The sequence below is a fragment of the Aeribacillus sp. FSL K6-1305 genome, assembly GCF_038050115.1.
Classification (GTDB): Bacteria; Bacillota; Bacilli; order Bacillales; family Aeribacillaceae; genus Aeribacillus; species Aeribacillus composti.
The window spans coordinates 1-57,671 of sequence record NZ_JBBOQV010000001.1 but is presented as its reverse complement, the minus strand read 5'-3'; the positions used below and the strand labels follow the sequence as shown (position 1 = coordinate 57,671).

Sequence of the window (57,671 nt, the reverse complement as noted above, 5' to 3'; positions counted from 1 at the left end):
ATCGAATCCTTTCCCCTTTTTGGCTACGACCTGAAAGATTATGACGAGCTTTTTGAAGAAAAGCTTGATCTGCTGCTCAAACTGCGGGAATCCGAACGGGTCACATGGGCGGGAAAGCATCGTCCGTCGCTGGACAATCTAGGGATCTATCCGCGGCCCCTGCAAAATCCGCTTCCGGTTTGGATAGCCGTTGGAGGAACCCCGGAGTCGGCCGTCCGTGCAGGCATGCTCGGTCTTCCGATGGCACTGGGCATCATCGGTGGTCTGCCCGAACGGTTCGCGCCCTTTGCTCAATTACACCGGGAGGCAGCGCAAAAGGCGGGGCACGAAACGCCACACCTCAGTATCAATTCACATGGTTTTATCGCCGATTCGTCGCAGGAAGCAGCTGACATTGCATTTCCAGCGTTTAAAACGATGATGGATCGGCTGGGACGGGAACGCGGTTGGCCGCCATTGACCCGGGAGCAGTTCGAGTTCTCTCTTTCCTTACGGGGCGCCAATTTTGTCGGCAGCCCTGAGCAAGTGATCGAAAAAATCTTGTTCCAGCATGAAATTTTCGGCCACGATCGCTTCCTTCTGCAATTGACCGTCGGCACGCTGCCGCACAAAAAAGTGTTGCGTGCCATCGAACTGCTGGGTACTAAAGTGGCACCGGCCGTCAAGCGGGAAATTGCCCGCACAAATCGGAAACCGTAACCGATATCCGCTAAAAGAAGCTAGCAGCAAGAAAAGGTTTCGGCTGGGCAACAACGGGTGCTGAATCAATTTAATCGGTGGACCATTTCATACTTGTTTCCGCAAGGATCCTGAAAATAAACCGCATAATAAGTCGGGCTGATCGGGAACTGCCAGGGGCCGCTGTCGATGGTGCCCCCATATCGAACTACAAGCTCTGCAATCCGGTCCACCTCCTCCCGGTCATGCGCCCAAAACCCGATCAAATTCTCGTTTGGCTTATGATTGGAATCTTCCGTGATAGCGAAATAAGGAACGCTCGGAAGCTCTCCCTCCGCTGCAAACACTTTCCATTTTCCGAATGGAAAGTGCGGGTAAAACCCAATGCAGGAAGAAGATTCTCATAAAACGTGCACACTTTCTCCCATGAATTTACTCTTAAATCGATATGACTGTATCTATTCATTGCGCCCCTCCAAATAATTTTTAATTTGCTCCAGCTTGTCTGCCCAGAAGCGTCTCATCAATTCTCTTACATAGACATCATCCAGCATTTCCTGATGGATGGCGATCGTCGTTTTGCCCGAATCCGTGGGCAGCAAATACAATTGAAGCCGGGAAGGCTTTTCCCATTCCGGAAGTTTCCATTTCATGCGGAGCTTTCGAAATGGCAAAACTACCGTAAGTTTCCCGCAGATACCTTCCTTAGATTTAAATTCGTAACCCTTTTGCAGCCGAAACTCGGAGACGTCCCCGATCCATAAGGGCAAGCCTTGCGGCGAAGTCAAATAGTCCCAAACCTTTTCCTTCTCCACCTTTATCGTTTTTCGGACGCCGATTTGAACGCCCGCCTCTTTGGTGACACCAACAGGAATCCTGCCGAGCAGCTGTCCATACATGACGGTCAGCCATTCCCCTATTCATCCGACACCTGAAATTGTTCACATATGTGCTCCTTCATATGTTCGTGAGACCAAGAAGGATCCACAGCCTGTTTCAAGGTGGCAACCCATTCTTCCCAGGTAATTCCCGTCGCATCCTGAACAGCCTGTCGAAAAACGGCCCCTGGCATTTTCATTCCTCCCCTCTTTTCAGTGAAAAAAGAAACACGATAGGATCAAAATCTTTTTGACGGCATCCTGAGCGGCATGGATACTGCACGACAGGTTGTACTTCGCAACTATGCAAATAAGTCAGTTGGATGAGGCCGTTCATTTGTATTGGATGCAGCCAGCTTTTTCGTCATTATTTGAGGATAATCACTCTATTAAATGATCAAACCTTTTTCTTTCCATCAGACAAAATGAACGAACGGATGCTCTGCATTTCTGCCATCACCAACCTCAAGGGACAAAGAGTCCAAGTAGGAATCGTAGCCCCTTCAAACTTCACAAAATATACAGAATCAGGATTATCGAGATAGACTTATAACTCATGACAAAGAGAACCGATAGAAATCCTTGCCCCTGCAAACTTCGTAAAAACAAATCAGAATCATCGAAATAGACTTATAGCATACGACATTGAGAACCAATGGAAATCCTCACTCCAACTAACTTCGTAAAATAAACCGAATCAGGATTATCGAAATAGACATGTAACTCACCACAAAAAGGGCAAGTGGCAATCGGCTCCCCTGTAAACTTCGTAAAACCGGATCAGGTTTATCTAGAAGATCTATAACTTACGATTTTGAAAGACTTCCATCGATTTGTCGCTTTCAGCTATATTTTCAGTAAAGCTCCCCGTTTCAATACCTCCACCGATTTCAATATGGATCGGCAATCTGATGTTGAGCCCTCTCCTTCAAAAAATTTTATGAATTGCTCACCTACATTTTAACAGAAAATTCAGAATATTAAACCGTTGTTTTGGAGTATTTTTTCCTCAATTTAAGAACTTACCCCAGATCCCCTGTCCTTATGTGAATGTAACAAAAACTGTTTAAGAGGACAAAAAATCTCTATCATATATAAAAAAAACACGAAGCATCATAGGTTTATCTAGTTTAGGGAAAGAGAAAATAACTTTTTCATGAGTTGAACAACAGGGGCAAACTATTAAAAAGCTAAAAAGAGGAGTTGACTTGTAAGAATTTTGATTGCACGGCCTTATCTATGATAGGCGCGACAAAAATGATAGGAGGCGTTCACCTTGTTTAGCAGCACAGGCATAAGATTTGATTTACATTTCTGATGCAATTATAATGGTGGGCAAGAATGGCCGAAATACATAATAAACAGTCATTCCTCAATCCAGTCTTCAATTGCGGCCGCCTTCGTTTATTTTTGGCTTCGCCACCTAGATGATGTTATTTATTCAAAAAATCTTTAGAAAAAAAGGAGAAATGTTTATGTCAATTGCGGTTACTGGTGCTACTGGTCAACTCGGTGGGCTTGTGATTCAACATTTGCTCAAAAAAGTTCCCGCCAGTCAAATCATTGCCATCGTGCGTAATGTTGAAAAAGCCTCTACTCTTGCCGATCAAGGCGTGGAAGTTCGCCATGGCGACTATAATCAACCGGAATCTCTTCAAAAGGCTTTTGCAGGTGTCTCCAAGCTGCTCTTTATCTCAGGTCCGGATTCTGATAATACGCTTCGTATCGTTCAACATGCAAATGTCGTAAAAGCTGCCAGAGATGCGGGAGTCAAACATATTGCTTACACAGGGTATGCCTTTGCTGAGGAGTCATTAATTCCCCTTGCATACGTTCATTTAGCAACGGAATATGCCATCCGTACGACCAATACCCCGTATACTTTCCTGCGTAATGCCTTATATACGGACTTTTTTGTAAATGAGGGGCTGCGCGCATCCATAGAGTCTGGAGCAATTGTTACGAATGCGGGAAGCGGGATCGTTAATTCAGTAACACGCAATGAACTTGCTTTGGCTGCCGCAACGGTTCTTACAGAGGAAGGGCATGAAAACAAAACGTATAACCTTGTTTCCAATCAACCGTGGACCTTTGATGAACTTGCCCAAATTCTCTCCGAGGTTTCCGGCAAAAAAGTCGTGCATCAGCCTGTCTCATTCGAAGAAGAGAAAAATTTCCTCGTAAACGCTGGTGTCCCTGAGCCGTTTGCTGAAATTACGGCAGCGATCTATGACGCGATTTCCAAAGGAGAAGCGTCCAAAACATCAGATGATCTGCAAAAACTGATCGGATCCTTGACCCCTCTGAAGGAAACCGTAAAACAAGCCCTGAAAATGTAAGAATTGACCAAATGACATAAAATGAAAAAACAGAACATCCAATGACTGCAAACTCGTGACCTGCTTTATCTTAGTTCGGTAGCAAAAAAACAAGAGATGTCAAGAGTGACATAGCTTAAACTTTTAGGAATCAAGCTCAATTAAAAACTCGGGACGGACATTCCGTTTCGAGTTTTTAATTGAACAGGATAAAGATGGTTGCAAGTATAATCATATTTGACTTAGTGTTAACAGAAGATGTTGTGATTAGGTATTTCAATATAATTCAGATTTCGAAGTCAGTGAATCTTTACTTCACCAATTGCTAAATGCGGAATGAAGAGGAAAAAGATCGGAATTTTAAACAGAATTTTCTGAATATAAATCACTCAACTTTCGCACACAGAAATATTTAAGCATTGCTTGATATAATTAGGTATAGTGGCCAACCATTTATTCATTTGATTTTTAAAGATGTCCATGTTCAAAGAAACCTCGGCTTCCGCCAAAGTTTGGAAAAGGTCAATAAGTGATTGAAGGGCAGTAATAAAATCTATGTCTTTTACATCTTCGCAAAGGATGTAAAAAAGGTTGCCAATCGTCTTAGGATCCTCCTCTTTTCGCATTTGCCAAGCAATGAGAATATATCGTGTAAAAACAATGGTTGTATGGCTAATTAACATGTCGTAGGAACGTCCCTGGAATTCTTTCTCTAAATTTAAAAGGGATTTATTGCATTTGAAGAAGACTTCAATGTCCCAACGCATGCCGTAAATACGAATGATCTCTTCATTTTCTAATGTTGTATCTGTGCTGAGAATGGCAAGCCATTCGCTCCGTTTATTACGGTTTCGTACAAATAGAATTTTTACTGGAATTCCATTGTCTAAAGTAGCATAAACGGATCCGCGAATGTCTTTTTTACCCATGTGAGGTTTTGCCAATTTGTAAAGTTGATTCAGTGTGAAACGTTCACCATTGTAAACGTATCGCTGCTTTAATTGCTTCACCAAGCCAATGACAAATAACCCTTTGTTCGTAATCTTCTCAATTAAAGGCGCTTGTGTAAACCAGGAATCCATGAGAACATAGTCAGCTATAATCCCTTTTTCAAGCGCATGATCAAGTAAAGCTGAAGCCACGTCCGGTTTTGATTTCAGAGCTTCCTGGCGACGCTTATAGCCAGATGTTCGTTTATCAATATTGGTATTGATTTCTTGCAGGCGATTTTCCTTTTTCGGTGAACTTAGAAGAGCAAAATCAACGGGAATAAAAGTAAAACTATCGGTCCAGCCAAGGGTAAGCATTTGAAACCCTTTCAAGTACTGATGGGTAGAGTGATCAAAAACCTTAGCCAACAGTTCAACCGACTTACTACGGTTTCTTGAAAAGACAGAATCATCAATCACAAAAGCTGTGACACGATCTTTTGAAGTTAATGGTTGAAGCAGACGGATCATTTCACTGCTTAATGAAAGCAGAAACTTTCTCCAATGATAGGTTGGTGTATTTAAAAAGCGATAGACTGTATCCTTTCCGGGCAGATCCTGAGATCGTTTACTCATAAAAGCACGAAACCAGTTCTTATATTGGAAGACTAAAAGAAAAATCAGTTTGAAAACAGTAAGACAAGAATACCCGGAAAGTTTCGTAATATTCGCTTTTCTTAAATGATATCCAATATTTAATTCGGAAAATCCTTGTTTAATTTCTTTTGGTAATTGCGCAAAGTAGTCTTTATTCGTTATCATAGTGGTGACACCTTTCTTTTGGATTTGGTTTCGTCACCAATATTTTACCAAAAGAATAGGTGTCTTTCTTTATGTTTTAAAAAATGTCAAATGATAATTTTGTACTTCCCAAAACCATTTACATCAAGCATTTAAACAAGATTTTGGACTGCGAAAGCTGAGTAAATCAAAAAAAGAGTCGGATGATTTTATCAAAGGCTCTCTTTACTGATATCTACCGCACTTTGACATATTTCGGATGATGCACAGTGGCACGAATTCTTTTTTGAATCACAGACACCTATCCTTTATTTTGGACCGGAACGGTACATTTCTAATTTGTCTAGGTCTAGAACAAGTCCAGCGTCTAGCAATATATCTAATCCTAACAAACCGTTAATCCCTTCATAGTCCATCCCACTAAAATCAATCTCATACTCTCTCAGTTGAAAAGAACCTAATTTAATAGAGTCCAATTTCTTCGTAAATGCGTGCTCTTTTCCTCCGATTCCGTAATAAGTAACAATATGATCGCCCATCTCTACTCGTAAATTAATATCCTCTACTACATTTTGAGAAATCAGTGTTTTGACAGCACCAGTATCAATGACCATATTATCAATCAACTTATACCTTCCTTGATAAACAATTTCTATCGATGTAAACAACAACCCATCACGATATTCAATCTGCATAACGAAAATTTCCCCTCAGACCAATCGTTCCACGAACTTTTAAGACAATCTCCTTGTGACTAGTGTGATAAACAAGCTGATCCCCTTTTGATTGCAGTAACTCACGAGTTGCATCCTCATCCGAAACCGTTTCAATGACAGCCACCTCTTCAATAATCTCCTGATCACCCTGTAAATGAGACTTCAATACCTGTAATTTCACAAATTGGTTCGGATACAGTGAACGCACTTCCTGCCATTCCATCTCCATCACCTCAACTTGTTCTTTTAATTGATTATATCACTACCCGAAAACTGAAAAAAGAATAGGCACCTCTGATGCAATATGCATCACTAGCGGAAAGATAAAAATTCATTTCGCCGAATGTTTTACATTTATGCATTTAACGATCGTACATACTACTTGTAGGATTCGATGTTGGTCAAAGAGTCGGAGTATATTGATAAAACCAGCGTTCTGCTGTTGTGTAAGCGAGTTATAACAAGCGAGCGACTTCTTGAATCGTTTTTCCGATACGTAACTGGGCGACCCACAATATTGAAACGATTCCGTTGCGATACTGTGAGACGGAAGCCCCGGATAGGAAACAGTAACTGTAAGGAAACAGGCTTGGCAGCGATGTCTTTCTATGGAAAGCTCAACCCAGTATAGCCATGAATCCATTGTTTTCGTTTCGATGACATGTTAGTTGTCCGTCCGAAGCAAGTCGGGCAGATCGGACAATGAGGAGGGGAAGTTCAAAAATCCAGCGTTCTCCCTATTTTCGTTCTCCTTGAATAAGAAAGCCTGTAAATTATATGCAAAAGAAGTTTGATTTATCAAGGTTTTTTAGCTGTTGAAAATTAACTCCGTTCATTAAATTTAACTTAAAAAAATAATTACGTTAGCAAATGTGTTAGCAAGAAAGTAAGTATGTGGTCTGTTGTAGTTAATATGCGTAGTACAAATAACAGAATGACGAAGACAATGTTGAATGAGTGTACTATCCCGCTTCACAACTTTGCGCAATGAAAAAAGAGGGGCTGTCCAGAAAGTCAAATCCCTATTGATAACAAAAAATCATAAACATCGATATATCAACGTTTCTAAAACATAAAAGGGGGGCCGTCAATAAGCCAAAAAACGACTTATTAGACAGCCCCTCCTACATAAATATTTTATTTAGATTTTAACACTTCCTTTAACAACTCAATCGCATGTTTGTCGGTTAGATCGTTCGTACCAAGCTCGCCGCGGAAGGCTTTGTTAAGAATAGATTGCTTTAATAAATCAAACTTTTCTTCAACTTCTAAAACCATGTCTTTCTCAGTCTCTAATTTACTTAATAAATTGTCTACCTTCTCAGCGATGCGTTTTTGTTCGTTTAACGGTGGCAAAGCGAAAGGAAAGTCTTTAATTATTGTTTGTGATATATTCGGCTGTGCTCCACCTTTGCCAAGTGCTATTAAATCGCTTCTTCTTGCTAAAAAATAATAAAACATATATTTTGAATTTAAAAAGTCATGTGGCTGACCAACTGCACAAGCTTGATTTGTAGCGGCATCTATACCAAGTATGCCAAGCTTCCCAATTGTTGCTCCATACATTGCAATAACTATAGAACCTTTCGGAAATATCTTTGCACTAGAGTTTTGGAGTCCCTCTTCTGTAATAGTCTCTTCAGAAGTGTTAACTATTCCATCATTCAATTCACCAGTTTTAATCCAAGGAATATCTCCACCATAGTATTCTACTTTTTTTCTGGAAGGTGTACCTCCTGAGCCCCATTTTGCCACATGACTTGAGCGAACCCACACCCAATTTTCTGGTACTTCATAAGGTTGCTCTTCTTTTGGAATAAGATCTTTTTCTTTTATGTCATTTGATGTTTCTAGCATACTCTTCTCGTTAGGATCGTTTGTACCTAATTGTCCCTTAAACGCCTTATCTAAAATCGCTGCCCATTGAAGCTCAAAAGATTCTTTTACTTCTTCAATCAACCGCTTTGCTTCATCAAGCTTAGCAAAAAGCCGCTCAATCTTCTCAGCAATGCGTTTTTGTTCGTTTAAAGGTGGCAAAGCGAAAGGAAAGTCTTTGATTATCGTTTGAGATATATTCGGTTGAGCTCCACCTTTGCCAAGTACTATTAAATCGCTTCTTCTTGCTAAAAAATAATAAAGCATATATTTTGAATTTAAAAAGTCATATGGTTGGCCAACTGCACAAGCTTGATTTGTAGCTGCATCTATACCAAGTATGCCAAGCTTCCCAATTGTTGCTCCATACATTGCAATTACTATAGAACCTTTTGGAAATATCTTTGCACTAGAGTTTTGGAGTCCCTCTTCTGTAATAGTCTCTTCAGAAGCGTTAACTATTCCATCATTCAATTCACCAGTTTTAATCCAAGGAATATCTCCACCATAATATTCTAATCTCTTTCTTGAAGGCGTACCTCCCGAGCCCCATTTTGCCACATGACCTGAACGAACCCACACCCAATTCTCCGGCACTTTATAAGGCTGTTCTTCTTCCGGCACTAATGCTTCTTCTAGTAGTTCTTCCATCGATTTTTGTTTCTTTTTGCTCATTTTTCAAGCACCTCAGATGTTTCTGCGACTTTTAGCATTTCTTTAGAATCTGTTTGGTAGGTATAAGGTTGTTCGACAGCTTTTAACTCGGCAATGACTTCGTTTAGTAACGAAATCGCTAGTTCTAATTTTTCCACCGCCTCTTCTGCAGATTCGATTGGGTCCGGCAAGTTTTCGTAAATAGACAGGGATTCATCAGCAATTAGCCCAATATCCAAACTGTCGCCTTTTTTCGCAATTTCTTCACGTGTGAATACATTCCAGCGCTCGTCTTTGACTTGGCTGCGATCTTCTGCCGTATAAGCCTTGATAAATCCTTCAAAATGTTCTTTCGTTAGCGGATTCCGTTTGCCAAAGGAAGGCATATTCGTGCGTAAATCGTACACCCATACTTCTTTTGTATTGCCGACATCTGTTTTCCCTCGGGTGAAGAATAAGACGTTCGTTTTCACCCCTTGGGCATAGAAAATCCCTGTCGGCAAGCGTAAAATCGTATGTAAATCGCATTTGTCCATTAGGTCCCGGCGAATGTCAGCGCCGACTCCGCCTTCAAACAAGACGTTATCTGGAAGGACAACCGCGGCACGAGCTTTGCCGTTTGCCTTGAGAGCGCGGTAAATATGCTGCAAGAAATTCAACTGTTTGTTCGATGTTGTAAAGGTGAAGTCAGTTCGTGTTGCCCGCTCGCCGCCTTTTTTTGTTCCAAAAGGCGGATTCGTTAAAATCACATCAAAATTTTTCAAACTTTCACCTAGTGAAGAGAGGGTATCGCCTAACAAGATTTCCCCATGAATATCATGAAGCAACGCATTCATGACCGCTAGACGATGCGTGTCTCTGACAAGCTCTACTCCTGAGAATGCCTTGTATTTTTGAAATTCGATTTCTTCTTGAGATAAGTCAAAATAATCATCGGTTTGTTTACGAACATGGCGATCTGCCGCGATCATAAAGCCGAATGTTCCCGCAGCAGGGTCATGGCAGCGTTCGCCCGGCTGAGGATTGACAAGTTCGACAATAACATCAATAAGGACGCGAGGCGTAAAATATTGCCCCGCTCCCGATTTCACTTCGCTCGCGTTTTTTTCTAACAGCCCTTCGTATAAATCCCCTAATCCTTCTTGCTTCGCATTGTACCAATCTAAGTTATTGGTCGATTGAATAATTTTTTCTAGGTTCTTTGGTTCTCTAATATTAGATGTCGCATCTGTATAAATTTGTTTTAATAATTCATTTTCCTCTTTTCCTAAATCAAGCAACAGCTGTTGATAATGCTCTTTAAGTGCGATCCCGTCTTTTTCTACTAACGAATCCCAACGATATTTTTCAGGAATCATATATTCTTGACCGGTTTCTTTCATCATTTTTAAGAACAGCAAATATGTTAGCTCTGTCACATATTGGTGATACGTAATGCCGTCATCACGAAGAACGTTACATAAATTCCATAGTTTTTGGACGATTTCTCTGTTGTTCATCTACGCTTGCTCCTTCTTTTGGTGATAGTTATACAAATTATAATTAATTTCGCGAACAATTTGTGCTAATTGTCCATCGAAAATTTGATTTAATTGTTTAAAGCCTCCACGGCTCTTAAAAGGTTCATATTCAAAAGCCTTTTCAGGGTCCGGATGAAGAACAGATTCTTGCAGTAATTGCTTTTCAATACGTTCCAGCCATTTCTTTTGAACAGGCGGCCATGCTTTCATTTGGTAAATTTTCTTCATGGCGTGTTTAATTCGTTCTTCATGACTAATAAGCGGATCGCCTAACGCTTGCTGGCGGATGAAGGCGATGATGTCCGCTGCGATGTCTTCATTTTTCGCCTCGCGCCAAGCTGCTTGTAATTTTTTCTCGGAAAAACCTTTTTGGTCCAATTCAAGCAACAATTTCTTTAACTCTTCTCTCGTTAATTCAGTTGGACGTTGACATACAATCATTAGCGCAGGGATTTTGTTCATATTGTTTCGGATAAACTCTCCAAATGATTGTAAATAATCATCCGGTTTTTCCGCATTTCCATATCCGCGTTTAACTCCAATAAGTTCATCTTCATGCGTGGAAATATATTGTTTATTTTCCCGATAGCGATTTTCATCCATATAACGGAACATCGATTTATACTCTTTTAACTGTCCAGTTAATTCAGCAGGATTCAAGTTTTTTACCCAATCTATAAATTCATCAACTGTTTTTCCACCAGATAATACTTTAAAGTCTTGGTGCTGCTTCTCTGACCATTGGCGTTTTTTTCGTTGGATTTTGGCTATAATTTGTTCTTGTTGATGTTGAAGGTGTTCTTCTTTATCTAAACCTTCTAATTCTTCTACTAATTGAGTCAGTGAAATATTTGGTCGAGTGACAACAGGCTTCATGCTTGTATATGGTTTTAAAGACTCATAGATTCCAACCGCATCGAAAATATTAAAGTGATCTTTTCGGATTTCTTCACATCTTCTCGTTGCTCGGCCTAGCATTTGCTCATAAAGAATCCGAGAGCGAACGCGGCGCAAGAAGACGAGATTTGTAATTGCTGGAACATCGACACCTGTCGTTAGCAAATCCACCGTCACAACAATAGTTGGATATTTTTCATTTTTAAAGCGTCGAATCGCACCTGATGGGTCTTTAATGGAGCCTGTAATTTTCATAATCGCATTGTCTTCGACTTCACCGTATACTTTTTCAAATTCTTCTTTTAAAAGACGTACGACTAAGTCTGCGTGATCATCTGTCGCTGCAAATATCAATGTTTTGCCTTCATCGTCAGGAGAAATATAATTCGTCAACTCTCGTATAATAACACGATTAAAGCTTTCTGTGATAACTTTTGTATTAAAATGTGCAACCTCAATATTCACTTCATCTTCAAGGTATTCTTGTGAAATTGTGCCGGAAACCGCATCATATACGTCGACCTTTTCACCTTTGGCCCAAGCGATTCCTTCCTTTTTTAATACCGTTTCAAATTGATATGGTGGTTCATGGTCGACTAAATATCCATCGACGACTGCTTCACGATAAGAATAAGTGAAAACCGGCGGTCCAAAAATTTCTGTAGTATGCAGCGCAGGAGTTGCTGTTAAACCGATGCGAACGGCATCAAAGTAATCAAGTACTTTTCGATATTTGCTTACATAATCATTGTGATCTCTTATTTCAATTTCTATGTCATTCATCTCTTTATCTAGTGTATAGCCTCGATGGGCTTCATCGACAATAATGCAATCATATTGATCAATCGATGGAATGTCTTCTGTTTTCTCGTTGTAGAAAATGCGTTTTAACATTCCTTGTACGGTAGCGATATGTACTTTTGTTTCATCATCTGGTTTTTGATCGTATAACGATTGTAAGCTATAAATTTCAGTGAACGTATGGAAATTTTCCAGCTTACTTTCTTTAAAAGCGCTTTCCGCTTGTTCTCCAAGAGCTTTTCGGTCGACAAGGAATAATATACGATTAAAACGCTTTGCTTTGATCAATCGATAAATGAGACCAATCGCCATTCTTGTTTTCCCTGTTCCGGTTGCCATGGCGATTAAAATGTTGCGTTTTTTCTCTTCCAATGCTTTTTCGACCGCTTGAATAGCTTTGACTTGATAGTCTCGTAATTTAAGATAATCAAATTTTTCATCACGCAAAAATTGTTCCGAACGTTCCGTATCTTTTTCTAATAGATTTTTCAGTCCTTGAGGAGTGTACCATCCTTGAAGTGGTCGCGGGTGATTCGTTGATTTCCGCGCATCTAAAAACCAAATGCCTGACTTTTGTTCTAGCTGTTTTAAAAAGGGGCGGCCATTGGTTGCGAACAAAAATGGAACATAGTAATCTCCCCATGGTTCATGGATCACTTCATGACCATGCCGAACAATAAGTTTTGCATATTCTTTTGCTTGCTCAATGTCAGATGGGATATCTTTACTAGCACGTTTCGCTTCAATGATCCCTACTAGCTCGGGGCCAATAAATAAAGCATAATCAGCGTAACCATGTTTTAAAGGCCACTCCGCAATCGCCATGTTTTTTCCTTTTTCCGGACGAACTCCTTTTGAGAAACGCAGCTTTTCTGAATCAGCCTCCCAGCCAGCATCACGCAATTGCTGATCAATAAGAATACGGGTTTCTGCTTCCGTCAATTCAAAGTTGGCAACGGCGCGTTGTGAGTACTCACGTCGTTTTTGTTTCTCTTCATTGCTAATATATAGCTGTTCTTTGCGTATCTTCTCAAGCTCTGTTTCCAAATGAGCAAGCTTTTCTTCGTATGACTTAACTACATGGTTCAATTCATCTTCTGATATAGATGTTTGCGGTGTCGGTTCGATATATTCTGGAGCTTGAAATGACCAATCGCCATACACTTCCATAAACCAAACCGCAATTCGAAACGCCATATGCAATAAAGCTTTTGCCTCATTTACTTCACCATAGCTCGGATTATGTACCGCTTGATTCCCTTTCAAACGAATGACCGTAAATAAGTCATATATTTCCTTCGGCAGAATTTGCTCATAAAAAAGAATTCTCAGACGCTCCTGTTGATCAGTTCTGCGTTCTTCCTTTATTTCTTCTAACGCTAAAATATATTTTGTTATAGTTTCAGCAAATTTTCTAAGCTCACTTATCGCCACATTTGGATTTTGATAGACATTTCGTTCTGCCGTTTCCCCAACACGGGCGAGAACTTCCCATTTTTCTTCTAAAAAGCGAAAATTGTGCGACATATACACACCTCACCCATAAGAACATGTATATAGTGCTATTTTATCATAAATTTTACAATATATATCATTCCAGTCATACATCTATTTAATAGAGTTAAGTCTGTATAATTGTGTAAAAATGAATGGGTCTAAAAATACTAGCCAATTTCAAATCCGATCCTTTCAGATGCTTGAGCTTGTAAAATCTGGTTTATTTTAACCTCAAATTTTTTGAATTTCCTTGAAGGAGTTGATGCAAAATTTCTAAATCTAGGTTAATCTTATTTTGGTACATTCAAATCTTTTCTCCATTAGAGTTTGGCGGTCCAACTTAATGGCAACTGAGTGTTTTTATTTCCTTTGGTACATTTGCTTTTGCTGGCATTGGTATTGAATTGTAACTTATTAAACATATATGATAACTTCTTACAATCATCGCATTTATAGAAACCATCCAAAATTTCTTTCAATTAATAAACCCCTCTAGCTTTATATGAGTATAGGAAGAGCTTCCACGGCAAAATTAGAGCAGCTGCAAAATAATTCGCTTTTCTTTCCATTTCAACATAGGAATTATGGACCACTTGCACCAAAATGAGCAAGCTCATCATATATAGACATCGGGTTAATTTAAAACCAACAAGAAGCTTAAAACCTCAAATAATGAAATATGATCATATAAACTCGAAAAGTAAGTACGTCTATCCAAACGTGTATTTTCTTTACTATGTAACCACCTGTCCCCATTCGCACATTGTTAGCAAATCGAATGGGAACAGACTCGCAAATCATGTTTCCAGCCTAATCCCACATGTGGCGACAAATATCTTCATAAAGCTTCTTCAGGATTTCTTCTTGATACCCAGCTTTTTTTATTTCCCGCATTTTCTCTTTGATCGGCTGCAATTCTTCGATCGTAACAGTTTCTAGTTTCGCTACTCGGTCATCCGACAGCAAAACTTCTGGAGATGACGCTAAGTAATCTTCTAATTGGAAATGCCATAAATGAATATGCTCCTGATTCCGCTCCTTTAATCGCTGCGCCATTTTTAGTCCTTCAGGATCAAAATCTCCAGAATAATATATTTGACAACCTTCTTGGATGATTAAGTCTATTAACATCAGTGACGCTAGTTTAAATTGCCCATTTGTGCAAATCAGCGGCGGGAAAGCGTCAGGAAATAAATCCAACAAAGCGGAAAATACGCCTGAGTTCTCAACGACAAATACGGTCTGCCCCTTAGCAGGATATGCACGCTTTAACTTCAATATTTCCCGCAATGGCACATTGAGTACTGTATTGGTTTTTACAGCAGAAGCAAACACAGAATGAATTCCCTGTTCCGTTTCTGTCAAAATTCCCGCACATGTCACAAAGTTTAAAATATCTTCCCGTAAAATGCCAAATGATTGCAGGAGCTCATTGACTTCCTCGACTGAGGATAAGTCATAGTCTTGATCAGAGTAAAATTGAAGTGCATGAAGAAATACTTTTCCTTGAAACGTATGCAAGTCAAATGCGTGCGGATCTTTTAGCACTTTTTGTGAAAAAATTGAAAGACGTTCATAATCACCTTTTTTCGGCAAATGTTGAAGCGCAGTGCACACATTCTTTAAAACAGTCTCCAAATGTTCCCGATCTTGCGAATAGGCGATATGAATAAAGCGGTTTTGGGGAGCTGATTCAGCTATAAAAGACAGAAGCCTTGCTTGTTCGGGATATTGATGAATAAGGTTTTGAAAAAATTCTTCTTTTTTCTTCCGATCTGTTTCCCTCTTCTCTTGATTGGTTGTAATGTCTTCACCAAAATAATTCTCAAGTAACGTAACGAGCGGTATACCGGCAAAGCGCGTTTTCTCTAATTGTTCGGCAAACATTTTTAATGAAGCCGAAGGAGTAGATTCTTGATGAAAATCCTTCCCAAAAAACGCCCCGAGCGCTTCTTTTTCTTCAAAGGAAAAACCGTCTAATTTGACCGTTCCGCCGATTCTCCCGAGTGATTGATATTTCTTTTTCATCAGCAAAAAAAGGCGGTGAAAGCCAGGTTCACCGCGAAAAAACTCAACAGCATCCGCTACTTTTTGTTCCAACATGAACCATCCTTCCTATATGGATGATGTAAAAGTAAATTCTTCGTCCGGATTTGACGCAAGTCGTTTCACTTTTCCATCCCAATGATAACGAATAACCGTAACGTACGGTGCATTTTTCGGGCGAACTAGCTCGCAAATAGAAAGCGATGGTACCGTGTCGTAGTCTCCCCAAAGCGCCTGAGAGTTCATGATATAGTTAAAACCAAGCTCTTCGACTAAAGCAAACATATCACGAATGTTATTTTCATCAACACCGGCAAACGCTTCATCTAACGAAATAATATATGGAGCATCCTCTGCAGCCTCTTGATAACGTGAATATGCCGCAGCAAAAAGTGGAATATACATCGCCATCGCCTTTTCTCCGCCGCTAAATTTATAAAACTTTTGGTTCGTTAATTCCCGCTTTGGTTCATTTGTTTTTTGGTAATAAAGCGTAAACGAGAACCACTTTCGGTAATCGAGCACTTCTTTAATGACTTGGTGAAGCGTATTGCCTTGCCCACGTTCTTCAAGCATTTCTCTCGCTCGGTTGATTTTTGAGCGGAAATGCATCGTAACCCGCTGCAAATCTTCTTCCTTTAGCAGCCGCGAATTCATTCGCAACAATTCGACTAAATCTTTCGTGTCCATTTCTTCTTCGGTTTCCGCGGTCTTCGGCTTCCATTGAATTGAAAATGTCAGACCTGAAGAAGTATCACGTTTTTCCATTAATGCGTTCATATCTTTTACCCAGCGTTCGGCACGCTGTATGCGGCTTCGCAATATTCGCCCGATCGTTTTCAAAATAATATCTTCATACAATTCACGGTCCTGTTCGTTAATATATTCTTTTTGCAGCAATATATCTTTTTCAATCTCTTTTAATACATAATATGGTGTGACGCGTTGTCCTTTGTAGTCTAGTAAAATGATGATGCGTCCTGCTTTTTCCTTCCAATCGTTCGCTTTCAGCTCCGATTCCTCATCTAATGAAAGCTCGACGAACGGATTTTGTTTGTTCCAATCGGCAGGTTCCTGTGCCGGACGATATTCGATTAAATTCGGTTGTTCTTGGAAAAATATTCGGTTTAATCGTTCGGTGACAGAAAGTCGTGTATTCTCTTTTAATACAGAACCATATTTCTTGGAAATGTCTATTGCTTTGTCCAAAAGTGAGCCTGTTTCATTTTCGTCAACAAACACTAGCCCTCGTTCCAATTCTTTGGCAAATAGCTCTTCCCATGCTTGGACAAGAACCTTTGCAAATTCCAGTTTTCTCTCTAAACTGCTTAATTTGTTTTCCATGTTTGAAAGCTGATTCCCGATGTCTGCTTGCTTCTTAATTTTCTCAGGAATTTCCGTTTTTAAAAACGTTAATCGTTCTCGAATCTGTTGAATCTCTTGGCGAATATGTTCCGCTCCCATTTTCGTTAACATCGATTCGATATGCTCAAGTTCAAGTGATACCCGCTGTTGTTGATCGAGAAGAACATTGATTTCGCCTTTCGCTTCGTCTATTTCGTTTTGTAATGTTTCAAGCTGATCATTTAGATTTTTGATCATTTCATCGGTGTGCACAATGTTTCCATGAGTAATTTGTACGTCATTTAACTCTTTTAAATATGATTTCATATAAGACAAAGCATCTTCATACCCTTTTTTTGAAAACTTAAGGTCCAGTCCTTCTGTCTTGTTGCGCAAAGTATTTTTCACTTGCTGCCATTCTCGAGCGATTTGTCCGAGTTTTTCATTTTTCCTTACTGTTTCTTGTTCTTTGCTTGCTGCCAGGAGTTTCGTTTGCTCCCACTGGTCATAGGCATATTTGACATTTTTGTCAGTTGGAAACAATTGAAACCCTTCCGTAATGTGGCGGATTCGTTCATCAATGGCTACCAGCTGCTCTCGTTTTTCTCTGAGTTGAGTGTTTAAAAGCTGTAATTCTTCCTCAAATTGCTGAATTTTCTCAAGACGCAGCCGTTTCCGTGCGGCTCTTCCAATATACTTTGCCTTTTCCCTTTCAGGGGCATGTCCTTTTAAAAGTCCTAGTGAATATTGTCCGGATTCGTTTATGACAAAATAATCCTTTTCTTGCGGTTCGTCCGATACGATAATACTGCGCAATACCGCTTCGATTCGTTCCTTAGAAACACCTGAGTCATTCTCTACATCAGGTTTTAAATAATCCTCTAGCGTGTGTGCCATCATTGCCGGGTTTGGCATGATTACTCGATCATATTGGATATCTAAATCCGCTTCCACAATTAAAGCGTCGAGCAATCCAGCATGATTTAATGTAGATTCGATCCGTTCCCGCAACTCTTCAGAAACGTGCTCCTGAAATTCCACAGCTGCATAAAACGGAACGTAAGGTATTCCTTTCTCTTTTAACAAAACCCTTGTTTGCACCGTTTGCATGTCTCGTTCTGGTTCAGGATCTTTTTGTTCCTTCCAATAGCGTAATTTTTCTTCCGTTTCACGAATTTCATTTTCTATCAATTTCATTTCATGTTGTTTTTTAATTTTTTCCGCTTTCCACGATTCTAAAGATTGATAATATTGATTCGTAAACGGTTGTTTCACCTCTTCGAAATGATAGCGCTCATATAGCTCATTCAACCTTTGTAAAAATACTTGAAATGCTTCGTCATCCACCTTTATATCCGGATACATTTTGCTCCATTCAAACACGCTTTCCTGCAAACGGGATTTTTCGTCTTCAACCAGTTCATACCATTTTTTCTCTTCATTTTTTAGTTGGTCTAATTCCCTATTTAATTCGCCGAGCTCTTTATACGTTTCTTCATAACGTAATTGAATTTCATCATGTTCTTTCCAAAGTCCGTTAATTTGCTCCAGTCGATCAAAATGTGCATTAGCTTCCCGCTTCCATACGGTAAAATCAAATTCATATTCTCGGTTCCGCTGAAAATCTTCTTCGTTGATTGTATGCTCGGAAAAAGAGCTTTCTAACGCATCGTTCCGCATCATTTCTAACTGTTCTGTTAGCTTTTTCAATAACTGTTCGAAACGTTCTTCATACATGTTTAAGTTTTGTTCAATTTTCCGTTCTTGCTCTCGTTTTTCATCTATAAATCTTTCTTTCTTTTTGAGCTCTTTGTTTACATTCTGCAGTTTTTCCGCTGTTTCATTACGCTTTTCTTCTGCCTGAAACACTTCATGATTGGATAAATCAAGTTCCCGTTTACGCAGCACTTCTTGTTCAATCGATAATTGTTGAGTCTCTTCTTTCAATGTCGCAAGTGTTTCCTCATATTCACGATGTTGTGCGACAAACTGTTTCTTTTCTTCAGCTAACTTTTTAAAGCTTTTTTCCGATTTTACATATTCATTCGCTTTCTCAGCCAACATATACTCATTGTAAGTCGAATAATGCTGGCAAAGATGCTTTAGAGCCTTCTCGTCTTTTTCAAGCTGTTCTAATTGTTGTTTTGCTTGATCCATATTTTCTATCGTTTCTGACAAGTGTCGCAGCTCTTCATCTGTAAGTGCTGGCAGCGAGCTTTCTAATATTTCGTAGATCACAGTTGGCTTAAAATCTTTTGAAAGCTTCGGACTGCGTAATTGAATGAGTAATTCAATCAATTCGTGGAACGCATCAAGCGACTCAAATCGAAAAATATGTTTATTCACTAACTCCATATATTCACGTTGCGAATCAACAACCGTACCGCCTTCACCAATAACAGTGATCAACTCCCGTTTCGTTAAAGGAATTTTTTGCGTCTTCCCGTCTGTCTTTTCTTCTTTATATAAACGCAAGTCTTTGCCGATGCGCCGATTGTCAAAAACGACAAATCCCCAAAAATCCATATTTTTCTGCCGTTTTGCCCGTAAGCCGATACCCGTTGTGATATATTGTTCAGAGTTTTTCCGCTTATATTCTAAAAATAAATAGCCTGTTCGTTCGTCCCTGTCGACGAGTTCTTTTTCCCCAAGTAAGTAATCTTCCATTCTTCTAGCTCGGGAACCGAACGGATCGAGGCGGTCAGGACTCTTTTTTCCATCAAGCAGAACCGGAAGAAAACTTTGCATCGTCACCGATTTGCCGGAGCCGTTGCTTCCACGCAATAGAAGTTTTCCGTCTGCGAAATGAAAAAATTCTTCATCATAATACCAAAAATTTAACACTCCCGCTCGATATAACTCCCATTTACTCGTCATCTTCATTCGTTCCTTTCATTAGAAAATCATCAGGATATGTTCCGACTAATCGACCTAAAAGGGGGTAGAGAATAATCATCCCAGTCTCCGCTTCACGTTCTGCCATTTTCCACTCCTTTAATGCACTCAATACTTCATCAGAAAGCTGAGAGATTGTCATGTCGCGGTATGTTTTACTCCATCCTTCGGAAAATTCGTCACGGCATTTTTTTAACAGACCTAAAAAATCATTTGGTGTTAAGCGGATTTGTCCATATTCATCAGGCATGTGAACATCAAGATGCTGGCGAATAATTTTGGAAAAATGAAGAATAATCTCCGAAGTACCTTTTTGATCTGGAAACAGCGTATAGCGGCTTTGACGTTCCGGTAAAGTTAAAAGTGCCGCATTTTTAAAAAGTTCATAGTGATAATCAGTATGTTTTTCAATATCTTCCCGCAAGCGATGGCGAAAGTTTCTTAAATAATAAAAGTCAGGATCGTCTTTTTGTCTTCGATAAATGGCTGGCGACAAAAATAGTTGCCGATATATCCGATGGCGGCGATAGTCTTGCGGGGACGCTTTCCATTCTTCTTCTAAAATCTCCTCTATCGTTTCATATTGAAACAAGTCTTTCGGATATGATCTCATAAAATAGCGGGATACAACGGGAACTTCATAGAGTGCTTCATGGTCTTCTTTATTTGCAAACCCTTCAAGATCCCCATCGACGCGTTTTACGATACCAATTTGCTCCGACGTTCTCAGCACGCGAATGAGCGACTTCCGATGTTGATAATTCGTCCAATCGATTGGCAGTTCCCCGGGATACATCGCTTGAATCTCTTCACATAAATCGGACAGAAGAAATTTCTCATCGACGGCTTTGCTCTCTAAATATGCTAATAAGTAGCAAAACAGGGCATAATCTAATATATCTTGAAAATCTTGAATACCCATCCACGATTCTGGCTCAGCCGGGATTTTCTCGAGCTTTGCAAAATAGCGGTGAATGATTAGCCGATATCCAAACTTTTCTTGCAAGTAACGTTTCAATACTTTTTCACGTTCTCTAATCTTTTGATAAAGCTCTGGTTCCTCTTCCCGGACAATCCAGAAGTTTTCAAACAGGGCTGTCATGGCTTCTTTCGCTTTTTCATCAAACCCTTGCTCCGTCTTTTCCAATGTTACATCTCTCCCTTTTCGAGGACATAAAGTTCATAATTCGGCATCGTAAGTGTACCGTCAGAGGCTTTCAATTGAATCGAGGAAGAATCCTTTTGCAAGATTTTCACTTTCCACCCGTTTTCCGTTTTTACGACTCCGTCTTGTTTTGTCATTGATTTTGCTATCCAGCTTAACAATGTTTTTCGAATGTGCGGTTCGATCACCGGCAACTCTCGTAATACGATTTTATTGTCTTGAATGAGGTTCTCTAACTCTTCTTTCTCACGTTTTTTCTCCAGCAAAAATTTCACCTTCATCTCCTGTTTCTCTTTTTCATGTGTTTCGATCGCTTCCGGCTTTTTCTTTTCACGGTAATGGCGAACGCGAGGCTTTACCGTCCATTCTGTCGGCTCTTCTTCCCAAATATCGCGATAAAAGTTTTCTGTTGCATCGTTCTCTGTTATGAGATGCTTTGTATGGAAACAGCCGAAAACAACAGAGGATAGTCGGTGGGCATCTACTAAACTCGGAAGCTCGGAAAACCACTTTGCTAAATGGAGAAAATCTTTCTTGCGGCTGCGGAAATTGTGATGACGTTCCCCCAGCCTTTGCACGACCCGAGTCATGCGGCGAATGGCTTCATTCGTTTGGTGCTGAAGAAAATACAATTCACTTTCACGTCCTTCTCTGCCTAAAAACCATTCTTTTAGACCTCTCCACTTTTCGAATAAATCTTCTTCAAGTTGTTCTTTCGTCACTTCCATTTCTTCTAATCGAGGAATCGTCATTTGATAATCAGCAACAATTGCGACTAGTTTGTGAACATCATCTTCTCTGATATCTTCCAACAACTTTTCAATTTTTAACGATGTTTTCTGTAAGGCAACGATGAAATCGCGTAAATATGTCGTAAATTTTTCTTTATATACAAGAAAGGCTTCCGACATCATTCGTTCTTCCGTGTTCTCACTGTTAAGGTAAGCGATGTAATCCGCAGAATTTTGAATGATTTTTTTGAAATAATCGAATGTTTCTTCCCAAATTTGATTAATCTCTTCTCGTTTTTCTTGAAAATCGTTTTGTATAATATTTTCTATTCGAACGAGTGAAGAGTATAAACGGTCAAAACGCGTTTTTTCTAAAGATCCTCCGAATGAATCCCCTAGCTTCTCTAACGTGCGGATCATCCTCTCAATTTCAACCGTGTAAGGACTGCATTGATAACGAAACCGTTTCTTTTTAAATTCTTCGATTGTGCGAATATTCACCGTCTCTTGCCGAGCAATTAAGTTTTTCCATTTGACAAGCTGATCTAAATCCTGCTGGAGATCGTCTTCCGTATAGTTCTGAAACTCCTCATGTTCTTTTAAAAATGCAAATACTTCTTCAGGAAACAAATATTGCCGCATTCGTTCATGCTGCATATAAAAATATCGTAAAATCGCCCGATAGCGATAAGCATTGTCCGTTGCCAAATACTTTGCCTCAGAAATCGGCTTCAGCCATGAAGAATCCATTATGCATCACCTTATAAATTATGTTTTTATTTCTATTGTAATAGATTTGCAGAGAGATTGAGACAAGATTTTGATGGGGATTTTTTTGCTGTTTTGATTTTTTGGGTATATTTCGTTTTTACGATCTGTTTTGTAAGCGTTCGCCAACCATCTCATCCTGTTTGTATGTGCTCTTTTGTTTTTTTAAATCCTTTCAACACTTTTAATGCTTGTAAATCGGTGTTCCTGCCGTTTTCCGAAATACTCCCGGCAAGCGGTGATCCACGCGGTTCTATCTCCATTGAGAAAACCAGTCCATCATCGGGTCATAGCTGTATTCTTCCATCATAAACCTTTCAAGCCCTTCCTACACCGGCTCATTTCGTCTGATGCACATAGTGACGTTTGTTTACCAAGGGCACTCGTGATCGATGTACTCCAACACCTGTTGAAGCAGTTCCCCGAAGGTTTCTTGAATCATCGAAAATAATTCCATTTCGATCTCTTTTAATGTTTGCCCACCTCTCTTTTCTCCTTGTGTTTGGTTTGTGCACTTATCACAATACAGGAGGAGAGTCCTTTTTGCATTTATTTTGCCTTTCCCCCTACCATTTAAGAGAAACTCCTGCTTCTAACGGAAGGATCTTATCTTTCTCCAACAAACATTTTACTCATACAGAGCGAAGATGCATATGAATGCTAATTTAATAAATGTACAATTTTGATTCTCGCATGAATACTGAACTTGAGGGAAAAGAGGATGCATGCGAAATGAACAATCACAAAAGAGATGAAGAGACCAAAACACTTTTTCTTCTTTTGCTCTTCCTCTTTGGCCACAGTGATCATTTTGCGTGTCTCCATGGATTCCTTTAGAAACCGCGTGAGAAGTTCATCCCTTTCCTTTATGTATTTCTGTTGTTGATCTAACCTCATCATGAGTACTTTAGCAGATCGTTTTGTTTGGCACCATCACTTTTAACGTTTGTATATTATCGTTATAACGATCTAATTCCCGTTTTGTCTTCATTTCGCAAACTGCTACGTTTGATTGTCGAACACATGCCATTACTGCTTCTGCCGCTTGTTTCTGGCGTCATATCGCTGCTCTGTTTTATCTCCATAAAACGCTTCAAGAGAATATAATGTCTTTTCTAAATAGCCTCGCTCCCACCCGCGTCTTGCTTGGAGAATGAGAGCATACTTTCTTAAAGCAGATTCCTTCATTCTTAATTAGGTACACACGTCTCTCGATTCAATCAATATTAGTCCTTCGTCTATATCACTAGTCAAAACACCGATACATTCTGTTATTACACTGTTATATAATCATTCTATTGCTGTTTCGGCATACCCTGCAAACGACAAAATAATGGGAATGTATAGCGGAAAAAATATTGAAGCTTTAACAAACTTTAAGATCATGACGTGATACAATCATGAGTGTAACGGTATAAAACAAAGGGAAAGGGAGAAGAAGATGGAATCAGATGCAGTAAAACAGGAGCGATGATTAGTTTAAAAAAAGCTGACAAAAAAGCTAAACTAGACAAATGGCATCCCAATAAGATCACATTAGCTAATGAATGGATTGAGAATGAGCAAACGCAAATGAAACGACTGATCGTTCAAGGGGCCATTTTCACTTATGAACTCGGGGAAAATATCGGCACAGAGCAAAACGGAGAACGACCGATGCTTGTCCTTTCTAATAACAGAATTAACCGTACATCCGGTAATGTTAAGATAGCTCCGCTGACTACAAAGTTAAAAACCAAAACTATAACAGATCGGAAAGGAAAAACAAAGGTATCGCCAAAACTTGCGACACATTATTTTCTCAAAAAGGAAGTCTATCCGTTTTTAACGCAGACTTCCGCCGTAAAGGTGGAAGAATTAACGACAGTCAACAAAGTAAGGCTAAAGCAACATATCGGCAATATAAACAAGGATGATTTAAATAAGATTATGAACCGTGTAAAATGGGTATTTAATCTGTAACGTACTTACAGCGTATTGACAGTGTATTGATCATGTATTGACATTTCCCAAGATTTTTCTATACAAAATAAGTTGTCTGTCTCGTCACAGACCATTTCACACGTGAAAAAACGTGGATTCGTTTGTGTTTTCAACGGAGAGGAGCCCTAAATGGTTCCTCTCCTTGCATAATATCAACAATAAACTCATAACTTAATGATAAGTTGCCTGCCGCGTCGCAGGCCATTTCACCCCGTCAGCGGGGGATTCATGGTTTTTGCCCCAGTACTTAGGTGCTGGGGTTTAATGTATTTATTGGAGAAGATTTCTTACGAAGAAAATCTACATAAAGGTCTGCAATGTTGAATGATTTCGCATCAAAGCGGCTGAATGACTTGTGTAATTCAACATAATTAATGTACGTGTTCACTTACAAGGGGTAGAAAAGAGCATCCGTTGATTTTGCTGCCAGCTGCCTAATAAATAGAAAAAGGTATTTTTGCCCGGCAGATCAACGAACAAGAACAATACAAAGGGCAATAAGTTAAAATTTCTTTGTTATATACAAGAAAGACTTCTAACATCATTCGTTTTTCCGTGTTCTTTACTGTGAAGGTAAGCGATATCATCCGCACAATTTGAAATCATCGAACGTTTACTCTCAAATTTGATTCATCACTTCCAGTTTTTGTTCATAATCATTTTTTCAAATATTTCTATTCAAACGATTAAAGAATAGAAGCCGTCAATACACATCTTCTAAAGCCCCTCCAAGTGAATCTCCCAGCTTCTCAACGTGCGAAGCATCTGTTCAATTTCATTATACCTTCCTATGGTATAATGAAGTAAGTTTTTTGATCATGAAAGGGGACGAAATGAATTTTGCAGACAAACCATAATTTATTTTCCATAGAAGATGTCGAGCAATTTATTAATAGTCATCATTTGGCATTTTTATATATATCCAAAACAAATTGCAGTGTTTGTCATGCTTTGCTGCCAAAGGTGGAAAAAGTGCTGGCTGAGTTTCCAAAAATTCAAATGGGCTTTATCAATGCGGATGATATTCCGAACATAGCCGGTCACTTATCCATATTTACCGCACCTGTTTTAATTTTATATGTCGATGGAAAAGAGGTTTTGCGAGAAGCGCGGTTTGTTCATGTTGAGCAGTTTAAGGAGAAAGTGAAGAAAATTTATTTTTTAGCAGAGCAATCGTAACTTGTTTGCGGGTGAAGGCACCTTTTGGTTGAGATGTTTCAAAGAGGCGGAATGCTAACTAATGTATTCCATGAGCGGAGTCTTCTACACATAGGGGCTGTCTAATAAGTCGATTTTCCGGCTTATAGACGCCCCTTTAATATTTTTGAAACGTTGATATATCAATGATTATGATGTTTCATTCTGGACAGCCCAAAAAATATTCTTGTTCTAAAAGGGAATGAATCTGCTTAAAGTTAGACTGGATCATCAAACGAAAGCAAACTTGCCAACGCCGCAAGCAAAATCCTCCAATGATGAAAATGAAGTCTGGAATAAAAAGAAACGTTTAGTTATTTCATTCATGAAAAATCTATATGTTCTCACAACCGTAAAATCTATCTTGATGGCGGTTGAAATAACGGAATGCATGCGCGGTACATTCCGTTTCTTTTCTTCATTTTATGTTGAATTTAACTTAAAATCAGACACAGATGCTTCCGAAGGTCTGAGACACTTGAGTAGAAGCTACTTCAAACAAGTCCGTTTCTTAGAGAAAGTCCTCCCCCATAACCATCTGAACAAAAAACTGCAGCTTAACAATTAAACATTCACATTAAGTTTCAAAATTACATCAAATATAGTGCTTGTTCGTTATTTCGCTGCTTCTAACAATAGATCCACAATATGAACAGCTTTTACATCCTTTAATCCTTCTCTTTCAATTCCTAGCTTCATTTGCATGAAACATCCTGGATTAGCTGTTACTATTGTAGTGGCTTTGGTTTTTTTCATTTTTTCCATTTTCTGATCTAAAATTTCCATGGATGTTTTCGGTTCGACAATGTTATAAATGCCTGCAGAGCCGCAGCAGCTATCGGCATTTTCCATTTCTGTGAATGTTACTCCTTTAATTGAACGAAGCAATTCTCTAGGAGCTTTTGACGTTTTCATGACGTTTCTCAGGTGACAGGAATCTTGATATGTGACGACTTGTTCAGGAAGTGAAAGGCGAAATTGTTTATGAAAATCAAGCTCATATAAAATGGACGTAATGTCTTTTATTTTTGCAACAAATTTTTCAGCGCGCTCTGACCATTGCGGATCATCTTTTAATAAGTGATCATATTCAATCAAGAAAGCGCCGCAGCCACCCGCGTTTGTTATAATATAATCTACTTCGTTTTTTCCAAACGCTTCAATATTTTGTTTTGCTAATTCTTTCGCTAGTTCTTTTTCTCCGCTATGACCATGCAAAGCTCCGCAGCATGCTTGTGTTTTAGGAATAACAATTTCACACCCGGCTTTTTGCAATAATTGAATGGTTGCATGATTTGTTTCGAGAAACAACGTGTCCATTAAACATCCGGAAAAGAAAGCAACAGTTGCTTTTTTCTCTCCTTTTGGCGGGAAATATTCAGATCGCTGTTTCAGTGTCTTTCTCTCAGGAATATCAGGCAATATTTTTTCCATTTCCCGGAGATGATCTGGAAACAGTTTCATAAATCCTATTTTACGTGCCGCTTTTTGAAGTCCAGATTTTTGATAAAATCCAACTAAGCTAGTTATGTTGATTAAATTACTTTTTTTAGGAAATAGTTTTTTAAAAACCACATTTCGAACTGCCCGCACAGGTAAAGAATGCTTTTTATTTTGGTTAATTATGTCTCTTGCTTCTTCTAATAAATGTCCATAATTCACACCTGATGGACAAACCGGCTCACACGCACGACATCCTAAACATAAGTTTAAAGACTTTTCAAATTCATCATCCGGTTGAAGGACCCCATCATAAACTGCCTTCATTAAGGCAATTCTTCCTCTTGGTGATTGGCTTTCTTTATATCCAGACACAATGTAAGTTGGGCAAGATGGCAAACAAAAACCGCATCTCATACAATTTAACAGCTCATCTTCGTCCATGCGTTCCTTGAAATCTCTTTGGATATTTTGCTTTTCTGATTCTGTCATCATTTTGAGATCACCACTCGTTTTCGTGTATCCTTTGCAAATAATTTCCCAGGATTCATAATATTGTTTGGATCCAATGCAGCTTTGATCGACTTCATCACATCGATTCCAGATTTCCCCAGCTTCCATTCTAAATAAGGCGCTTTCATGGCTCCTACTCCATGTTCTCCAGTAATTGTTCCTCCCAGTTCAATGGCCTTTGCAAATATTTCAGCAAAAGCTTTTTCCACCCGTTCCATCTCATCTTTCTTCCGAATATCTGTCGTGCAGGTAGGATGAAGGTTTCCGTCTCCCGCATGACCAAACGTGCATATTTTTACGTTATGTTTTGCGGCTATTTCATTAATGGCTTTGACCATTTTGGCAATTTCTGATCTTGGAACAGTCGCATCTTCTAAAATGGTAGTTGGTGCTAGTCTGGCTAATGCGGACAAAGCGGTGCGTCTCGCTGTTCGTAAAGCTTCAGCTTCTTCTTCTGACTGGGCAATTTGTACAGATACGGCGTTTTCACTCCTGCATATTTCTTCCATGACCTTCATATCTTTACTCACATTTTCAGGCGTTCCATCTTGTTCAATCAGTAATACGGCTTGCACGTCTGTTGGCAGTCCGATTTGTGAATAGTCCTCCACTACTTTTAGCGTCGGCTGATCTAAAAACTCTAAAGTTGCCGGAATTACTTTATTGGCAATAATTTTCGATACGGAACGCGCAGCAGCTTCTAAATCTTGAAATAAAGCAAGCATTGTCTTTTTTGATTCAGGCAGTGGGATCAGCTTTAATGTCGCTTCTGTAATCACTCCTAACGTTCCTTCAGAACCTATAAATAAGCGCGTTAAATCATACCCTGCCACATCTTTTGCTAGCTTTCCTCCTGTTCGAACAATTTCCCCATTAGGAAGAACCGCCTCTAGCCCCAGCACATAATCACGAGTTACTCCATATTTCAGTCCTCTTAATCCTCCAGAATTTTCGTTAATATTTCCCCCAATTGTAGATATTTTCATTGAGCTTGGGTCTGGTGGATAAAACAAACCTTTTTGTTCCACCGCATGGATTAAATCAAGTGTGATAACTCCCGGTTGACATGTGACGGTTAAGTTTTCCTCATCGATCTCTAAAATTTTGTTCATATGTTTAAATAGAAGAACGATTCCTCCTTCAACAGGACAAGTGCCGGCGCATAAGTTCGTACCAGAGCCCCGCGGAACAATCGGTATTTTATTTTTATTACATAATTGCAATATTTTAGATACTTCCTCTGTATTTCTAGGCGAAACGACCGCATCCGGAATCGATTGAAAATTTGGAGTCGCATCATACGAATATACTAACCTTTCAACTTCCGAATCTTCAAAATTTTCTTCTCCTACAATATTTATGAATTCCCTCTTTATATCAGGAGCAATCATTCAAACCCCTCACTTTTATTCTTTTCGTTTTATTATAAAGAATGAGAGTCATATTATCTATGTATGATGATATAATTAACATACCAAAAATGCCTTTTTTATTGTCTTTTTAACCAAAAGGGTGGTGATACGAGATGCAATTATCCCCAAAGCTGGCTGCTAAAATTATTTCAGAGGTTCAGGACGTAGTAAAAGAGGATATTATATTAGTTGATATTAATGGGATCATCATATCCTCCACTGATGAGAGTCGGATCGGCTCTTTTCATGAAGGAGCTACGATTGTTATTAAGTCCAAACAAAAGCTTTACATTGATCAAATCAAAGCACAAGTGCTGAAAGGAGTCAAAGCAGGAATCAATATGCCCATTATGTTTCATAAGAAGGTAATTGGAGTGATCGGAATAACTGGCGAACCGAAACAAGTGGAGCCTTATGCGGACTTAATTAGAAGAATGACAGAGCTCATTATACAAGAAGCATATTATACTGAAAGAAACGAATGGGAAATAAGAGGAATAGAATCGTATCTTTATGAATGGATCAATGCTTCATCTGTGGATAAAGATTTTTTAGAGCGCGGGTTTATGTTAGGCATTCCTGTGTATGACACTCATGTTTGCACACTCATGGAATTGGAGATACACACATTAAATAATTACGATATTCATCGAATTCAAAAAGAAATTATAGAATTGTTTTATTCTATCTTCGGGAAAGAAAAACATTTTATTGTTCGATGGGGGCAAGAGCGCTTTTTAGTATTAAAAAAGATGGATGCTTCTTATAAACAAAATTATTTTTACAGTCAGTTAAACGATTTAAAAAAAAGATTCGAAAACAGATACAAAAGCACTTTAGCTATTGGCATAGGAAAAACAGCTTGCAAACACATGATCAATAAATCTTTTAAAGAAGCACAAAAAGCATTAAAGGTAGCGCGAAAAAATAAAGGCATTGTATTTTATGAGGATCTTATATTAGAAATCATCTTGGATGATATCCCAACAGAGATGCAAAAGGATTTTTTGAAGCGAACCATTCATATGATGGAAAAAGATCAAATTCTAATCGAAACGTTACAACACTATATGAACAATAATCAATCGATCAAAAGAACGGCAGAGGAAATGAATATCCATATTAATACACTGCACTACCGTTTAAATAAAATCGAAGAGCTGACAGGAATTAACCCAAAAACAACAGAAGGAATTGTCATATTTTATATATCGTTACTGTTATTAAATTCTTTAAACCGTTAAGTCCGTATAATTTGATCGAAACGGGAGTGAATGAAAAAAGACAATCGGCAAATGTTGTTCGGGGAGACGACCGGCAGGAAAACTTTGGGATTGCTGCCATACACCAAGCATTAATTCCATAGTGTCTTTCAATGGGCAATTTCCTTTTAGACAAGTAATTAAGAACTGCTCTAAATGTGGAGAACGTCTGGACACATGTTTGACATTCCAATGATTTTCTCTAACTGTCTCATTTGAACGTCACTCAAAATCATCCTCATTGGATTTCCTCCGCTTACATCTTGGATTCGATGATAAACGTATTTTTCCTGATGAAACAAAAAATCCCGAATATCGAACTTTTTTCAAGTATCCGATATTCGGGTTGCATTTTCAAATACATCAGCCCTTTTATGTTTTAAACAGCAGACTTTTCTCTTACATTCAACAATTTAAAGAATTCTCTCATGAATCCCGGTAAATCTGGCCAAGCGTGGCCCGATACAATGTTCCCATCCACATGAAGCATTTTTTCCACATAAGTAGCGCCTGCTGCTTCCACTTCTGGTCTACAAGCAGTGTAAGCTGTCATCTCTCTTCCTTTGATATATTCTCTTACAGTTGTTAAGACTAATTGTCCATGACAGATCACCCCAAGAGGTTTATTTTCTTTTAAAAAGTGAGCAGCAATTTCCTGAACCTTTGGATTCATACGAATATATTCAGGCGCACGCCCTCCTGGGATAATTAATCCATCATAGTCGGCAGGATTAATCTCATCTACTGATGCATGAGATTCGATTTTATATGCCCATTTTTCTGTAAAAGTCTCCATTTCAGGAAGGAAATCATGGACAACCGTCTGGAGCTTCTTTTTAACAGGTGAGGCAATTGTACAATTAATATTTTCTTCAATACAACGATAATAAGGATAAAACACTTCTAATGCTTCAGCAGCATCGCCAGTAATAATAAGAACATTTTTACTCATCTTACATCACCTTTCCTTTTATTATGAAATTATTTGTACGCTGTAAAAATTATGAATCATTTTGCCAAACTGCCTTCATAAGCATCAGATAAATTATATCGTGCCTCCAACAATCCCCGGCAATAATGCGCATTAAACTCCATGCTCAACCTTGTCAGCTTGGCGCCTTTCAAGTAATCTGAAAACTCTTCTTCAGTCAATGGTTTCCCTTCTGGAGTTGTTATGGCAAATGTACTTGAGTGATGGAATACTTTTTTCTTCTCCAAATATTTTTCTCTTAACAGCCTCCCTTCTTCGGACAGGGACAGTTCATTCAGTTCTTGTAGAGATAAAGACGTAATTTCTTCCTTTGACATTCCTATTTTTAGTAGATATTTCATCAGTTTCTCTTGTCTTGCATAGTAGGCTTTTATATCAAAAGTTTTGCGCAATTCTTCAAGATCTCCGTCAGATACATTATGGAAGACTTCGCGAAACGATTTTCCTGCTGATGCTCCGTGATTAATTTCATCGGATGCACAATGATCGAGTAAATGAACTTGAACCGTTTTTACCCATTCAATCTCAGATACATATTTCCTTATATCTTCAGCCATGATGTAGGCAAAGTTAGGAGAGCACCAATAAGTTGGAAGGCGAAAGACTACTTTAACATGATTATCCTTAACGATGACTTGATCGATAAATCCCAACTCTGTTAACGGCTGATCCAGTTCAGGATCATACACTTTTTCAAGCATGCTATATACTTGCTTTTCTTTATCCATTACCTCGCTTTCACCTCCCTTTTAAGTCTTTTCATCAACTATTCTCTATTCGTCACGCTATCCGTTTGGATAATTGACAATTTTTTAATTTTTCTTTTTGTTTTTCGATATCAATGTTATATAATCTCGCTGCATTTCCTGCTAAAATCTTTTTCTTCACTTCCAAATCAAATGTAACTCCAGTCTCTTCTTGTATATCCTCTGGAAGCTCAAATTCAAGAAACTTTTCAATGATCCATTTCGGTTCCCATATAGCATAGTCACTTCCAAAAATGATTCGGTCTTCATCAAGCCAATACAACAATTCACTTATAATGTGAGCAAAATAACGAGGTCGATCATGAATTAAAGCAATGGCAACTGCCAAACCTGCATAGACATTTTTCTCTTGTGTAGCAATCCAGCAAAAATCTTCTAATCTTGGAAGCCCTACATGTTCGACAATAAAGTTCAGTTCAGGGAAACAGCTTGCTGCATCATCAACATCTGCTACGTCAAATGCATCCCGATTTAAAGGAGTGATCGTCGGCCCCTTATGAATGTGTATGTTTCTTATCCCCAGTTCTTGACATTTTTCAAGATATCTTTTTGACCAATCATCAGATAGTTTATAGCCCTTTGAATTCCCATACCAATCAGCTGTATATAACTTGACCCCTTGCCAGTTGTATTTTTCTTTGTTTTCTTCTAATTTTTCTAAGCCTCGTTCGCCATGCCGAGGATCGAATGTTCCATTGCAAATAAAACGATTAGGGTACTTTTTTGAAAGCTCCTCATTTGCATCAAAATTACCAAAGCCATTTTTATAAAACTCTTTTAGAAAAACTGGCTGAAAAATCGCCATATCCACATATCCTTCCATAAACACGTCATTCACAAGTTTTTCTGGAGAATACTTTACAAACTCATCTTTCGGCCACCAATATTCTTTCGGACTTAGATTTTTGTGATAATCATAAAAACAACTAATAAATTGTTCTCCGTGGATATTCAATTGATTCTCCTTGCTTCCATCCCATAAGGCAATGTGTGCATCAATAATAAAAATTTCTTCACCATTAGATGCTTTAAACAATTTCATTCCCCCTCACATGAGATTAATTAAATAATTGAAATCGCTATCATTTTTTACGAATATTCATTGATGTTTGTCAGGTAATAATACTTTATTTTCTTTTTATTCAGAAAATTTTAATCAAATTATACTTGGTTCATCCTCAATTTGATATATACACTTAAACAAAAAAATAACCATTTCTCCAGCAATTTTTTGGGTGATTAAACAAATTTTTTATAATCAAAAACAGACAGCGAAACGGCGTTTAAATCTAATGCACCAAATCCTTGTCCTGTGAACGATGGCGTAATAAATCTCATCTCCTTCGGCCATTGCATAAACGATGACCCAATACGGTCACGCTCTAAAATTCCGAAATTTTTAATTCCTAATTGTTTTAATAATATCCCCATTCCAATCCCGGCAGGACCCGCTCCTACGATTAGAATAAAAGGGTTCATCTCACTCCTTGAAAATAGTAAAAACTATACCATCTAAAACGGAATTTGTGAATGGATAATCTTTTTTCCATTTATAAAAGCATTGTGCACATCGATTTCAAGCTTCCAGAAATTGTTCATGATGTGTATTGTACGATTGTTTTGTAGAAGACCTTTCTCTGAAGTATTTTTTGGCAGCTATGGATGGATTGCACCAACCGTTCTGCTTTTGTGTATATCGTTTAATATTCGGCTTGCGTCATTCTAAATCAATACTCCCACAGTTTATTTTGCATTTACGAAAAAAATATGTTTAAATATTATATAAATCGTAATGATTACGATTTATATAAATTGGTTTTCAATTTTCTCGAACCAATCTGAGGTCAAAGAAAAACTTTAATTGTTGAAAGGAAGATGACAATGGATAAAAAAATACCTGTGACCGTTTTAAGCGGCTACTTAGGAGCAGGGAAAACTACCATTCTGAATCATATTTTACAAAATCGCCAAGGGCTCAAGGTAGCCGTTATTGTGAACGATATGAGCGAGGTCAATATTGATGCTGAATTAGTCAAACAAGGCGGAGAGCTTTCAAGAACTGAGGAGAAGCTAGTCGAAATGTCAAACGGATGTATTTGCTGTACATTAAGGGAAGATCTATTAATCGAAGTAGAAAGGCTCGCTAAACAAGGAAATATCGATTATATCATTATTGAATCGACTGGAATTAGTGAGCCAATCCCAGTTGCTCAGACTTTTTCATATATTGATGAAGAACTAGGAATCGATCTGACGCGCTTTTGTCGATTGGATACGATGGTGACGGTTGTAGATGCCAATCGATTCTGGAAGGATTACCAGTCAGGTGATCGGCTATTAGATAGAAAGCAAGCGTTAAGTGAAGACGATACTCGTGAAATCGCAGACCTTCTTATTGACCAAATTGAATTTTGCGATGTGCTCATCTTGAATAAGTGTGACTTGGTGTCTGAAGAAGAATTGGCAAAGCTGGAAAAGGTATTAAAAACATTGCAGCCAAAAGCGAAATTTATTCGTACTGTCAAAGGTGAGATTGATCCTCGAGAGATTTTAAACACTGGACTATTCAATTTTGAGGAAGCAAGCTCTTCAGCAGGATGGATCAAGGAGTTAGAGCAAGGGCATGATCAGCATACACCGGAAAATGAAGAATATGGAATTTCTTCCTTTGTTTATTCAAGACGTTTGCCTTTCCATTCCGAGCGCTTTTACAATTGGCTTCACTCCATGCCCGAAAATATTGTAAGGGCAAAGGGAATTGCATGGTGCGCAACTAGGAATAACCTTGCCCTTTTGATGTCTCAGGCAGGACCTTCTGTTAGTATTGAACCGATCTCTTATTGGGTCGCATCTTTACCGAAAGAAGAGCAGCAGCAAATTTTAAAGGAAAACCCTCATTTGCTGGACGAGTGGGATGATCAGTTCGGAGATCGGCAAACAGAATTAGTATTTATTGGAATGGATTTACGCCCTGAAGAAATCATAAAGGAATTGGATAAATGTTTACTAACCGACTCTGAGTTTGATCAAGACTGGTCTACTCTTCCAGATCCATTCCCTTGGAATTTACAAAAAGTGTAACTGGAGGAAGGAAAGAAGGAATGATTTTATCTGGAAAAACTATTCTTGAGAAAATACAACATAAAGAATTAGTCATTGATCCCTTAACAAAAGAGCAAATTCAACCTGCTTCAGTAGATTTGCGCCTTGGAAATCATTTTCTTGTGATGGATGAGCACGCCAATGCTCATCTATCATTAGAGGCGAAAGCGAAATATAAAGAAGTAGTGGCTGAAAACGAGAAAATTGTCATTCCCCCCTTCTCTTTCTTGCTTGCTACTACTATAGAAACCATCGAGCTGCCGGAAAATCTTACTGCTTTCGTAGAAGGAAGAAGCTCGATCGGCCGCTTAGGGCTATTTATTCAAAATGCCGGTTGGGTTGACCCGGGATTTAAAGGACAAATCACGTTGGAACTGTTTAACGCGAATCGCCTACCGATCGAATTAACGATAGGAAGAAGAATTTGTCAGATTATCATTTCTAAAGTTGATCAAGAAGCAAAACCATACAGCGGAAAATATCTATTTCAAAAAGGAGCGACAGAAAGCCGAATTTTTCAAGACGATGATGTCACGCAATAATGAGGAATTTTCAATAATAAATGATATGACAGGAAGGACGAACATTGGCTTAAAAATCAAAAATAGCGAAAGAAAGAAAAAGACAAGAATTCGTTGTTAAATATGCTGAGCTAAGACGAGAGCTAAAGGAGAAAGGGGACTATGAAGCTCTTCAAAAGCTCCCCCCTATCCGTCTAAAAAATCGTTGTGAAATTACCGGAAGGCCAAGAGGTTATCTCCGTAAATTTAAGCTGTCGCATATTGCATTCCGTGGGTTAGCCTACAAAGGACAAATTCCAGGCGTCAAAAAATCAAGCTGGTGAGTCAAAAATATTTCACCAATGTCTAATAGTCTGAGGAAATAAGAGCGGGCGTAAGCAAAATTGAGCTCTTTATTTCCTTTTGCTTTTTTATAAATAACTCAACTTTCGCACACAGAAATATTTAAGCATTGCTTGATATAATTAGGTATAGTGGCCAACCATTTATTCATTTGATTTTTAAAGATGTCCATGTTCAAAGAAACCTCGGCTTCCGCCAAAGTTTGGAAAAGGTCAATAAGTGATTGAAGGGCAGTAATAAAATCTATGTCTTTTACATCTTCGCAAAGGATGTAAAAAAGGTTGCCAATCGTCTTAGGATCCTCCTCTTTTCGCATTTGCCAAGCAATGAGAATATATCGTGTAAAAACAATGGTTGTATGGCTAATTAACATGTCGTAGGAACGTCCCTGGAATTCTTTCTCTAAATTTAAAAGGGATTTATTGCATTTGAAGAAGACTTCAATGTCCCAACGCATGCCGTAAATACGAATGATCTCTTCATTTTCTAATGTTGTATCTGTGCTGAGAATGGCAAGCCATTCGCTCCGTTTATTACGGTTTCGTACAAATAGAATTTTTACTGGAATTCCATTGTCTAAAGTAGCATAAACGGATCCGAGAATGTCTTTTTTACCCATGTGAGGTTTTGCCAATTTGTAAAGTTGATTCAGTGTGAAACGTTCACCATTGTAAACGTATCGCTGCTTTAATTGCTTCACCATGCCAATGACAAATAACCCTTTGTTCGTAATCTTCTCAATTAAAGGCGCTTGTGTAAACCAGGAATCCATGAGAACATAGTCAGCTATAATCCCTTTTTCAAGCGCATGATCAAGTAAAGCTGAAGCCACGTCCGGTTTTGATTTCAGAGCTTCCTGGCGACGCTTATAGCCAGATGTTCGTTTATCAATATTGGTATTGATTTCTTGCAGGCGATTTTCCTTTTTCGGTGAACTTAGAAGAGCAAAATCAACGGGAATAAAAGTAAAACTATCGGTCCAGCCAAGGGTAAGCATTTGAAACCCTTTCAAGTACTGATGGGTAGAGTGATCAAAAACCTTAGCCAACAGTTCAACCGACTTACTACGGTTTCTTGAAAAGACAGAATCATCAATCACAAAAGCTGTGACACGATCTTTTGAAGTTAATGGTTGAAGCAGACGGATCATTTCACTGCTTAATGAAAGCAGAAACTTTCTCCAATGATAGGTTGGTGTATTTAAAAAGCGATAGACTGTATCCTTTCCGGGCAGATCCTGAGATCGTTTACTCATAAAAGCACGAAACCAGTTCTTATATTGGAAGACTAAAAGAAAAATCAGTTTGAAAACAGTAAGACAAGAATACCCGGAAAGTTTCGTAATATTCGCTTTTCTTAAATGATATCCAATATTTAATTCGGAAAATCCTTGTTTAATTTCTTTTGGTAATTGCGCAAAGTAGTCTTTATTCGTTATCATAGTGGTGACACCTTTCTTTTGGATTTGGTTTCGTCACCAATATTTTACCAAAAGAATAGGTGTCTTTCTTTATGTTTTAAAAAATGTCAAATGATAATTTTGTACTTTCCAAAACCATTTACATCAAGCATTTAAACAAGATTTTGGACTGCGAAAGCTGAGTAAATAAAAATTGGAGTTGATTTTCATAAAGAACTTTTTTGTTGGCGAGATCAAATTTATTCTGAACATATATAATATAATAACCCGTGGTGCTAGTTGAGTCTTAACGCTCAACTAGCCCAAGAACAACAAGGGAGTAAGCCAGTAAAATACCATCCAGTGCCGTTTCAAATCCAGAAACCGAGTTCGCTCGAATCTCGGTGATCCGATACGAATCGACTAAAATCGAAAACACGGTTTCAATCACTTTGCGTTTTCGTTTCATCCACTGTTTCCATGCGTCGGATTGGAGAATTCGCTGATTTTTTCGAACGGGCGTCCAAAAAGCGACTCGATGCTCTTCGTACAGCTTCTTTTGCAGTTTTTGGCTGATGTACCCTTTGTCACCTAGGTTATATGGATGTGGAATTTGCGTCATGACGGTTTCAGCGGCCACCCGGTCGTGACAAGACGCTTCGGTGACAACATATCCCATCGGAAGCCCTTGGTCGGTGACCTGCAGGTGAAGTTTCAACCCATAGAAAAGTGATCCTTTTGGAAGCACAATAGCCAATATCCGCAATTCCACGAAACCGTTTGGCGCGATACATTCGAGCTGAATGACACAGCTCGATCGGCAAACTGTCCACGACCGCATACGCATGGTGTTGTCCACGCTTGGCCAGCTGGTGCCGCATCCACTTGATCGCAAAGCCAAGCGCTCGGCAGCGACGGTTGTATCGAGAACGTTCAGGGAACAAGTCCTTGGAAAACAAATTCCCGATCACAAACCGGTGCCAAGCCCGTTCGGAAGTGAAGCCTAACAACTTTCCAAGGACATGGACGGCGATGATGACCTCGTCCTTCTGTTTCAACAAATGAAGATTTCGACGTTGAAGATGAATCTGGATACTCGATAGTTGAGCTGATACAAAACACAAAATCGATACATATTGTTTTTGAAGTTTGGCTCGATCTGTTGTAAAATGAAAGTGCTCTTGCATGTGAATTCTCCTTTTAAATGTTTGGTCGCACTTTCATTTTAAGGAGATCCTCATGCAAGGGCTATTTTTATGCTTGTCTGATTTTATCTAGCACCACGGGTATAAAGATAGAAGAAAGCAAGCATCAAAAGCGCTTCGGAAAGAAAACCAAACATTCCTTTCGAACGCTTCAAGATAATCGAAAAAATCGTACCTACCATCCCTGTGGTGACTACAGTCGTTATAAAAAATGTCAGGATAATTTTGAGCGAAGAGAAGGTTCCAAGTGAATGAATACGCACATCAGTTGTCAACGAAATAAGATGCATGACTGCATAAAAAAGCAGGAAAGGAAATGAAATAATAGCTAAGCACATGAAGAATACAACAGTTATTGCAAAGATGTGATCGGAAACAGAATAGTTCTTTCCCCTTTTTCTTTTCTTTATTACATACAACCCCTTTTTGTAAGTTTATATATATTGGATAATAGATGTTGCAACTATTCAGCCTCATAAGAGGAACGAGATCTTCATATGATGAAAGGCGAAGAAAATAGTTCGGACACAATCCAGCGAAACATCGTACCCACACTCATGAAACACGAACAAAACGTTTGGTGTCTACTGTTGATGGACGAAACAATAGTGCATATTCCGTCTAGAAACGCCCTTTTTGTGCTAGGCTTCTTTAGCCGCTGTCTTCTCTCATTAAGCTCAAGGCGCATGAGCATGCGCAAAAACCCTTTTCCCCTTCCATTGCACTTAACAAAACAGCAGCCACCGATGATTTTAATAAATATACTAGCGCCACGGCAGTTGGTACAATTAAGGATCGTTAGCAATGGATTGAAATAAATGAATAACAGGGCCGGACAAGCCGCCCCACGTTCCTTACCTCACGGATCTTCGCCACAAACTCAACGTGGCACGAGCTAATGGATTATCTCTTAAACATTGCGTTTGCGGGAACATAGCAATGGTTTTTTCTCATTTTCGAGAACTTGTCTGTTCATAGAAACAACTCAAATTTTAGAAGATCACCTTTTCTTCTTATTTAGCATTTGAATCGTTCGTCCGTGCTAAGATTTCCTGCACGATTGATGTTTTCGCATCTGCATAGTGCTGAACGTGCCGCCATTTATTCTTTGCCAAACTTCGCTTCACTTGCGCATATTTGTCACGGTCGCTCTCGTTCGAGCGCAACCAATCTCGAAATCGTAACATTTTATCGATTTCAGACGTTCCCTTGCTGAACACATATAAGTTAATGTCAGTATCCGGTCCTTTAAATAAACGATGCTCGAACCATTCAGGTTCTCGAATTCGCAGTCGATAGCCAGCTGCTTCCAATGCCGGAACATATGATGGCTCGTCTGCAGAATCCTCCACAACCAGCAGCATATCAATGATTGGCTTGGCACAAAGTCCTGGCACCGAAGTTGAGCCAACATGTTCGATTTGCAATGCTTTGCTGCCGAGTACGGAACGAATCCGTTTTGCTTCCCGTTCAAACAATTCAGGCCAACGCGGATCGTATTCGACAAGAGTAATCGGTGCATTGTGCGGTTTCAGTTCACCCACCGTAAGCTTCTGGAGTTCCTCATCACTCCTAGGTGTAAAGCGATTTTCCAATCGCATCATGCCACACTCCTTTGCTGTTTATTGTTGAGGGGACAGACTGAAGCGATCACTCATGATGATCCAGTCTTATGTTCCATCAGCAGTAAAAACAAGATGTTCAACCGTAAACATCAAATTACCATCGGACTTCAGCATTCTTCCCCTCATCTCAACAGTGATTTATCTCCGATACAAGTTGTTTCACTTCATTGTAAAGCTTCTCCGTCATGTCGCAGCATTCCATAAGCGAAGAACCAAGTAGTTCAAAAATGCGATTCACCTTTTGCGCATAGTTCTCAGGTTTATGCTCAAATGTTTCAATCAGCTTGATTGCCTTCTTTTCGTTAATGCAATAAGCATGATTGCATGCAAATATTACTTGATTTAAACATGAAATCATACGAAAAACATGGCCTACAATATAATATTTATCATTTGCTTTTACATTTTTCTTTACAAACAATAAAGAAAATTCTGCTTCAAACATAAAAAAGTCAATTAAACTTTTCCGCAAGGCAGCGGGATAAGTTTCTGCCCGTTTTTTTAATTGGCAGAAGGTTTCATCCTTCGCATATAGTATTTTGCTGATCGCCAATTCCCCCCGATACATGGCACTGATATAACCATGGGGATGCCCGGTCTGATAATCGGCAGTGACCATTCCTTGCTCGGTTTCTTTGATGATTTGTTCCACACGTTTGATATCACGTAAAATGAAATCGACATGATACCCGTTGATGACCAGCCACCCGCCTCCATTCACCCACTTCCCCCATGCTCCGGGAGGGAAAACAAGGTTGCTTCTACGCTCGTCGTCCAATTCTGCAGCAACCTGGTTCATCGCATTGAGATCAAATAATTCTGCGTTGTAATAGATACCGATATCAATATCCGAATCCTCTTCATGAGTCCCCCTTGCACGAGAGCCCCCCAACACAACGCCTTCAATAAAAGGAAGACAGGATAACTTTTCTGCTACTGATTGAATCATATGATTGACCATCCAAGCCCGCACCTTTCGTCAATGACCTTCCATAAAATTCCCATCAAATCTTTTTCCATTATACCTCATAAAATATAATACATAAATGGTAATAAGGCATCTTGCAAGAAAGAAATAGCTTAAGGGCTTGCAACCAATTTGTTTTAGTCTTCTCCAAAATTTTGGCCAACAAAACAATTTCATAATAAGTATATTTTGTTTTTTGCCTAGACAACAATTGCTTGACCGAGTTTCTTTTTCTTTATTTATTATTTTTTGATGCCCATTTGAGAGATTTTTCAACCATCTCATTGACAAACGATTCTTTCCCCTTTTGATATTGATGAGTATGATCTGGAAACTGTTTTGCTAATTTCATTTTTAATTCACCATATTTTTTAGCTTCATCTAGATTTTTTATCATGTATTCTTTAAAAAGCAAATGTTTTTCAATATTTTCGTGGCCAATTTGATAAATATGTACATGGTGTGTTCGGTTATCTTGTCCTTTTGGGAAGTATCTTCTACCAGATATCCCATTTTCCCCTCTCGCTTCATATCCCAATTCCTTCATTTTTTCATTGTATAAATCAACCTTTTCAATATCTTTAACAACAATCAAAATATCGATAATTGGTTTTGCGTAGCCGATTGTCGGGATAGACGTGCTTCCTATATGGAATATATCAACGATTTCATCTTTAAAAATAGCTTTAAGTATTTTCGCTTCTTTTTTATACGATTTTTCCCACTCTTCTGTCCACGGAAGTATTATCGTTTTTCTCATATGTCACCCTCTAGATCAATTAGATTTACTTTTTATAATTGAACATAAACATGATAAAGGGGAACCAATTCATCTCGCCTCGCGACAGCACAAATTATGTAAAACTTCTCCTCTTCCATGAGAGCTTGACAACATTTCTGCAGTTTAAAAAGATTGGTGATCCTCATTATTTTTAACTTTTTTGCAGTCCCCTTGAAAAAAATAGCAGCTCACGAAATTTTTCTGCTTCCTCCACTCTCTTCTAAGTATAAACCTCTTCCGCATCAAAATGAATATTGTAAATCTTTATGCTTTACTTGGACTTAAACTTAGTTCCCTTTTTGACCATTTGAGCTGCGAAATTTTTGTTGTTCCTTCTGCTGAAGTATTTTGTGCTGATGAAATGTATAACGGCGCATGAAAAGTTAAACTCATAACAGCTGAAGGAGCACGATTAGTAGAGATTTGAAAACGGAGAAGTTACATTCAAAACCATTAGGACAAGCATATCTAGCGATTGATGAGTTAATCACGAATAGTTTTAAGAAAAATTTAACGGCCTTTCCCCGGTTGAATTCCGAGAAAAGACCGCAGCTTATTACACTCTTTTTTTCACAGTCTTCTTAACAGGGAGATGTGCACTTAATATACTCTTTTTTCACTGTCTACTTGACAGAGACATGGGAACAAAAGGCTCTCTTTTTCTTTTAGCCTACCATTCTTCAACAAACTTCGGAACATGCCAGACATCGAACCCTTTAGTCAGTTAGTATTCTTCATAAACGTACGGTTGGTCTGGTACCTCGATCATTTCTATAGCGGGTTGTTCAATGACTGGAATGGTTGATTGATGATACGTTGTTTTATGAATGGTACCTGTAACTTTAATCCAAGTGTCATCCTTCAGCTTCGCAACATTTTCTCCCTCCACCAGCATGCCGTAAACACTCGCATCGGCGATACAACATGTAACACCAAAACGAGCCACAACGAGTTGGTTCGAACGAAAATCTCGTTCGCGAAAAACAAAGCCCGTAATTTCGACTTTTTTTCCAATTAATTGTTCGACATTTTCGCTAATCATATTAATGGTAGAAATATATTTTTCATCTGTCACAACAATTTTATCCGTTCCGATTAAATCGTTTTTCAACTGCTCATTTTCCTTTTCTGTACTTTGAACAGCCGAATTGTCCTCTTGCAAAATCTCATTTACTCGCTCGTCTACCTTTTTCATATAACCTTCTGGATCACGCAAATATTCCTCTACTAAATCTTTCTCTTCCGTTTGAATCTGCGAATTGGAACTCTCCGCTAATGGCTGTGCACCGAATTGGACGCCTCGTTTCGAAGCGACAGAACTGTCCAACACATGATTGGACAGCATTAATCCGATCATTACTGGCAGCAAAAAGAGCGAATAAATAAACACCGTACTAGCAGGCGTCTTCGGCATATGATGTTCTCCATCGCAATGACAATGACTCTCCGACGTATTCATGCCGCTCCGCAATATTTGCATTCCTCCTAATATAAGCAGCACAAATAGCGCAAAATATATAAATGGATGCATTTTCGGCGATACATAATTCGCTAATTGAGAAGTCAATAAAAGCTTAAAAAGCAATAGTGCATATCCTGCTAATATAATTCCTCGAATGAACATATGAAAAGAACGCATAGTCTCCCTCCTTTATAAAATGTTTAATGATTGCAGAAGAATGATACTGCCATAAATCACAACCGTTACTACGAAAATGAATACAGCTACAAATTTCGGTTTAAAATAGGCAAACAGCATAAACGTATTTTTTAAGTCGATCATCGGACCGTAAACAAGGAAGGCAACAAGAGAACCGATCGTAAACGTTGAACCGAACGAAGCTGCGACAAATGCATCCGCTTCAGAACATAATGAGAGAATGTACGCTAATCCCATCATGACTGCAGGTGCTACAGCCTGATCTCCTCCGATTTCCAGCAGCGTCGTTCGATCAAAACCAGCTTGAAAAATACTTGCAACAAGCGCACCAACAATTAAATAGCGCCCCACATCGAAAAACTCATCACTGGCGTGCAAAAGTGTTTCAAGCCAGCGATTTTTTGAATGATGATGATGTTCATGCAAATGATGCTGTTTTTTTAATGGTAAGCTAGTGCGAAAAAAGAAATAAATGATTGCACCGATAACGATCGAAGCGACAAAAGCTAGTCCCATTCGGGCATAAACGACATCCATATTGGTTTGAAAAGCGTAATATGTAGAGGCAAACACAACCGGATTTAAAATAGGTGCCGTCACCATGATAACGACGCCTAAATGTAGCGGCATTCCCTTTAAAACAAGTCTTCGCACGACCGGAACAATCGCACATTCGCAAATAGGTAAAAATGCGCCAACAATTGCGGCGGGAACGAGAGCGAGAATCGGGTGCTTCGGAATGAAGCGTTTGAGCGTATCTTCTGAAACAAATGTTTGAATGAGCGCTGATGCAAATACACCAAGTAAAATAAATGGGATGGCCTCTAAAATAATGCTTAAAAACAACGTACTTACATTTAAAACTTCTTTTGGAATGAAACTCGGATCAATAAGACGATCCCCGAATAAAAACAGCAATAAAATCCCGCCAAATAGGGCCGTACCGGCAACATCTTTTCCAATCTGCTTCCCTGCATTTTCCATCGTTCATTCTCCTAACATTGTTATTAATAAAACAGAATGATTCTTATTTTCTATATGCCTGTTTAACTTTTAACATACCAATTAGCAGTTGTCAAAGCGAAAAAAAATAGACCTTACCAAACTATGTTTAATAAAGGCAATTTGCAATTAAAGAAAATGCAGCAAACTTTTGTCAAATTTTTCTACACATTTTTGTAAACACAATTACTCCTTGAGTTTCCCGACTGCTCATAAATATCTGTTTACCCTTCTGAAACGACGAACTTTGTTGTTTTACTTGAGCTCATCATTCACCAGAAAACTATCCGTCTTGCAAACCGGACACTGCAAAAGAGATGGTGTTTAAAAGATTGCGAAACAGTAATTCATAAACATGAACAAGAACTTTCTTGATTATAAACCGAATTCATCGGCCGCTTGTTCGATCAGATCTTGAACGTGACTGAAGGAGATGAATGAAATCTCCTGCAGCAACGCTACATCTTTCGTGCGCTAAAAAAAATGGCACCCAAACGATTTTCGAAAGTGCGGGTACCAATTTTAGTGATGCCGTTTTTCTTTGCTTCACGGTTTATACCATAATAAGCTTGTGCTCTTTTAATCCGGAAGCAGCGGGCGGAATAATTCGCCGTGTAAGAAAGAATGTGCTGCAGCTCCCGATTGATTTTGAATCGCTTATATCTATCTATTAAAAGTCAACATTATCCGGGTCTGGACCGAAAAAACTTCATGCTTCAATGACAAAATCGGTCTTTCGATGATTGCTGTTATAGTTGGCAAAATTCCCTTCATTAACCTCTTTTAATATGTTAACCAAATAAAATTTTAGGTTGACATTTCTATCATTCTTCTTGCATAATAAAAAACAAATATTGTATTAGGAGGAAAAGCATGAAAATCAAGTCGATGGTGTTAATTGCTCTTTTTGCGGCGTTAACGGCGATCGGTGGGTTTATTAAAATCCCTATTCCATATGTCCCATTTACGCTGCAAATTGTATCTGTTTATTTAGCTGGGTGTTTGTTAGGCCCAAAACTCGGAATGTTAAGCCAGCTTGTTTACGTTTTGATTGGACTGGCAGGTGCGCCTGTTTTTGCGGAAGGAGGAGGTCCAAGTTACATTTTTAAACCTACATTTGGTTATTTACTAGGTTTTGTGTTAGGAGCATACGTCAATGGCTGGTTGATTAAGAGATTTCAATTGGTAAAAACATTTTCTATTTTCCTCGCTAATTTCGCCTGCCTTCTTGTAGTGTATCTTCTTGGCTGTCTTTGGTTATATGCAGCAATGAAATTTATTTTCGATAAGTCGTTAACGATTGCTCAAACATTATTATTTGGTTTTGTGATTCCTATACCGGGAGATATTTTCTTATGTATCCTATGTTCCATCATCGCAGCGCAGATTCTTCCACGGACGAACTTTTTGATTCATAAACAAGGAGTTGCATCTTAATGGGAAAAGCGATTTTTATCACAGGGACCGGAACAGAAATTGGCAAAACGATTGTCACTTCCATTCTATTTCTGGTATTGAAAGAAATGGGAGTGAAAACAAAAATATTTAAACCCATTCAAACAGGTGTAGTAGAAGAGAGCGATTCTTTTGCCGATCAATATTGGTATGAAGAAGTGATTGGAGAAGAAAAAGGCTCTACGGGGATGTATTATATGGAGCCTGCTGTTTCCCCTCATTTAGCTTCAGAGATCACAAATACTACGATTCTGCCAAATGAAATAAAAAATAAAATTTTAGAATTAAAAAATCAATACGATGTTGTTCTAGTAGAAGGAGCAGGCGGACTCGCGGTTCCGCTCATTGAACATTCTAATGGATTTTATATGACAAAAGATTTAATTCAAGAATGTGAATTGCCAACAATTCTCGTGTCTTTGGCTGGATTAGGGGCTATACACCATACACTCACAACTGTAAATTATGCCGAAATGCACGACATTAAAATCCTCGGGCTTATATTTAACCATTTTGACCAATACAATATGATTCATATTGATAATGTACGGACTATACATAAGATGTTGAATCTTCCTATCATCGCTAAATTGCCAACAATGGACTCTTTGTCTAAAGACAGTCTTACTCAATTAGCCAAAACATTGATATCCAAGCAAGAACTTAAGAATGTATTGTCAGGGGGATTAGAAATTGAAGTATAGCTACGAACAGTTAGAACAACTTGATAAACAATATGTATGGCATCCTTTTACCCAAATGCAGTCTTATATCGAAGAAAAGCCGCTCATCATTGAAAAAGGAAAGGGAAGCTACCTTTATGATGTCGAAGGAAAAAAATATTTAGACGGTTATGCATCTTTATGGGTAAATGTTCACGGACACAGTGACCCTGAATTAAACGAAGTGCTTCATGAACAAATTGAAAAAATCTCTCATTCTACGCTTTTAGGGTCCGCGAATGTTCCTTCCATTTTATTAGCAAAAAAACTAGTGGAAATTTGGGGAGGAAATTTATCAAAAGTATTTTATTCCGATACAGGGGCTGCTGCCGTTGAAATTGCATTGAAGATGGCATATCAGTACTGGCAAAACATTGACCCTGTCCGCTACAAAGATAAAAACAAATTTATCTCATTAAAAGAAGCTTATCACGGGGATACCATTGGTGCTGTAAGTGTTGGCGGAATGGATTTATTCCATCGAATCTTTAGGCCGCTATTGTTTGAACGAATTGAAGTACCTTCCCCATATGTATATAGAATGGACGGATATGGCGATGAAAAGGAAATTGTGAATTATTGTTTAACAAAGCTAGAGGAAACGCTTGAACAGCATCATTCAGAAGTCGCGGGTATGATTGTCGAACCGCTCGTTCAAGGAGCGGCAGGAATCATTGTACATCCGAAAGGGTTTTTAAAAGGTATTGAAAAGCTTTGCCGCAAATACAATATTTTGCTTATTTGCGATGAAGTGGCTGTTGGATTCGGCAGAACCGGAACATTATTTGCCTGCGAACAAGAAGATGTCCAGCCTGATATTGTTTGCTTAGCCAAAGGCATCACAGGAGGATATTTACCGCTTGCGGCAACATTGACAACAGAAGAAATTTATTCTGCATTTTTAGGAGATGTTCATGAAAATAAAACATTTTTCCATGGTCATACATATACGGGAAATCAATTATCTTGTTCTGTTGCGTTAAAAAATATTGAGTTGATCGAAAAGAGAAACTTAGTTTCGGATGTCCAACGAAAAGCTCATGCGTTGGCAGGTAAATTGCAAAAGCTTTATGAACTGCCGATCGTCGGTGATATTCGTCAAAAAGGACTCATGATTGGCATCGAAATCGTCAAGGATAAGAAAACAAAAGAAATATTCGACCGCTCGGAGCAGATTGAGCATAAAATTATTTTAGAAGCTAGAAAGCGCGGGCTTATTATCCGACCATTAGGTCCTGTCATCACGTTTATCCCTGTTTTGGCGATGACCGATGATGAGCTAAAGACCGCTGTTGATATTATTTTTGATTCGATTGCGGAAATGGTAAGCATCAAGCAGTTTTAAGATGAAGGTACTGTATCGCTGCAAGGGGATGTCTCATGTTTTGAGACATCCCCTTCTTACAATTAGTCAAGAGTTTTTAGTAAAACTATTTGTTTCAGTGGATTTATTTAGGGGGCTGTCCAGAAAATCAAAATCCACTGAAAACGAAACATCATAAGCATTGATATATCAACGTTTCTAAAACATTAAAGGGGCGTCTATAAGCCGGAAAATCGACTTATTAGAAGCCCCTAACTAAATAAATTTACGCATGCCAAATAGACCCAACGATTCTTGCTTTTTTTCGCCAGGTCAAATATGTTATACTTTTCCTACACAATTACGAAGTTGCTGATGCGATTTCGTAATTGTAGGCGATTATGTAATATTTCCCCTTCATAAACATAAATCTGAGCAGAATTATAAATAACCATATAGCTCTTTCCCATACTAACATTAAAGGCAATGACACTGTGCATAAACATTCCTCCTCCATTATTTGTAGAAGCCTTCATATAACCTTAATGATTCCCTTTTCTTATCCACGATCTCATGGATCCAACATATTAAATCTGATTCTTATAAGATCCATGAAGTAGGCCAGTTTTTTTTATTGCAAACCATTCGTTCTTTAGCTCAAGTTTGACACCATTTCACTACATGTGGATAACTAAAGGTGATTATACCAATAGTTATCCACTTTTTTTATCGAAAATATAATCATTATGTAGTGTTATGTGGATAACTTTTGTATATCCAATAATATGTAATATATGTTATACTATTAGTGCTATGTATATTCGAATTAATAAGCAAAAAAATAAAAATGGTTCAGTTCGTCAATATCTACAAATATGTCGTACATTTCGTGTAGACAATAAAGTTCGGCAACAAACGCTTTGTAATCTAGGGAGGTTAGAACATTTATTAGAGAATGGCTCTGTCGATAACATAATCGAGGGATTAGCCAAATTTTCAGAGCGTTACTTTGACCGAATTCACGGGCAAGGGTCTTCCTCTTCTGTCTCCGTGCTTTGGACAAAAGAGTTTGGGCCGGTTTATCTGTTCCGAAAGGTATGGGAAAAGTTAGGGCTTGGTCGGCTATTACGTAAAATCATGGATGATTCCGAGGCTGCTTCTCGGTATGACGAAGCCATTTTTGCCATGGTGTTAAACCGTCTCATGGATCCCAATAGTAAGTATGATATCTTCAAACAATGGATCGACACGATTTATGCAGAAGGTCTTTCAGACATTCAACTCCATCACTACTATCGTGCATTAGACTTCTTAAGTGAACAAAAAGAAAAAATTGAGGAACAACTTTATGGACATTTAACCGATTTAACCTCATTAGAAGTAGATATCGTGTTTTACGACACGACAAGCACCTATTTCGAAGGAGAGGAAGCAGACGAACTGCTGGCTCACTATGGTTACTCCAAAGATCATCGTGGAGATCGAAAACAAGTCGTGATTGGCTTATTAATGACCAAAACAGGGATTCCGATTGGGCATCAAGTCTTCCCTGGAAACATGCATGATACGAAGACATTTGGCATGGTGGTTGGAGACCTGAAGAAGCGCTATCCTATTCAGAAAGTCATTCTAGTGGGAGACCGCGGAATGGTTAGTGAAGCCAACTTAGATCAAATTCGTGAACTGGGCATGGAATATATTGTGGGTGTCAAATTACGAAAGTCGAAGAAAGCCCAAGAGCTATTATCCATCCGTGGGCCATATAAGAAGGTTCTCCCGAATCTAAAAGTGAAGTCAAAGAAAATCGATGGCGAAACGTATGTACTCTGTTACAATCCGGACGCTGAAGAACGTGATCGAGCGAGTCGTCAAGTCGTGTTAGAAAACCTTCAATCGAAGCTTGATGAACTCGGTCCATCTGGACTCGTCAAAAACCGTGCGTATTCCAAGTTTTTAACGATAGAAAAAGCATCGGCCAAAATTGATGAAGAGAAGGTATCCAATGACGAAAAGTTTGACGGAAAGTACGCCATTCGGACCAACTCGTCATTAACGGATGAAGAGGCAGCACTTGCCTATAAAGAGTTGTGGAGAGTGGAACAAGCCTTTCGTAACCTGAAGTCGAATCTAGAACTTCGCCCGATGTACCATCGAGTGGAATCTCGTATTCGAGGCCATATCATGGTTTGTTTCCTTGCGCTTGTCATGGAATCCTTTTTGGCCTATAAGCTAAAAGAAATAGGATGCCAAACAAGTGTAAAGGATATTTTGCATGATGTAAGCCAGATGAAGGCCTCGAAAATACGCGTGAATGGTGAAGAGCAAATCGTTCGTACAGAATTACAAGGTCAAGCAAATCTAGCATTTGAAGCACTTGTCACACAAGCGCCTCCTAGAGTATTAGAAAAAAACACGTGCCACTAACAAGTGTAGTGGTACGTGTTGTGGGTAAAGTCCAAAACACCAGTATTTTCGGGCTTTTCTTTAGTGTACTCTGTCAAACTTGAGTTTAGGCTGTCACGACCTTTCTCCACTTCTACTAAAAAATCGAGTAGGAGGGAGCGATTAACTCCCGTCCTCTCACACCACCGTACGTACGGTTCCGTATACGGCGGTTCAATTAAGATAATTGACGCAAGTCTTTATAACTTCCGTGAATAGCTGTTCTCTTTATGCCAGTGGTCACTCCACCCTCCAAGAGATCTCCCACGGGATTCACCGCTTCCTCCCTCAAGTGAGGTACTACGTTTTCTGTGTTCATCATGACTCACTGAATGCCAAGGGCTATTCTCTCTTAATTGTTCGGTCCTTCTTAGTTGTTCTAGACCAACTAATACTATGACCTCTGCTGACTTCTGACGGTTCAGCTATCTATCACTAGATAGGTTACCAAGGTTACTTGGCGTGCCAGCCAGACCTCCCCGGGTAAGAGTGTAATCTTTCCTTCCATCCATCTGCTTCATTTACTCTGTATCACCTTCGGCAGAAAGGGCTTTGTTTTGTCTTGCAAACTCACCCAGTGATACCTAGCCTCATATGAAGTTCGTGTTCCTCAGACCGGAAGTTTGCCGCTCGCTTCCTTCAGATTCCGCGTCACCACGGACACCCTTGCGTTAAGCTAACTGCTACTTCTGCCTTCGCAGCTCGGGACTTTCACCCTATAGATTACACCCATGCCGGGCGCACAATAGCAGCACAGACCTTGACCGTGGTCTGTGCTGCTAATCTTAATATGTTTTTATTTACATGAAATGAAGTTAAGGATTTCTTCTTTTGTCGGTAAGGATGAAATGGCACCTTTTCCTGTTGTTGTGATCGCACCGCTTGCATTGGCAAAGGTGAGGATTTCTTGATGGTGTTCATTTAATACATCTATTAAGTTATCATGGTTTACTTCTTTTTCGAGTAGTTTATATAAAAAGCCACCGATAAAGGCATCTCCTGCACCTGTAGTATCCTGAACCTCAACTTTGAAACCAGTTGATTCATATTTGGCATTCTTCGTGTAAAGGTCAGCTCCATTAGCTCCTTTTGTGTAAATAACGGCTTTTACATCACCTGTGAATAAGTTTTCAATCGCCTCTTTTTCATTAGAGATTCCTGTGATAAACGCTAATTCTTCATCGGAAATTTTGATGATATGTGCTTTCGGAATAAATTCTAAAATCGTTTGTCGACAATCCTCTGCACTGTTCCATAGTGGAAGGCGAACGTTGGGATCAAAGCTAATGATTCCCCCATTTTCTTTAACAAGTCGAATTGCTTTTTCATGGGCTTTTTTCATTGGGCTTTCGACTAGATCGACGGAGCAAAAATGTAAAATATCTCCTTTAGCAAACCAACTTTCTTCAATTTCATCTTCTGAAAGCAAAAGATCTGCAGAAGGATTGCGATAGAAGGAAAAATCACGTTCACCATCATCGAGCAGTGAAACAAATGCTAATCCTGTATTCGCTTCATTTGTTCGCTTTATTTTATCTGTTTTCACACCGATTTTTTGTAACTCTTCAATTAAAAAGTCACTAAAGGCATCCATTCCAAGCTTTGTGATTATTGCAGATTCTGCTCCAAATCTCGCAACAGCTGCTGCAACGTTTGCTGGGGCTCCCCCAGGTGCACGTTTAAAAGATTGAACATCCTTTAATGCTTTGCCTTTTTGCATTGGAATAAAATCAATTAACACTTCACCAATTGAAAATAAGCGCCCCATTGTCTACACCTCCCTTTTAATTCATAGTGGATAAGTTATATTTCGTTGTGTCTAATGTAACTTTTCCGTTTCGTGCAAAGAAGCGAATATCTGTGCTTTCAAGTCTTGGAAAAATTCGGCTCGTAAATACTTCAACGCCGTCATTGATAAAAATTTCGACAGAAGACGTATCAACAAACAGATGAAGCTTTAACGTATCCCCTTCAACGCTGCACGTTCTTGTTGTTCCATATTCTTTAGCTGGAACCTCCCCTGAATGGGTACGGTCTAAGGTCACCTTTTGTTCCTTTCTGTTATAGGAGATGACCGTTTTTTCATCTTTACATGACCGGAATTCAATCCCGACTTCATCTGCTTCCATGTTCGTAAATTCACAAATAAGTTCATACGTCGTCCCATTGAATCCTTCATACATTTTTTTCTCATCATCGAGAATATCTTTCACATTTACCGAATCTTGTCGCAATGCTTCTAGTTCTTTTACAGGACACTGAATAAGCTTTCCATTTTGAACGGTCAACTCTCTCGGTAATGTTAAACAATGAGCCCACCCATCCTTATCAGTTGGATACTCGATTTCGGGAAGACCCATCCACCCAACTAAAAGGCGACGTCCCTTATGGTCAATTGTCGTTTGTGGTGCATAAAAGTCAAATCCACGGTCTAACTCAACAAACTCACCGTGTTCAAAAACTTTTGTCTTTAAATCTAGTGTGTTCCCTAAAAGATAACCGGATTGATAGATATTTTGAAATTGATCTCCCTTTGGCTCTAACCCTTGTGGTGAGAAGATCAGCACACCTTTTCCATCTAGTTCAAAATAATCGGGACATTCCCACATAAATCCAAATTCCTTTAAGTTTGTTTGAACCTCACCTTCAAATGTCCAATTTTTTAAGTCAGGTGATGAATAAAGAACAATACAACCTGTTTTGTTTTCCCTCTGTGCCCCGATAACAGCATAAAATGTGTCATTTTCCTTCCAAACTTTCGGATCGCGATAATGATCGGTATAACCTTTTGGAACTTCTTTAATAACCGGCTCTTGTAATTTTTCAATACGTCCATTTTCATTCATTACCGCTAAGCATTGATATGGATGACGAACCCAATTTTCATCTCTTGTATTTCCTGTATACATTAAATGGAGCTTACCGTCATGACAAATAGCACTACCTGAATAAGCTCCGTGAGAATCAAAATAATCGTTCGGCTTAATACCAATTCCGACATTTTGCCAATTGACAAGATCTTTTGATTTTGTGTGATACCAATATTTTAATCCATGAACAGGACCTAGCGGAAACCATTGATAAAACAAGTGATATTCTCCGTTAAAATAAGAAAAACCATTTGGATCATTTAAAAGACCCGTTACTGGTTGAATATGAAATTTCTGACGCCAAATGCTTTTGTTGACTTTTTCTTTTAATGCATTCAATTCTTCTTTTGTCGCTTCTTCGATTCGGCGATACCGTTGTTTTCTCGTCCATTCCATCTTTAAACCTCAAACTCCTTCACGATGTAAACACAGGGCCTGACCTCTTTTTAAGGATCAGACCCCAATATTTAATTTATTAAGATGCTTTTTCTGCTGCTTGTTCTTTTTTCGCTGCACGTTTCGCTAAAATGATGGTTGTTACGAATGCAACGATGAATGAAATAACCATTCCAATTACGTATGGAGCTATGGAATCTGGACGAATTGAAATAATACCTGGTAAACCGGCTGCTCCAAGCGCAACAGCTTTTACTTTAAAGATCGTAATAAATGCGGCTGATACAGCTGCACCTGTAATAGCACCAATAAATGGATAACGTAGCTTCAAGTTAACACCAAACATAGAAGGCTCTGTAATTCCTAAAAGAGCCGAAATACCAGCTGCGGATGCAATACCTTTAATTTTCTTATCATTAATAATCATAAAAACAGCTAATGTTGCTGCACCTTGAGCTACGTTTGACATAGCTGCAACAGGGAAAATAAACGAACCACCTGTTTTAGCAAATTCTGCTAACAATTGTGTTTCAACTGCAATAAAGCTATGATGCATACCTGTAATAACGATTGGGGCATAAACTAAACCGAATAACGCACCACCAATGAGTCCCGTAGTATCATATAACCAAACAAGTCCGTCTGTTAATAAGTTACCTGCAGAACGAGTAATCGGTCCTACTGCTGTAAACGTTAAAATGCCTGTAATAAAAATCGTTAATAATGGCGTTAATAAGTTATCAAGTGCAGACGGAATATATTTGCGTAAGAATTGTTCTGTTTTCGCTAAAATAAAGGATGATGCTAATACAGGTAATACGGTCCCTTGATAACCGACTTTTTCAATTTCAAATCCGAAAATGCTCCAAACTGGAATTTCACCGTTCGCTAAGGCGCTACCATAACCCCAACCATTTAATAAATCAGGGTGAACCATTAACATACCTAAAGTAGCTCCTAAGTACGGGTTACCACCAAAGCGCTGTGTAGCGGAGAAACCAATTAAAATTGGTAAAAAGACAAATGCCGCATTGGCAAATGTATTAATAAGTGCTGCTAAGTCCGCTATTTCTGGATAAGCATCAATGAGGGACTTACCTTCAATAAATAGATCCTTTGCCGTTAATACGTTATTAATTCCCATTAAAAGACCGCCAGCAACAATGGCAGGAATAATCGGAACGAAAATATCAGAAAGTAGCTTCACTAAACGTTGAATTGGATTTAATTTTTTCGCTCCAGCATCTTTCACATCTTTTGTAGACATTTCTTGAAGTCCAGTTAATTTGGTCAATTCTTGATAAACTTTGTTAACTGTACCTGACCCTAAAATAATTTGGAACTGTCCACCCGTTGAAAAAGTTCCTTTTACATCGTCCATTTTGTCAAGCGCTTCTTGATTTATTTTACTTTCATCATTTAAAACTAGACGTAAACGTGTCGCACAGTGAGCTGCAGCAGAAATATTATCTTTTCCACCAAGAGCTTCTAAAATTTCTTTTGCGATTTGATCGTATTTCATAGCTTCCTCCCCCATTTATTTAGTGGAACCGGTTCCATTTTTCACGATTTAGGAACCGGTTCCAAACTTTATGAAATGGAACCGGTTCCAGCCTGATTATAAGTCATTAGGAATGATGCTGTCAACGCTTTCTCGTTCAATAATTTCATATTTTGATAATGTTCTTTTTGGAACTGACTCCTCATTGACAAGCTTTACAATGTTTTGCGCTGCCATCTTTCCAGCCTCTTTAAAAAACAGTTTTACTGTTGTTAGCCCTGGGTGAATAATTTCCGTCACATCATATCCTCCAAAACCTGTAATAGAAACATCCTTTGGAATGCTCAATCCTTTTAATTGTGCTGCCCTTAAAGCACCGAGAGCAATATTATCCGTTGCACACACAATGCAAGTTGGCTGAAATCCTTCTAGCATTTCTGTTACTCTTTGTTGAGCAGCAAACATATTAAAACCTGTTTCAAAATAACGAACCTCACATCCTTCCGCTTCTGCTATTGCCCTTTTAAATCCTTCCTTTCTTCTTACTCCAACTGCTACATCCTTTTCGGTAACACCTAAGTAAGCAATTTTTCGATGCCCTTTCTCTAATACATATTTTCCAATTGCATAGCCTGCTTCCAAATCATTATGAATCAGACTATGTACATCAGGATGTTCTTGACCAACAAGAAGAATCGGGATGTTCACCTTTTCAAATGCCTCTAAATGTACTTGTGTAATTTGAGTAGCAAGTAAAATAATTCCCGCAACTTTTTGACTAGCCAAGCTATAAATCGTTTCAATTTCACGTTCAATTTGCTGATTCGTATTGGATATTAATAATTGAAAATTCAACTCTTTTAATTGTTCATCAATCCCAATTAAAGTATGCGATGCTGCATAGGAATCTAATCGCGGAACAATCGTTCCAATAAAATATGTTTTCTTAGCCTTTAAACTTTGTGCAAAAGGATTAGGTGTATATCCTGTTTCTTTAATGGCAAGTTCAATTTTTCTTTTTGTTGCTTCACTAACAGATCCACCATTTAAGTAGCGAGATACAGTGCTTTTGGAAACTCCCGAAATTTTTGCTATATCTGCAATAGTTTTATTCATTCCTAGTCCACCTCAAAAATGAGTTCTCTTTTTTTTATTATAATATTAAACCCATTTTTAATGCATGGGGTAACAAAATAAGCATTCGAGATTTAAAATCCTTGTGTTCCGAATAATAAAGCACTCGGTCATTCACCGATTGCTGCAAATTTGATAGGTTACTTCTAGGATCGATTGATTCCTCCACTTTTGCTGGGGATTTAAATCACTTCTGGGATCTTTCCCATCACTTTGGCTAGGGATTCAATCACTTTTAAGCACTTTCCCATCACTTTGGCTAGGGATTCAATCACTTTTAAACGCCATTCCATTACTTTCCCCTAACATTTTTACGCACCTTTCCATCACTTTGGCGGGTGATTCAATAATCAATCTTTTGTTTCCACTACTCGATCGACTCTCAACTTTTGAACATTAAATAGGTCAATGCCCTTATCTCAAGGATTTATGACTTTTCATCTCGATGATTCCGACTGGGTTCGAACCAGTGACCTCCACCCTGTCAAGGTGTAGTAGTAGGATAAATCATAGTCTAATAGAATGCAAAAAATTTATTTTTATCTTAAACAAAAAATACGCCAACAAACATATTATAAAACCAAAAAATCGACGACAAGCTGCCGTCAAGATTACCTGCAAAACAGAATCATTTATCCCCCTTCAAATTTTAAGGGGGATTTTTATTTTAAGACAATATGATTGGTCTCTATTACCTAAATAAGAAAATAATCTAGAAACCTCTTGGTAGTTTTTTCTTAAAATTCCCTTTTTTCATTTCTATTTACTAAAAATTCCTTTATCTGTCTTATAATGAAACAAAAAGCTTTTCCACTTGATGGAATCCATTTCGTTTCAATCGGAGGCATGGATACAGTGAATGTCAACTATATACCTTCAGAATGGGAAAGGACCAAGAAAGGAATCGGCAACCTGATCGGCCTTGGCGCATGGGGCAAAGGCATGATCGACAATTTGAAAGATATCAGTGATCTTTTGGAAGACGCCCAATCAGACATCGCCAAATATGATAGCGATGGTGTCATCTCTTTCACCCACACGGACCGCAAAAGCCAATATCAAAGCTTATATGAGGATTTTCTTGTCATGCACCGCTTTAGCGGCCGCATCGGAGATATTGTCGACCGCACCATCGATGAGCCGTTTTATCAAGATATCGATGCTTT

At 38.7% G+C, this 57,671-nt stretch carries 42 protein-coding genes and 4 pseudogenes (1 of these 46 running past the window's edge); 15 read left to right on the top strand and 31 right to left on the bottom strand.

Going from position 1 to position 57,671, the window contains the following annotated elements; translation table 11 throughout:
- A protein-coding gene (locus NST97_RS00235; RefSeq protein ID WP_063386411.1) for an LLM class flavin-dependent oxidoreductase crosses the window boundary here: on the top strand, positions 1–699 show its 3' portion. It extends 345 nt beyond the left edge of the window; 699 of the gene's 1,044 nt are visible here — the last part of the coding sequence; its start codon lies beyond the left edge, outside the window; its stop codon occupies positions 697–699.
- A 65-nt stretch (positions 700–764) separates the two neighbouring features.
- Here NST97_RS00235 and NST97_RS00230 read toward each other — a convergent pair whose 3' ends face one another.
- From NST97_RS00230 to NST97_RS00220, 3 genes are all read right to left on the bottom strand, one after another.
- Positions 765–1,025, bottom strand: coding sequence for a VOC family protein (locus NST97_RS00230; RefSeq protein WP_341342776.1), 261 nt, complete (start codon positions 1,023–1,025; stop codon positions 765–767).
- 111 nt (positions 1,026–1,136) lie between these two features.
- Entirely contained in the window at positions 1,137–1,577 is a 441-nt protein-coding gene (locus NST97_RS00225) for an SRPBCC family protein (protein ID WP_341342775.1), read from the bottom strand.
- Positions 1,578–1,594: 17 nt separating this feature from the next.
- A complete protein-coding gene (locus NST97_RS00220; RefSeq protein ID WP_311067079.1) occupies positions 1,595–1,750 on the bottom strand; it encodes a hypothetical protein in 156 nt (51 codons plus the stop codon).
- 1,281 nt (positions 1,751–3,031) lie between these two features.
- Here NST97_RS00220 and NST97_RS00215 point away from each other — a divergent pair.
- Positions 3,032–3,895, top strand: a complete 864-nt coding sequence (locus NST97_RS00215; RefSeq protein ID WP_327848801.1) for an SDR family oxidoreductase — start codon at positions 3,032–3,034, stop codon at positions 3,893–3,895.
- A 368-nt stretch (positions 3,896–4,263) separates the two neighbouring features.
- Here the strand turns inward: NST97_RS00215 and NST97_RS00210 are convergent, their stop codons facing one another.
- The 11 genes from NST97_RS00210 to NST97_RS00160 form a co-directional block, all read right to left on the bottom strand.
- Complete coding sequence (locus NST97_RS00210) at positions 4,264–5,625, bottom strand: IS4 family transposase (RefSeq protein WP_087960047.1); 1,362 nt, start codon at positions 5,623–5,625, stop codon at positions 4,264–4,266.
- A 287-nt stretch (positions 5,626–5,912) separates the two neighbouring features.
- Positions 5,913–6,299, bottom strand: a complete 387-nt coding sequence (locus NST97_RS00205) for a retropepsin-like aspartic protease (protein ID WP_339194842.1) — start codon at positions 6,297–6,299, stop codon at positions 5,913–5,915.
- The gene (locus NST97_RS00200) at positions 6,289–6,543 is read right to left on the bottom strand and encodes a hypothetical protein (RefSeq protein ID WP_327848799.1); all 255 of its coding nucleotides are present in this window, start codon (positions 6,541–6,543) and stop codon (positions 6,289–6,291) included. Before NST97_RS00200 ends, NST97_RS00205 begins: the two co-directional genes overlap by 11 nt.
- Before the next feature lie 914 nt (positions 6,544–7,457).
- Complete coding sequence (locus tag NST97_RS00195) at positions 7,458–8,870, bottom strand: restriction endonuclease subunit S (protein WP_341342774.1); 1,413 nt, start codon at positions 8,868–8,870, stop codon at positions 7,458–7,460.
- Positions 8,867–10,348, bottom strand: coding sequence for a class I SAM-dependent DNA methyltransferase (locus NST97_RS00190; RefSeq protein ID WP_341342773.1), 1,482 nt, complete (start codon positions 10,346–10,348; stop codon positions 8,867–8,869). The genes NST97_RS00195 and NST97_RS00190 overlap by 4 nt, the downstream gene beginning before the upstream one ends.
- Positions 10,349–13,594, bottom strand: coding sequence for a type I restriction-modification system endonuclease (gene hsdR / locus NST97_RS00185; protein ID WP_340733378.1), 3,246 nt, complete (start codon positions 13,592–13,594; stop codon positions 10,349–10,351). It lies immediately after the preceding gene.
- A gap of 780 nt (positions 13,595–14,374) precedes the next feature.
- Positions 14,375–15,667: a TIGR02679 family protein gene (locus NST97_RS00180; protein ID WP_341342772.1), complete on the bottom strand. Its 1,293-nt coding sequence runs from the start codon at positions 15,665–15,667 to the stop codon at positions 14,375–14,377.
- Positions 15,668–15,679: 12 nt separating this feature from the next.
- On the bottom strand, positions 15,680–19,831 hold the full coding sequence (locus tag NST97_RS00175; RefSeq protein ID WP_341342771.1) for a TIGR02680 family protein: 4,152 nt from the start codon (positions 19,829–19,831) through the stop codon (positions 15,680–15,682).
- A complete protein-coding gene (locus tag NST97_RS00170; RefSeq protein WP_341343162.1) occupies positions 19,821–20,951 on the bottom strand; it encodes a TIGR02678 family protein in 1,131 nt (376 codons plus the stop codon). The genes NST97_RS00175 and NST97_RS00170 overlap by 11 nt, the downstream gene beginning before the upstream one ends.
- A gap of 47 nt (positions 20,952–20,998) precedes the next feature.
- Positions 20,999–22,495: a TIGR02677 family protein gene (locus tag NST97_RS00165; RefSeq protein WP_341342770.1), complete on the bottom strand. Its 1,497-nt coding sequence runs from the start codon at positions 22,493–22,495 to the stop codon at positions 20,999–21,001.
- A gap of 152 nt (positions 22,496–22,647) precedes the next feature.
- Positions 22,648–22,776, bottom strand: a complete 129-nt coding sequence (locus NST97_RS00160; RefSeq protein ID WP_340733372.1) for a hypothetical protein — start codon at positions 22,774–22,776, stop codon at positions 22,648–22,650.
- A gap of 1,178 nt (positions 22,777–23,954) precedes the next feature.
- Between NST97_RS00160 and NST97_RS00155 the strand changes: the two are divergent.
- From NST97_RS00155 to NST97_RS00145, 3 genes and pseudogenes are all read left to right on the top strand, one after another.
- Positions 23,955–24,475, top strand: a pseudogene (locus NST97_RS00155) (type II toxin-antitoxin system PemK/MazF family toxin).
- 861 nt (positions 24,476–25,336) lie between these two features.
- Positions 25,337–25,675, top strand: a complete 339-nt coding sequence (locus NST97_RS00150) for a thioredoxin family protein (RefSeq protein ID WP_341342769.1) — start codon at positions 25,337–25,339, stop codon at positions 25,673–25,675.
- Between the two features lie 220 nt (positions 25,676–25,895).
- The gene (locus NST97_RS00145) at positions 25,896–26,261 is read left to right on the top strand and encodes a hypothetical protein (protein WP_340733370.1); all 366 of its coding nucleotides are present in this window, start codon (positions 25,896–25,898) and stop codon (positions 26,259–26,261) included.
- Between the two features lie 47 nt (positions 26,262–26,308).
- On the opposite strand, the gene NST97_RS00140 is transcribed toward NST97_RS00145, so the two are convergent.
- Positions 26,309–27,625 (bottom strand): (Fe-S)-binding protein, encoded by a 1,317-nt coding sequence (locus tag NST97_RS00140; protein WP_066249977.1) that lies wholly within the window; start codon positions 27,623–27,625, stop codon positions 26,309–26,311.
- Positions 27,625–29,037 carry a glycolate oxidase subunit GlcD gene (glcD, locus tag NST97_RS00135; protein WP_311067068.1) on the bottom strand — a complete coding sequence of 471 codons (1,413 nt, stop codon included), beginning with the start codon at positions 29,035–29,037 and terminating at the stop codon, positions 27,625–27,627. Before glcD ends, NST97_RS00140 begins: the two co-directional genes overlap by 1 nt.
- Positions 29,038–29,171: 134 nt before the next feature.
- Between glcD and NST97_RS00130 the strand changes: the two genes are divergently transcribed.
- Positions 29,172–30,302, top strand: coding sequence for a CdaR family transcriptional regulator (locus NST97_RS00130; RefSeq protein WP_339194820.1), 1,131 nt, complete (start codon positions 29,172–29,174; stop codon positions 30,300–30,302).
- Positions 30,303–30,699: 397 nt separating this feature from the next.
- Here NST97_RS00130 and NST97_RS00125 read toward each other — a convergent pair whose 3' ends face one another.
- The 4 genes and pseudogenes from NST97_RS00125 to NST97_RS00110 all read right to left on the bottom strand — a co-directional run.
- Positions 30,700–31,272 (bottom strand): DJ-1/PfpI family protein, encoded by a 573-nt coding sequence (locus NST97_RS00125; RefSeq protein WP_063386439.1) that lies wholly within the window; start codon positions 31,270–31,272, stop codon positions 30,700–30,702.
- A 56-nt stretch (positions 31,273–31,328) separates the two neighbouring features.
- Positions 31,329–32,039, bottom strand: a complete 711-nt coding sequence (locus NST97_RS00120; protein ID WP_341342768.1) for an iron-sulfur cluster assembly protein — start codon at positions 32,037–32,039, stop codon at positions 31,329–31,331.
- A 52-nt stretch (positions 32,040–32,091) separates the two neighbouring features.
- Positions 32,092–33,120 carry an amidohydrolase family protein gene (locus NST97_RS00115; protein WP_235600398.1) on the bottom strand — a complete coding sequence of 343 codons (1,029 nt, stop codon included), beginning with the start codon at positions 33,118–33,120 and terminating at the stop codon, positions 32,092–32,094.
- Positions 33,121–33,350: 230 nt separating this feature from the next.
- Positions 33,351–33,557, bottom strand: a pseudogene (locus NST97_RS00110) (NAD(P)-binding domain-containing protein); the annotation flags it as partial.
- A 402-nt stretch (positions 33,558–33,959) separates the two neighbouring features.
- Between NST97_RS00110 and NST97_RS00105 the strand changes: the two are divergent.
- The 3 genes from NST97_RS00105 to rpsN all read left to right on the top strand — a co-directional run bounded on the left by NST97_RS00105 (position 33,960) and on the right by rpsN (position 36,024).
- On the top strand, positions 33,960–35,159 hold the full coding sequence (locus NST97_RS00105; RefSeq protein ID WP_144597544.1) for a GTP-binding protein: 1,200 nt from the start codon (positions 33,960–33,962) through the stop codon (positions 35,157–35,159).
- A 20-nt stretch (positions 35,160–35,179) separates the two neighbouring features.
- On the top strand, positions 35,180–35,722 hold the full coding sequence (gene dcd, locus NST97_RS00100; RefSeq protein WP_094245416.1) for a dCTP deaminase: 543 nt from the start codon (positions 35,180–35,182) through the stop codon (positions 35,720–35,722).
- Positions 35,723–35,784: 62 nt separating this feature from the next.
- A complete protein-coding gene (rpsN, locus tag NST97_RS00095; RefSeq protein ID WP_341343161.1) occupies positions 35,785–36,024 on the top strand; it encodes a 30S ribosomal protein S14 in 240 nt (79 codons plus the stop codon).
- A 98-nt stretch (positions 36,025–36,122) separates the two neighbouring features.
- Here rpsN and NST97_RS00090 read toward each other — a convergent pair whose 3' ends face one another.
- The 7 genes and pseudogenes from NST97_RS00090 to NST97_RS00055 form a co-directional block, all read right to left on the bottom strand.
- On the bottom strand, positions 36,123–37,484 hold the full coding sequence (locus NST97_RS00090; protein WP_328101957.1) for an IS4 family transposase: 1,362 nt from the start codon (positions 37,482–37,484) through the stop codon (positions 36,123–36,125).
- Between the two features lie 265 nt (positions 37,485–37,749).
- Positions 37,750–38,629: pseudogene (locus NST97_RS00085) on the bottom strand (IS982-like element ISGth1 family transposase).
- 1,031 nt (positions 38,630–39,660) lie between these two features.
- A complete protein-coding gene (locus tag NST97_RS00080) occupies positions 39,661–40,251 on the bottom strand; it encodes a GrpB family protein (RefSeq protein WP_100660514.1) in 591 nt (196 codons plus the stop codon).
- A gap of 148 nt (positions 40,252–40,399) precedes the next feature.
- Positions 40,400–41,233: a nucleotidyltransferase domain-containing protein gene (locus tag NST97_RS00070; RefSeq protein WP_100660515.1), complete on the bottom strand. Its 834-nt coding sequence runs from the start codon at positions 41,231–41,233 to the stop codon at positions 40,400–40,402.
- 241 nt (positions 41,234–41,474) lie between these two features.
- Entirely contained in the window at positions 41,475–41,999 is a 525-nt protein-coding gene (locus NST97_RS00065; RefSeq protein ID WP_340786383.1) for a GrpB family protein, read from the bottom strand.
- Positions 42,000–42,744: 745 nt separating this feature from the next.
- Positions 42,745–43,659: a TIGR03943 family putative permease subunit gene (locus NST97_RS00060; RefSeq protein ID WP_341342767.1), complete on the bottom strand. Its 915-nt coding sequence runs from the start codon at positions 43,657–43,659 to the stop codon at positions 42,745–42,747.
- Positions 43,660–43,671: 12 nt separating this feature from the next.
- Positions 43,672–44,664: a permease gene (locus NST97_RS00055; protein ID WP_340786379.1), complete on the bottom strand. Its 993-nt coding sequence runs from the start codon at positions 44,662–44,664 to the stop codon at positions 43,672–43,674.
- 455 nt (positions 44,665–45,119) lie between these two features.
- Here NST97_RS00055 and NST97_RS00050 point away from each other — a divergent pair, with 455 nt between their 5' ends.
- The 5 genes from NST97_RS00050 (at position 45,120) to NST97_RS00030 (ending at position 50,586) form a co-directional block, all read left to right on the top strand.
- Entirely contained in the window at positions 45,120–45,356 is a 237-nt protein-coding gene (locus tag NST97_RS00050) for a hypothetical protein (protein WP_341342766.1), read from the top strand.
- 199 nt (positions 45,357–45,555) lie between these two features.
- Positions 45,556–46,119: a biotin transporter BioY gene (locus NST97_RS00045; protein ID WP_063386449.1), complete on the top strand. Its 564-nt coding sequence runs from the start codon at positions 45,556–45,558 to the stop codon at positions 46,117–46,119.
- Positions 46,119–46,841 (top strand): dethiobiotin synthase, encoded by a 723-nt coding sequence (gene bioD, locus NST97_RS00040; RefSeq protein WP_066249880.1) that lies wholly within the window; start codon positions 46,119–46,121, stop codon positions 46,839–46,841. The genes NST97_RS00045 and bioD overlap by 1 nt, the downstream gene beginning before the upstream one ends.
- Entirely contained in the window at positions 46,831–48,204 is a 1,374-nt protein-coding gene (gene bioA, locus NST97_RS00035; RefSeq protein ID WP_341342765.1) for an adenosylmethionine--8-amino-7-oxononanoate transaminase, read from the top strand. The genes bioD and bioA overlap by 11 nt, the downstream gene beginning before the upstream one ends.
- A gap of 771 nt (positions 48,205–48,975) precedes the next feature.
- Complete coding sequence (locus NST97_RS00030) at positions 48,976–50,586, top strand: IS1634 family transposase (RefSeq protein WP_341342764.1); 1,611 nt, start codon at positions 48,976–48,978, stop codon at positions 50,584–50,586.
- Between the two features lie 814 nt (positions 50,587–51,400).
- Here NST97_RS00030 and NST97_RS00025 read toward each other — a convergent pair.
- The 4 genes from NST97_RS00025 to NST97_RS00010 form a co-directional block, all read right to left on the bottom strand.
- Positions 51,401–52,372 carry a carbohydrate kinase family protein gene (locus NST97_RS00025; protein WP_341342763.1) on the bottom strand — a complete coding sequence of 324 codons (972 nt, stop codon included), beginning with the start codon at positions 52,370–52,372 and terminating at the stop codon, positions 51,401–51,403.
- Positions 52,373–52,388: 16 nt separating this feature from the next.
- A complete protein-coding gene (locus NST97_RS00020) occupies positions 52,389–53,870 on the bottom strand; it encodes a glycoside hydrolase family 32 protein (protein ID WP_339199309.1) in 1,482 nt (493 codons plus the stop codon).
- 79 nt (positions 53,871–53,949) lie between these two features.
- Positions 53,950–55,392 carry a sucrose-specific PTS transporter subunit IIBC gene (locus tag NST97_RS00015; protein WP_339199307.1) on the bottom strand — a complete coding sequence of 481 codons (1,443 nt, stop codon included), beginning with the start codon at positions 55,390–55,392 and terminating at the stop codon, positions 53,950–53,952.
- 96 nt (positions 55,393–55,488) lie between these two features.
- Positions 55,489–56,487, bottom strand: coding sequence for a LacI family DNA-binding transcriptional regulator (locus tag NST97_RS00010; RefSeq protein ID WP_066249868.1), 999 nt, complete (start codon positions 56,485–56,487; stop codon positions 55,489–55,491).
- 864 nt (positions 56,488–57,351) lie between these two features.
- On the opposite strand from NST97_RS00010, the pseudogene NST97_RS00005 reads away from it, so the two are divergent.
- A pseudogene (locus tag NST97_RS00005) lies at positions 57,352–57,671 on the top strand (glycohydrolase toxin TNT-related protein); the annotation flags it as partial.

Bases quoted from the DNA above. Each gene is read 5' to 3' on its own strand.
- NST97_RS00225 (WP_341342775.1), bottom strand. From the start codon at position 1,577: ATGTATGGACAGCTGCTCGGCAGGATTCCTGTTGGTGTCACCAAAGAG.
- NST97_RS00220 (WP_311067079.1), bottom strand. From the start codon at position 1,750: ATGCCAGGGGCCGTTTTTCGACAGGCTGTTCAGGATGCGACGGGAATT.
- NST97_RS00215 (WP_327848801.1), top strand. From the start codon at position 3,032: ATGTCAATTGCGGTTACTGGTGCTACTGGTCAACTCGGTGGGCTTGTG.
- NST97_RS00210 (WP_087960047.1), bottom strand. From the start codon at position 5,625: ATGATAACGAATAAAGACTACTTTGCGCAATTACCAAAAGAAATTAAA.
- NST97_RS00205 (WP_339194842.1), bottom strand. From the start codon at position 6,299: ATGCAGATTGAATATCGTGATGGGTTGTTGTTTACATCGATAGAAATT.
- NST97_RS00200 (WP_327848799.1), bottom strand. From the start codon at position 6,543: ATGGAATGGCAGGAAGTGCGTTCACTGTATCCGAACCAATTTGTGAAA.
- NST97_RS00195 (WP_341342774.1), bottom strand. From the start codon at position 8,870: ATGAGCAAAAAGAAACAAAAATCGATGGAAGAACTACTAGAAGAAGCA.
- NST97_RS00190 (WP_341342773.1), bottom strand. From the start codon at position 10,348: ATGAACAACAGAGAAATCGTCCAAAAACTATGGAATTTATGTAACGTT.
- hsdR (WP_340733378.1), bottom strand. From the start codon at position 13,594: ATGTCGCACAATTTTCGCTTTTTAGAAGAAAAATGGGAAGTTCTCGCC.
- NST97_RS00180 (WP_341342772.1), bottom strand. From the start codon at position 15,667: ATGTTGGAACAAAAAGTAGCGGATGCTGTTGAGTTTTTTCGCGGTGAA.
- NST97_RS00175 (WP_341342771.1), bottom strand. From the start codon at position 19,831: ATGACGAGTAAATGGGAGTTATATCGAGCGGGAGTGTTAAATTTTTGG.
- NST97_RS00170 (WP_341343162.1), bottom strand. From the start codon at position 20,951: ATGACAGCCCTGTTTGAAAACTTCTGGATTGTCCGGGAAGAGGAACCA.
- NST97_RS00165 (WP_341342770.1), bottom strand. From the start codon at position 22,495: ATGGATTCTTCATGGCTGAAGCCGATTTCTGAGGCAAAGTATTTGGCA.
- NST97_RS00160 (WP_340733372.1), bottom strand. From the start codon at position 22,776: ATGGAGATAGAACCGCGTGGATCACCGCTTGCCGGGAGTATTTCGGAA.
- NST97_RS00145 (WP_340733370.1), top strand. From the start codon at position 25,896: ATGAATCTGCTTAAAGTTAGACTGGATCATCAAACGAAAGCAAACTTG.
- NST97_RS00140 (WP_066249977.1), bottom strand. From the start codon at position 27,625: ATGACAGAATCAGAAAAGCAAAATATCCAAAGAGATTTCAAGGAACGC.
- glcD (WP_311067068.1), bottom strand. From the start codon at position 29,037: ATGATTGCTCCTGATATAAAGAGGGAATTCATAAATATTGTAGGAGAA.
- NST97_RS00130 (WP_339194820.1), top strand. From the start codon at position 29,172: ATGCAATTATCCCCAAAGCTGGCTGCTAAAATTATTTCAGAGGTTCAG.
- NST97_RS00125 (WP_063386439.1), bottom strand. From the start codon at position 31,272: ATGAGTAAAAATGTTCTTATTATTACTGGCGATGCTGCTGAAGCATTA.
- NST97_RS00120 (WP_341342768.1), bottom strand. From the start codon at position 32,039: ATGGATAAAGAAAAGCAAGTATATAGCATGCTTGAAAAAGTGTATGAT.
- NST97_RS00115 (WP_235600398.1), bottom strand. From the start codon at position 33,120: ATGAAATTGTTTAAAGCATCTAATGGTGAAGAAATTTTTATTATTGAT.
- NST97_RS00105 (WP_144597544.1), top strand. From the start codon at position 33,960: ATGGATAAAAAAATACCTGTGACCGTTTTAAGCGGCTACTTAGGAGCA.
- dcd (WP_094245416.1), top strand. From the start codon at position 35,180: ATGATTTTATCTGGAAAAACTATTCTTGAGAAAATACAACATAAAGAA.
- NST97_RS00090 (WP_328101957.1), bottom strand. From the start codon at position 37,484: ATGATAACGAATAAAGACTACTTTGCGCAATTACCAAAAGAAATTAAA.
- NST97_RS00080 (WP_100660514.1), bottom strand. From the start codon at position 40,251: ATGATGCGATTGGAAAATCGCTTTACACCTAGGAGTGATGAGGAACTC.
- NST97_RS00070 (WP_100660515.1), bottom strand. From the start codon at position 41,233: ATGGTCAATCATATGATTCAATCAGTAGCAGAAAAGTTATCCTGTCTT.
- NST97_RS00065 (WP_340786383.1), bottom strand. From the start codon at position 41,999: ATGAGAAAAACGATAATACTTCCGTGGACAGAAGAGTGGGAAAAATCG.
- NST97_RS00060 (WP_341342767.1), bottom strand. From the start codon at position 43,659: ATGCGTTCTTTTCATATGTTCATTCGAGGAATTATATTAGCAGGATAT.
- NST97_RS00055 (WP_340786379.1), bottom strand. From the start codon at position 44,664: ATGGAAAATGCAGGGAAGCAGATTGGAAAAGATGTTGCCGGTACGGCC.
- NST97_RS00050 (WP_341342766.1), top strand. From the start codon at position 45,120: ATGAAATCTCCTGCAGCAACGCTACATCTTTCGTGCGCTAAAAAAAAT.
- NST97_RS00045 (WP_063386449.1), top strand. From the start codon at position 45,556: ATGAAAATCAAGTCGATGGTGTTAATTGCTCTTTTTGCGGCGTTAACG.
- bioD (WP_066249880.1), top strand. From the start codon at position 46,119: ATGGGAAAAGCGATTTTTATCACAGGGACCGGAACAGAAATTGGCAAA.
- NST97_RS00030 (WP_341342764.1), top strand. From the start codon at position 48,976: ATGTATATTCGAATTAATAAGCAAAAAAATAAAAATGGTTCAGTTCGT.
- NST97_RS00025 (WP_341342763.1), bottom strand. From the start codon at position 52,372: ATGGGGCGCTTATTTTCAATTGGTGAAGTGTTAATTGATTTTATTCCA.
- NST97_RS00020 (WP_339199309.1), bottom strand. From the start codon at position 53,870: ATGGAATGGACGAGAAAACAACGGTATCGCCGAATCGAAGAAGCGACA.
- NST97_RS00015 (WP_339199307.1), bottom strand. From the start codon at position 55,392: ATGAAATACGATCAAATCGCAAAAGAAATTTTAGAAGCTCTTGGTGGA.
- NST97_RS00010 (WP_066249868.1), bottom strand. From the start codon at position 56,487: ATGAATAAAACTATTGCAGATATAGCAAAAATTTCGGGAGTTTCCAAA.